The sequence below is a fragment of the Brevibacillus sp. GCM10020057 genome (assembly GCF_042683565.1).
Lineage (GTDB): Bacteria > Bacillota > Bacilli > Brevibacillales > Brevibacillaceae > Brevibacillus.
The window spans coordinates 341,837-399,390 of record NZ_JBHUJW010000043.1 but is presented as its reverse complement, the minus strand read 5'-3'; the positions used below and the strand labels follow the sequence as shown (position 1 = coordinate 399,390).

Here is a 57,554-nt window from a genome sequence, read left to right as displayed (position 1 = left end):
GACGCCGAGCCCCCACTCTGACTCGCGCTCCCAATGCGTGCAGTGCCCGAGCCATGGATAATCCGGTTCTGCCTAATCCCAAAACAAGAGACTGCGACCCGTGAATCGTGATATCGGTATTTTGAATCGCCATCATCAATGCTCCCTCTACGGTAGGGATGGAGTTGTAGATCGCGACCTCATCACGCTCCAGCAGTTCCACCAGCGGGATCTGCCTGGGGCCGAGCAGTCTTTTCAAATAAGGTTTCGCCATTCCCGTGTATACCACGCAGTGCTTAGGCAGGCTGGCTGCGTGCTCTTCTTGCAGCTGCAGTTGTTTGGAGCAAAAAATACTTTCCACGAATCCTTGATCATCCGTACCAACGATCGGAAGGATGAGGGCGTCCACGTCTTTCAACACATCGCATGTTAATGGTTTCTTCGTTGCCCCTGTGAAATTGCTTTCCAGGTTGTCGAAACCAACTAAGGTGACGCTGGCGTCCAGTTGGATGCAACGTTTGATTACTTCCAGCTGGCGAGCGTCTCCACCGATGAAGGCAACATGTATGCCCGTTAGCATGCTGCGTTCCCCTTTCCACACATTTTACTGCAATAAATGATCGAAACGCAAAGGTTTTTCCATGCGAAAAAGTTTATGAAAAACGTTGCGGTCTACCCTCATCCTATTCTCTTTGCCCTGGTTCGGTGACAGTGGTGCCTACTTTGGCGCAGCTTGTGTCTCCTGCTGATCCAATTGGATAATGACCATGTCCGGCCCGATTTTCACGATGGAAGTCCACGGAATGACGAGGTCTTCCCGCTTCTTGCCAAACCCGAAGAAACTGCCTTTTGGCAAGATGATCGACTGGATCTGACCGCTTTCCGGGTGGATAACGAGATCCGAATCACTGATCACTCCCATTTTCTCTCCTGTGTCCAGGCCAATAATTTCCTTGCCTCCCAGCTCGCTCAGCCGCATAGATGAACCCCCTTTGTCCTGATTACTTGATGATATACGCAAAAAAACCCGGCCTATGCCGGATTTTCCTGTAATCAATGGTTCTTATAGAAGAATATCGTTTTTCACATTGGCCGGGAACCCTTCGAGGGGGCTGACCATCGCCAGCGCCAATTTGGACCGGAAGAGCTGCTGTGCTACCGTCCAGACCGATTCGTGAGATACCCGGTCGATTTTTTCCAAAATCTCGTCGAGGCTCAAGTGCCGCCCAAGCAGCAGTTCGTTTTTGCCGAGACGGCTCATGCGGCTGTTGGTGCTCTCCAGACTGAGCATGAGACTGCCCTTCAACTGTTCCTTGCCTTTTTTCAGTTCCTTGTCCGTAATACCGTGGTCGGCAACATCGCGAAGCACGTGAGCGACGATGTCAAATACCTGTCCGACGTGCTCCTGTGCCGTACCCGTGTACACCGTAAACGTTCCTGCTTCCTTATAGGAGGAATGATACGAGTAGACGGAGTACGCCAATCCCCGCTCCTCACGAATTTCCTGAAACAAACGGGAACTCATGCTGCCGCCCAGCACGTTGTTCAACAGGATGAGGGAGTACACTTCTTCATGCCCTACCTGGAAGCCGGGGAGCGATATGCACAGATGCGCCTGCTCGGTCTTCTTTTGCTGGGAGATGATGTTGGCCGTAAAATCAGGCGTCGTCAAGGTCGGCAACGGGGACGAACGGTGGATTGAAGAAAATCTTTTCCGGATATCTTCGATCAGACTATCGTCAAAATTCCCCGCAACCGTAACGACTGTATTCTCCGGCAAGTAGCGCTGCTCGACGTAAGCCAGCAGGTCGTCGCGCTTCAGGCTGCGCAGCACGTCCTCCGTACCGAGAATGGTGTAGCCGAGCGGATGCGCTCCATAAGACGCTCGGGCGATCAAGTCGTGCACGAGATCGTCTGGCGTATCCTCGTACATGCTGATTTCCTCGATGACTACATTTTTTTCCTTTTCCAACTCGTCTGCATCAAAGACGGAGTTGAAATACATATCCGAAAGCACGTCCAGGGCGATCGGCGCATGCTGATCCAGCACGCGGGCGTAGTAACAGGTGTATTCCTTTGAAGTAAAGGCGTTCACATTTCCGCCAATCTCGTCGAAGGTCTCGGCAATTTCTTTTGCCGACCGGGTAGCCGTCCCCTTGAAGAACATGTGCTCCAGAAAGTGGGAAATGCCGTTATTTGCTTCATTCTCATATTTGGAACCGGTCCCTACCCAGATGCCAATGGCAACGGAGCGGACGGACGGAATCCTTTCCGTCACGATCCGAAGACCGTTTTCACACGTATGACGCTGTATCACTTACATCCTCCTCGGTTGATCATCTGTCTCTGCCCACTATCTAAGGGGAAATCTTGTAAACACGTCTAACTATAACAAACTTCCTTGGTCTCCACAACAAATGATCATACGGCTCATTTCACCACGCGGCTGGAGGAGATGACTTCGGAAACCGTGGTAGGCTTCAAACCTTTTTGCCTGGCGATGCTAAGCAGCTGATCGAGGCTCGCCTCCGAGGCGGCAGTGGGATGCATCAGCACGAGGACGCCGTTTCCCATCAGGCGGGAAATTTTGCGTACGACCCAGTCCGGCGACGGCTTTTGCCAATCCACGGTATCCGCCGTCCACAAGATCGTTTTCATTTGAAACGTCGATGCTGCAATTTGCACGACGCGCTGATGAAAGGAGCCGGAAGGAGGAGCAAAGAGCGTGGGCTTGATTCCGAGCGTCTTTTGGATGACATCCTGTGTCTTGCCGATCTCCTGTTCGATTCGCTGAGGTCCAAGCGTCTTCATGTCCGGATGCGAGTAGGCGTGATTGCCAATTTCATGGCCACGTGCGGCAATCTTTTTCGCTTCCTCGGGGTAGCGCTTCACCCACGAACCATCCAAAAAGAACGTCGTCTTTACGCCGTGTTTGTCCAGCGTGTCCAGCATCGAGTCGAGATATTCGTTCCCCCAGGCGACATTGATCATGAACGATATTGCGGGTTTTTTCGGATTCCCGCGATAGATCGGCAGCATCCCCAACTGTTCCAGGGTGACCGCAGGCGGGACTTCCTTGTAAACCAGCGCATCCGGAGATTCATTCCCTGTTGCGATTATGTTGTTTATGGAAGCCTCTACATCTACTATACGTCCGTTGTAGCCAGGAATTGCCGCTTTCCAGCTTTTATCGTAGACGGCATCGATCGGCTTTTCTTCCTTGCCTTCCTTCCATTGTTCAATCAACTGGCGCAAGCGCTCCCTGTCACCCATTCTTTTATCAGCAGTGATCGCCCTCTGGTGTTTCATGACGTCTATGTATTCCGAAATGGGCTTGACATTCAGCAGGAGCATGAACAGTATGGCGCAGCCTGTAGCAAACAAAAGTCTCCTTTTCGCTTCCGTCATCGGGGCTTTCGTCTCCTTCCGTCGTACAAGTCTCTCTTTGTCCAATGTATGAATCGGGGACACGACTTAGACGAAAAAAGAAAAAAGCTTCCGTACGCGAATTTCTTCGAGTGACGAAGCCTTTTGCTTGTTGTTTATTCGGCTGCTGCCGGTGCGGAGTCTGCTTGCCGCGCTGCCGCCTGCTCCTTCAAGACAGCCTTGCGGGAGAGGTTGATGCGGCCTTGGTCGTCGATCTCCGTTACCTTCACCTGAACTTTGTCCCCAACGGAGACGACATCCTCGGTTTTGGCTACGCGCTCTTCAGCCAGTTGCGAAATGTGGCAAAGCCCTTCTTTGCCCGCGAACAGCTCGATGAATGCGCCGTATTTTTCCACGCGTTTGACTGTACCCAGATAAGTCTGGCCGACAGCCACTTCGCGAACGAGATCTTCGATGATTTGCTTGGCTCGCAGGTTCGCCTCGTGGTTGACCGAAGCGATGAAGACGCGGCCGTCTTGCTCGATGTCGATTTTGACGCCTGTCTCTTCGATAATCTTGTTGATGACGCGGCCTTGAGGACCGATGACATCGCGGATTTTTTCCGGGTTGATCGTGATGGTCATGATCTTCGGCGCATATGGAGACAGTGTCTCGCGCGGCTTGGAGATCGTGCTCATCATGTGCTTCAGGATGTGCAGACGGCCAATGCGCGCTTGCTCGAGGGCCATCTCCAGAATTTCACGGTTGATCCCGGAAATTTTGATGTCCATCTGAATCGCAGTGATCCCGGCTTCTGTACCGGCTACTTTGAAGTCCATGTCCCCGAGATGGTCTTCCATACCCTGGATGTCAGTGAGAATGGAGAACGATTTTCCGTCCTTGCCCATAATCAGACCCATGGCGATTCCCGCTACCGGTGCCTTGATTGGTACCCCTGCGTCCATCAGCGCGAGCACGCTGGCGCAAATCGAAGCTTGCGAGGTGGAGCCGTTGGACTCGATTACTTCCGAAACCAGACGGATGGTGTACGGGAACTCGGTCTCCGATGGAATGATCGGTTCGATCGCCCTCTCGCCCAGCGCCCCGTGTCCAATCTCGCGGCGGCCAGGAGGACGAAGCGGACGTGCTTCCCCTACGCTGTACGGCGGGAAATTGTAGTGGTGCATGAAGCGTTTCGATTCTTCCAGCCCCAGCCCGTCCAAAATCTGCACATCGCCGAGTGCGCCGAGTGTGCAAACGCTAAGTGCCTGTGTCTGACCGCGGGTAAACATGGCAGAGCCGTGTGTGCGCGCCAGCACGTCCACTTCGCTGGAGAGCGGGCGGATTTCATCGAGAGCCCGTCCATCGGGGCGAATTTTTTCTTCGGTGATCAGACGGCGAACTTCATCCTTGACGATGTTGCCCAGCACTTCGCTGATCATTTTTTCCTGCTCTTCAAAGGTATCGGGATTCAAGGCGGCAAAATGTTCCCTTGTTTCGGCCTTGATGTCGTCGATCGCATCGTAGCGAGCTTGCTTCTCCTCGATACGCACGGCTTCCTTCAGACGCGCTTCGGCAAAATCGCGCACAGCCCGATCAATTTCCGGATCGACTTCGTGCAGGATCACTTCCATTTTCGGTTTGCCGATCTCTGCCGCGATCTGGTTTTGGAACTCGACGAGCTTCTTGATCTCTTCGTGACCCGTCATGATCGCTTCCAGCATGTCTGCTTCCGACACCTGATTCGCGCCTGCTTCCACCATGTTGATCGCATCGTGGGTACCCGCCACGACCAGGTGAATATCGCTCTTCTCTGCCTGAGCGACAGTCGGGTTGATGATGAACTGGCCATCGACACGGCCGACGATTACGCCGGCAATCGGTCCTTCAAACGGAATCTCGGACACGCACAGCGCTGCAGATGTCCCGATCATCGCGGCAATTTCAGGCGAGCAGTCTTGATCGACGGACAGAACCGTATTTACGATTTGTACGTCGTTACGGAAACCTTCTGCGAAAAGCGGGCGAATGGGACGGTCGATCAAGCGGCTGGCCAGAATCGCCTTTTCACTCGGACGACCTTCTCTTTTAATAAAGCCGCCGGGGATCTTCCCGACCGCATAGAGACGTTCCTCGTAGTTGACGGTAAGCGGGAAGAAATCAAGCGCTTTTGGTTCCTTCGAGACCGTCACTGCAGACAGGATTGCCGTATCGCCGTACCGAACCAGAACAGAGCCGTGCGCCTGTTTGGCCATTTTGCCAAATTCGAGCTTCAGCTTGCGGCCTGCCAGTTCGTATTCAAATGTACGGAATTGTTGCTCCATGTTGCTAGCAGTCCTCCTTCACGACAATGTGAATGTTCACACTTTGTTTTCTACCTGTATGTATTATTTCCTGCCGTACTCAAAATTAAATGGCTGGCAGCGGCAGTCTTTCACGGATAATAAAAAAAGCTTCTATATGAAGCTATGGGAAGAAGCTTGTCCTTCTTCGATTGCGAGGTTATTCGTTTCGGAGAGGGCAGCCCGTACGGTGCCGCACTCTCCTGCACGAGAGAAAAAAGCGGGGTGAACCCGCTTTTTGCAAAACGCGAATTAGCGACGCAGACCCAGACGGTCTACCAGCGCACGGTAACGTTGAACGTCAGATTCGCGCAGGTATGTCAACAGGTTGCGGCGTTGACCTACCATTTTCAGAAGACCACGACGGCTGTGGTGATCTTTCTTGTGAGTGCGCAAGTGTTCGTTCAGGTTGTTGATGTTTTCGGTCAGGATAGCGATTTGGACTTCCGGCGAACCGGTGTCGTTCTCATGCGTACGGAACTCTTGGATCAGTTGAGTTTTACGTTCTTGAGTCAATGCCATCATGACTCACCTCCTTATTTTTTTACCGTTAGCCGAGTCTGCCGTCGGTGAGCCTCGGTCAGCCAAGCTACGGTTATCTGTACAACGTTTTGAATTATAGCATACCATTTTGGGAAAAGCAAAGAGGAATCGCGGCTTGCGAACATTACGCTTTGAACTTTTGTCTGGCTGTCTCCACATCGCGCCGGATCTGCGCGATGAGCGCATCTACACCGGAAAACTTTTGTTCTTCGCGAATGTAGAATAAAAACTCCACTTCTACGTCTTTGCCGTAAATCTCGCCGGAGAACTCAAAAATGTGGACTTCCAGCGATTTTTCTTTCTTTTCGAGTTCAAAGGTCGGCTTGATGCCTACGTTCATCACGCCGTAGTAGCTTTTCTGGTCGACCGTGAAGCGGACTCCGTACACGCCATTTTTGCCGATCAAATAGGGAGCGGCCACTTTCACGTTCGCCGTCGGGAAGCCGATGGTGCGTCCGCGCTTGTCTCCATGTACGACAGTTCCGCGCACCTTGTACGGACGGCCGAGCATGAGATGGACCTGCTCTACATCCCCGCCGTGCAAATACTCGCGAATGATGGTGCTGCTCACTTTTTCTCCCAAACGATTGACAGGTCCGACGATATCCAGGCCGTAGCGTCCCTGGCTCATCTCCTGCAAAGTCTGGGCGGTTCCCATGCCGCGATACCCAAAGGTGTAGTCAAAGCCGACCACGACATGGCGGCATCCGAGCGGCATGAGGCACTCTGAAATGAAGTCTTCGGGATAAACAGCGGCAAAGCCGATATCAAAGCTCATGACATAGGTGTTGTCCACACCCATTTTCTCGAATTGCTCCAGTTTGTCAGCAAGCGGAGTCAGGTAGCGCGTATAGCCGCTTTGCCCCAATACCTCGCGCGGGTGGGGATCAAACGTCAGGACAGTGCTCTGCCAGCCGTTTGCCTTGGCGGTATCGATCGCTTTCTGGATGACGCGCCGATGACCGATATGTACGCCATCGAAGTAGCCTAATGCGATTGCGCAAGGGTCAGCTTGAAAATCAGCGGGCAACGGGTATGTCAAAGAGATCGTTTTCACGGTTACACCTCGGAAGGAAAGACTTTTTCAGCTTTGGCATAGAGGCCTTTTTCCCCGCGGCACACGCGGTGAATCCCGAGCAACTCGCTTCCTGCAAACAGGCAAATCAGGCTCCCTTCCTCTGCGTCAACACCGGGCAGCGCCGTGGTCAACCCGTTTCGCACGGCCCTGACTCGCTCCGGCTTCACCTGAAATGCAGGCATGAATGACATCGCTTGCGGGATCGAAACCAATTTGCGAGAGAGCTCTTCCCGGTCTGCGGCCGCTTCTTCCAGCTGCGCGAGAGGGATGGCCTCCTCTGCCACGAACGGGCCGCTCTTGATGCGCCTAAGCCGCTTCATATGGGCAGGATACCCCAGGACGCGGCCAAGGTCAACACATAAGGTGCGCATGTACGTCCCCTTGGAGCACGTGCATGTAAAGGACACGTCCACGAAGCCGTCTTCCGGCCGAATGTCGTGCAAGGTCAATTCGTAGATGGTCACCTTCCGGGCTTTCCTCTCAATGACTGTCCCTTCCCTCGCCAGATCGTACAAGCGGACGCCATTTACTTTGACAGCAGAGTACATGGGAGGCACTTGTTCGATTTCCCCGAGAAAGCTGCGAAAGGTCTCTTCCACCCGCTCTCTCGTGATGGAAGCGGTATCCACTTCCCGCTGCTCGATGACTTCCCCAGCAGCGTCCTCCGTCGTCGTCGAAGAACCTAAGCGCATGATGACCTCGTACCGTTTGGGCAGCTCCTGCAAATACTCGACAAGCCTCGTCGCCTGTCCGAGACAGATTGGCAGCACGCCGGTCACATCGGGATCGAGCGTACCGGTGTGACCGACTTTTTTCGTTCCGAATAGACGGCGAATTCGCGCTACACAGTCATGGGATGTCATGCCAGCTGGCTTGTCTACCACCAGCACGCCGTTTATGCTACTCATTGCTGCTCACTCCCAATGCTCTATCCAATGCAAGCCGTAGTTTTTCCTTCGCTTCCTGCAGGGAACCGCGAATGGTGCACCCGGCTGCCTTGGCATGCCCGCCTCCGCCAAGCTCTTTGGCAATCGCGGACACATCTACGCGATCTCTTGCGCGCATGCTCACCTTGACCACATCTGCTTCGGATTCGACGAACGAGACGCCCACCTCTACGCCTTCAATGTTGCGGCAGTAGTTGACCAGTCCCCCGGCGTCTTCCCGCGTGGCTCCTGCCTGGGCGAAATCATCAAGGCGGACGGTCAGCGAAGCTACGAGGTTGCGGTGGGAGAGCTCAAGGGATTGCAGGGCAAGGCGCAAAATCTTGATGTGCGCCAAGGTGATCTCCTCGAGGCAGCGTTCGGCGACCTCTGCGGGCTTCACGCCGTAGCGAAGCAGTTGGGAGGCGATCTCCATGACGTGCGGAGACGTATTGGAATAACGGAATCCTCCCGTGTCTGTCAAAAGTCCGGTGTAAATGCACAGCGCCAGCTCTTCATTGAAGGTCAGGCCCGCTGCGACCGCCACGTCGTACAAAATCTCCGCTGTTGCCGCTGCATCGGTGCGAATCAGGTTGACCGTGCCAAAGCCGTCATTCGTAGGGTGGTGATCGATATTCAGCAAAACCGCCCCCGAAGCAAACAAAGACCGTACATCGCCCATCCGAGACTCGTCAGCACAGTCTACGGCGATTACGGCCTCGAACGTTTCGTCCAGCGGGTTTTTGGAAAGGTTGCGCAGCCTGTTAAACCGCGGCAAAAAATGAAATTTCTCCGGTGTTTCTCCTTCGTTTACAACCATGTACTCCTTCCCCAGCTGCTCCAGCATCATTGCGACAGCGAGGGCAGAGCCTGTTGCGTCACCGTCCGGATTGACATGAGAAAGGACCAGGAAGCGGTCACGTGCATGCATGAATCGCACCGCTTCCTGCAAAGCATTAAGATTTGGATTCATCCTGTTTTCCCTCTTCAGTGGAGATTTCCCGCAGGATCGATTCAATTTTGCTTCCGTAGTCGATCGACTCGTCCAGCTTGAAGGCGAAATCAGGAATGTGGCGCAGCTTTACGCGTTTGCCGATTTCCGTACGCAAAAATCCTTTCGCCTTTGCCAGCCCCGCGAGAGAAGCCTTCCGCTCCTCTTCGCTGCCGAAAATGCTGACATACACTTTCGCCAGTTGCAGATCGCTGCTCACTTCTACGTCCGTAACTGTCACAAAGCCGATGCGCGGGTCCTTGAGACCACGCTGCAGCAAAATGCTCAATTCTTTCTTGATTTCTTCCCCGACTCGGCTCATCCGTGTCTTGTTCATGTTCTTCACCTCCGCTGGCTGTGCTAGTCGTAGTATGCCGTATCCGTATGAATCAACTCCACATCGGGGTGGTTTTCCACGAAACGGATCACAGCCTGAATTTCCTGTTGCAAAAAGGACATCTCATTAGCAACGGCAGCGATACCCAAAATGGTTCGCTGCCACTGCTTGGGATAAGCCATCTCTGCTGCAGCTACGTTGAATCTGCTTCGCAACTTGCCGAGCAAGCTGTTGACGATGGCCCTTTTCTCTTTCAAGTTCTGGCAAGCGGGCAGAAACAGTTCCATCTGCACACTCGCAACCATTATTGCTTCACTTCAACCATGACAAAGGCTTCGATAATGTCGCCCACCTTCAGATCCTGGAAGCGTTCCAGCGTCAGACCGCATTCGTAACCGGCGGCGACTTCTTTCGCATCATCCTTGAAGCGTTTCAGCGTATCCAGCTTGCCTTCGTATAGGACGATGCCATCGCGGATGAGGCGAGCACCTGCATCTCGGCTCAGCTTGCCGTCCGTGACATAGCAGCCGGCGATGTTTCCGACTTTGGACACCTTGAACACTTCGCGGATTTCTGCCTGGCCGATGATGTCTTCTTTGTAGACAGGGTCCAGCATCCCTTTCAGCGCTTGTTCGATCTCCTCGATCACGGTGTAAATGACGCGGTGCAGACGGATGTCGATTTTTTCTTGCTCCGCCATGTTGCGCGCGTTTGGTTCAGGTCGAACGTTGAACCCGATGATGATCGCGTTGGACGCATTTGCCAGCGTCACGTCGGACTCGGTAATGGCACCGGCGCCAGTGTGAATGATTTTCACGCGGGTTCCGTTGACATCGATTTTCTCAAGGGCACCGCGCAGGGCCTCTACAGACCCTTGTACGTCTGCTTTGACAATCAGGTTCAACTCTTTGATATCGCCTTCCTGAATTTGCTGGAACAGATCGTCCAGCGAAACGCGGGCACTCTCGCGACGCTCGGATTCACGCTGTTTGGCTGCGCGTGCTTCCCCGATGGCACGAGCCTTTTTCTCGTCCTCGAACACGCGGAACTGATCGCCTGCTTGCGGTACATCGTTCAGACCGGTGATTTCTACCGGGGTAGAAGGACCCGCTTCTTTCAGACGGCGGCCTTTGTCATTGACCATTGCGCGTACACGTCCGAATGTGGAACCTACGACGATCGGATCACCGACACGCAGCGTACCTTGTTGGACGAGAACCGTAGCCACAGGACCGCGGCCTTTGTCCAGTTCAGCCTCGACAACGGTACCGCGTGCGCGTTTGTCCGGATTGGCTTTGAGCTCCTGTACTTCCGCCACGAGCAGGATGTACTCCAGCAGCTCCTCGATACCGATGCGCTGTTTTGCGGACAATGGCGTGAAGATCGTGTCTCCGCCCCATTCCTCGGCAACGAGTTCGTACTCGGTCAACTCTTGCTTGATCCGGTCGACGTTGGCTTCCGGTTTATCCACTTTGTTCACGGCTACGATGATCGGAACGTTCGCTGCTTTTGCATGGCTGATCGCCTCAATCGTTTGCGGCATGACACCGTCGTCGGCAGCTACGACCAGTACGGTAATATCCGTAATTTGTGCACCGCGAGCGCGCATCGTGGTAAAGGCCGCGTGACCCGGCGTATCGAGGAACGTGATTTTCTTTCCTTTAATCTCTACCTGATAAGCACCGATATGCTGGGTGATACCGCCAGCCTCGCCAGCGACTACGTTGGTGGAGCGGATCGCGTCGAGCAGAGTCGTTTTCCCGTGGTCGACGTGGCCCATGATCGTCACGACTGGCGGGCGCTCGACCAGGCTCTCTGGCGGATCGACTTCTTCGATGGTCTCGAAGTTGGTTTCGTCAATGACGATTTTTTCTTCAACCTCTACATTGTATTCCGCGCAGATCAGCTCGATTGCGTCTTTTTCCAGGTACTGGTTGATCGTGGCCATGATCCCCAAATTAAACAACTTTTTGATGATTTCCGCCGGTTCCTTGCGCAGTTTTACCGCCAGCTCGTTTACGGTCAGCGAATCGGTAAAGGTAATCTTTGCCGGTGGTTCCAGCACAGGGCGCTGCTGTTTTTGCGGCGCGCGTCCACCGCCGCCTTTGCGGTTATTCTGGTTGCGGTTGTTGCCTCCGCGGAACGGCTGGTTTTTCTTGCTGTCTTCAAACGTCTTTTGGGCTTGCGGTCCCTTTTTGATTTTCTCGCGTTTTTCCAGGCCTACGTTTGTAGGGAGTTTTACCTTGTCTTCAAAATCATCTCCCAGACGCGCATCTAACGGCGCGCTGGAAGCAGCCTGGCTTTGCGGGCGTTGCTGGTTTTGCGGTCTTGAAGGACGCTGCTGTTGGTTTTGGGTCTGCGGCTTGCGGTCAGTCGTTTTAGCAGGTTGACTTCTCATATTGTTTGGTTTTCTCTCCTGATTCTTCCCCTGATTTTTTCCTTGTTGAGGACTTTGCTGATCGGGTCGGCTCCCGGAATGGCTGCTGCCTGCGGAACGCTGGCTGCTCGGGCTGTTCCCTCCACGATCACGGTCGGCCGGGCGCTCATTGCGCTGCTGGACAGGCTGTTGACCGGTCCCGGACTGCGACTGGGGACGGGATTGTCCTCTGGATTCGTTCGGGCGACGTTGATCGTCCGCTTGTTTCGGCTTGCCATCGCTTTGCGACTGGCGCTGCTCGGGCTTGGCGCCGGCACGCAGCTTTGCCATATGATCCTCGATTTTCCGGATCGTGTCTTCTTCCAGGATACTCATATGATTTGCCACTTCTATATTCAGTCGCTTTAGCAAATTGAGGATTTCCTTACTGCTCATGTTGTGTTGTTTGGCATATTCATACACACGTGTCTTCAAATGGACTTCACCCTTTCGTAAGTTAGGTGAGCAGACGTTGAATGCTTTCGGCCAATTTCCCATCGGTTACCGCCACAGTAACGCGCCCATCTTTTCCGATTGCGTGCCCCAGTTCATGTCGGTCCCCAGTGGTAACACATGAAACACCGTAATAGGAACATTTATCCCGCACTTTTTTGGCAGTGTTGTCTGATGCATCAGCCGCGAGCAACACCAGGCGGGCCTGACCGCTGCGCACAGCAGCAAGGACGAGCTCCTCGCCGGTAATGACTTTTCTTGCCCGCATTGCAAGTCCGAGCAATTGCGCAGCTTTCGGGATCATCGTCCCATCATCTCCAGCCATTTTTCACGAAATGCATCGTATTTTTCCTGGGATATGGACATGTTCAGGGCGCGTTCCAGCACTTTCTTCCACTTCCCGGAAGCGAACGTGTCCGGCTTCAGGCAGCTCTCCTGCCTGCAGACATAGGTCCCGCGTCCAGCCGCTTTTCCAGTCAGATCAATGACGATCTCCTCATCCGGAGTACGAACTACGCGGATCAATTCTTTCTTGGGGAACATTCCTTGGCAAACGATGCATTTTCGTAAAGGAATTTTTTTTTGCTTCATGATTACTCGATGTCAGCCCCTTCATCGCCCTCTGCTTCTTTCGGATAAGCGATGCCTTCTTGTTCTGCCTGGGACTCACTCTTGATATCGATTTTCCAGCCTGTCAGCTTGGCGGCAAGACGGGCGTTTTGACCGCGCTTGCCAATCGCCAGCGACAGCTGGTAATCCGGAACGATGACGCGCGTCACCTTTTCTGCGGCGTTCACATCTACGTGGAGAACCTTAGCCGGGCTCAGCGCATTGGCAACATATTCCGCAGGATCTTCGGACCAGCGGACGATGTCGATTTTCTCACCTTTCAGCTCGGTGACAATCGTCTGTACGCGCATCCCTTTCGGCCCAACACAAGCACCGACTGGATCGACGTCAGGATTGATCGAATGAACGGCGATTTTGGAACGATCACCGGCTTCGCGAGCGACAGATTTGATTTCCACGACGCCGTCGTAAATCTCTGGAACTTCCAGCTCAAAGAGTCGTTTGAGCAAGCCTGGGTGCGTGCGGGAAACGACGATTTGCGGGCCCTTGGTCGTTTTTTCCACTTTGATGATATATGCCTTTACACGGTCTTGCGGCTTGAATTCTTCGGTCGGCATTTTTTCCGTGATCGGCATGACGGCTTCCGCTTTCCCCAGATCGATGTAGTAGTTGCGCGCATCCATCCGCTGCACCACACCGGTGAGGATGTCGTCTTCGCGCTCGATGAACTCGCTGTAGATCAGCCCGCGCTCCGCTTCGCGAATGCGCTGGGTCACGACCTGTTTTGCGGTCTGTGCTGCAATTCGCCCGAAATCGCGGGGAGTTACTTCAATTTCAACAATATCGTCAAGACGGAAGTTCGGATCGATCTCCTGCGCCGCCTCCAACGAGATTTCCAGACGGGAATCCAGCACTTCTTCCACAACGGTCTTACGCGCAAAGACGCGCACCGTTCCCGTATGACGATTGACATCCACCCGCACGTTTTGAGCCGAGTTGAAGTTACGCTTGTATCCAGAGATAAGAGCCGCCTCGATCGCCTCAATCAGTACGTCTTTCGTGATGCCTTTCTCTCTCTCAATGGCTTCCAATGCCTCGATAAAATCGCCGTTCATGACTTTCGTTGCCTCCTCCTTTACTTCCACCACTGGCCTGCCCTCTTAAAAGACGATTGCCATACGGGCCGTGTCAATTTGCTCTTGGGAAATTACATACGTTTTTTTGGCCTCTTTTACTGTCAGCTTACCGTCCTCAAAGGATATCAGTTCTCCCTCGAACTGGCTGGCTCCTTCTATTGGCTCTTTTGTCGTGATGTGAACATGTCTGCCTACAGCCTTCGCAAAGTCTTTATCCTTACGGAGCGGACGCTCTGCGCCCGGGGAGGAAACTTCCAGGAAGTAAGCAGTAGGGATCGGGTCCACTTCATCCAATATTTGACTCAGCTTCTCGCTGACAAGAGCGCAGTCATCGATGTCGATATTTCCAGTTTCATTGTCGATAAACACGCGCAGAAACCAGTTGCTGCCTTCCTTCTTGTACTCAATGTCAACCAGTTCCAGGCCCATTTCGTCAACAATGGGCGCGATCAGTTCGGTGACGATGTCCGTTACCTTGCTCAAGCAAGTACCTCCTTCTCGTATGAACCCTGACGTGCAGCCAGAAAGAAAGAGTGGGTTTCCCCACTCTCGTTCTGTCATACGTATAGAACCAGTATTTCCAAAAAAATTATAGCATAAGCGACTTGCCCTGACAACCTTTGGATGAGTTCGCCCTCTTCCCAACCCCGATCAGAACAGTGACAACTGGTTCGATTCAGGCAGCCCTTTCAACGCGCCCTGCTCCTCCAGGTACTCGAGAATCGTCTTGGATATTTTGGAGCGGGTAAGCAGATCTTCCTTGGACAGGAACTCGCCCTGCTGTCTCGCCTCTACAATGCTGATCGCCGCATTGGTTCCAAGGCCAGGCAGCGCATTGAACGGGGCGATCAAGGAATCGCCGTCGATGAGAAAGCGGGTCGCATCAGACGCGTACAGGTCGACATTGGCAAAGCGGAAGCCCCGTTCCACCATTTCCAGCGCCATCTCCAGCACGGTCAGGAGCGCCTTTTCTTTTGGCTGCGCCTCATGCCCTTTGCCCTCGATCTCCTCGATTTTTTGCCGGATGGCAGCCGAGCCCTTGCACATGAGGGGAATGTCGAAGTCGTCCGCCCGTACGGTGAAGTACGTCGCGTAAAACTCCAGCGGCCGGTGCACCTTGAAGTAGGCGATACGCACCGCCATCATGACGTATGCCGTCGCGTGCGCCTTCGGGAACATGTACTTGATTCTCTGACACGACTGGATATACCATTCCGGCACGTTGTTTTTGCGCATCTCTTCCTGGTCTTCCTCGGGCACGCCTTTCCCTTTGCGCACCGACTCCATGATCTTGAAGGCGCGGGACGGCTCCAGCCCTTTGTAAATCAGGTACACCATGATGTCGTCGCGACAACCGATTACGTCCGGGAGTTTACATATCCCGTTGCGAATCAAATCCTGGGCGTTGTTCAGCCAGACGTCCGTTCCGTGCGACAAGCCGGAAATCTGCACCAGCTCGGCAAAGGTCGTCGGCTTCGTATCTTCAAGCATCTGGCGTACGAACTTGGTTCCGAACTCGGGTATTCCCAGCGTTCCCATGTTCGTGCCGATCTGCTCCGGCGTCACCCCCAACGCTTCCGTGGAACTGAAAATCGACATGGTCTTCTTGTCATCCAGCGGAATCGTCTTGGGGTCCATGCCCGTCAAGTCTTGCAGCATGCGGATGACGGTCGGATCGTCGTGCCCCAAAATATCGAGCTTGAGCAAGTTGTCGTGGATGGAGTGAAAGTCAAAATGGGTGGTGCGCCATTCCGACTCGCTGTCGTCAGCCGGGTACTGAATCGGACAAAAGTCTTCGATCTCCATGTAATCCGGCACGACAATGATCCCGCCCGGGTGCTGCCCGGTCGTCCGCTTGACCCCTGTGCAGCCGTTGACGATCCGCGAGATTTCCGCGTTGCGCAAGTTCAGCTTGCGTTCGTCGGCGTATTTGCGGACATAGCCGTAGGCGGTTTTTTCCGCAACCGTACCGATTGTCCCTGCACGGTACACGTAATCGACCCCGAACAGCTCCTGCGTGTACTTGTGCGCGCGCGGCTGGTAGTCTCCGGAGAAGTTCAAGTCAATATCCGGAACCTTGTCCCCTTTGAAGCCAAGGAACGTCTCGAACGGGATGTCCTGTCCGTCCTTGGCGTATTTCGCACCGCATTTCGGGCAGATTTTGTCCGGCAAGTCAAAGCCGGATGCAATCGACCCGTCCGTGATAAACTCGCTGTTTTTGCAGCTCGGGCAGCGGTAATGCGGCGGCAGCGGATTGACCTCGGTGATCTCGGCCATGGTCGCGACGAAGGATGACCCTACGGAACCCCGGGAACCGACGAGATAGCCGTCCTGCAGCGATTTGGTCACCAACCGCTGGGAAATGAGGTAAATGACCCCGAAGCCGTGCTTGATGATGCTGTTCAGCTCTTTTTCCAGCCGCTGCTCGACCAGCTCCGGCAGCGGATCGCCATAGAGCAGTTTGGCCTTGTCGTAGCACATCTGGCGCAGCTCATCGTCTGCCCCTTCGATGACGGGCGTGTACAACCTGTCCGGAATCGGGCTGACATCTTCGATCATGTCCGCGATCAGATTCGGATTTTTTACCACAATCTCATGGGCAATCTCTTCCCCCAGGAACGAAAACGCCTCCAGCATCTCATCCGTGGTGCGCAAGTAAAGCGGCGGCTGGTTTCCTGCAGACGGATCTCCTTTGGAGAGCAAAAAGACGTCGCGGAAAATTTCGTCTTGCGGGTTGAGAAAGTGCACGTCTCCTGTCGCCACGACCGGTTTGCCCAGCTCTTTGCCCATTTCCACGATCATCCGGTGGTAGCCTTTCATCGTCTCCAGGCTCGGGATTTCCTCGTTGCGCAAGAGCGGCGAGTAATGGTCGATCGGCTGCACTTCCAGAAAGTCGTAAAACGCGGCGACTTCCTTCAGTTCATTTGCCGATTTTCCGCGCAGAATCGCCTGCATCAGTTCGCCGTCTTTGCACGCCGTACCCAACAGCAGGCCTTCACGGTACTTGGTCAGCTGACTACGCTGGATGCGCGGCACACGGTAGAACGTCTCGACATGGGAGCGGCTGACGAGCTTGTACAAGTTTTTCAGCCCTGTCTTGTTCTGCACGAGAATGGTCGCATGGAACGGTCGGCCACTCTTGTAATCGGCCTCCGCGTTGCTGCGCTCGTTCAGCTCGGCGAGCGTCTTGATGCCCTCTTCCTTGATGTCCTTGAGCATATGCTGGAACACATGGGCGAGGGCGACGGTATCGTCCAAAGCCCGGTGAGCGTTGATCAGCTCGACGTTGAACTTTTTCGCCAGCGAGCCGAGCCGGTAGTTGCGCATCCCTTTGTACATCATCCGGGCCAAAGGCAGCGTGTCCAGAAACGCGTTGTTCCACGGCTCCATGCCGATCCGCTCCGCGCAGGCGTTGATGAAGGCTTTATCGAACTCGGCATTGTGCGCGACGAGGATGGCGTCTCCCGTAAACTCCTTGAACTTGCGCAGCACGACGTCGAGCGTTTCTTTGCCGCGCAGCATTTCGTTGGTAATCCCGGTGATCTCGGTCGTCTTCGGTCCGATCTCCAACTGCGGGTCAATCAGTTCGGTCCACTGGTCGACAATTTCGGCGCCTTTCATTTTCACCGCCGCGATCTCGATGATCGTATGCTCGGAGGCGTTCAGACCGGTCGTCTCCGTGTCAAAGACCACGTATTCAGTATTTTCGTCAATCGGGATGTTGTTGTCCGCCGTGAGGTTGTAGACGATGTCGATCCCGTCCTCGATCACGTACGCCTCCATCCCGAGAATGCACTTGATATTGTTTTTCTTGGCGATCGAATACGCCTCGGGGAAGGCCTGCACGACGCCGTGATCCGTAATGGCAATCGCCGGATGCCCCCATTTGGCTGCTGTCGAGACGAGCGACTTTACAGAAGCGACCGCATCTAAGGCGCTCATCGGCGTGTGGCAATGCAGCTCCACGCGCTTCTCGTCTGCTGTATCGCGGCGCACGACCTGCTCGATCTGATTCAGGTCGTTGGCGTTCATGACAAGCTCGCGGATGAAGGTATCATGCTGCACGCTCCCACGGACCTTGACCCACATACCGTCCTTGAGCGCTTCGAGCATTTTGACGTCTTCCTTGTCGCGGGAAAAGATTTTGACTGTGAGCGAGTCGGTGTAGTCGGAGATGTTAAAGGTCAGCAGATGGCGGCCGCTGCGCAGTTCCTTGACCTCCACATTGAACACGGTCCCTTGAATGACCACGCGACGCTCCTCCTCCTGAATCTCGCAGATCGGAATCGGAGCGTCCTTGATCTCATAGCCGATCAGCAAGGTCGTGATCGCTTCTGTCTTGTCCGCCGACTTGCTTTCCTGTGCTGCCGCTGTCATGACAACCTCGACGAGCGCCCTTTCTTCTTCGCTGCGCTGTTCAACAAACGCCTTGTACGCCTCGTCGCTTTCCTCCTGATGGAACGTAAAACGCGGCGACGTATCGGTCGTCTTTTGAAAGGCTGCCAGCAGTTCGTTGTCCGCTTTCTTTTTCTTGGCGACCTCTACCGCCATTTCCGTGGGCAAGTAGACTTTGACTTCCTGCTGCCCCACTTCTTTTTTCGCCGTGCGCATGGTGACGGCCAGAGAATTTAATGCAGGCTCCACCTTTGCCAGCACCACGTCCCAATACTCCTCGACAATTTGCGGCAACGTCGGCTTTTGTACGTACCGGAAGCTGGCATCCACTTTTGCCAGATGGGAGAAAGTCTGCGTCAGCCGCTGTGTAAACGCGCGAAAAACGTCGGCTGGCAGCATTTTCGGCAACGTAAAGCGGAATACCCATTCGCGATTTTGCTTGTACAGCTCCAATTTATCAATCTGTCCATCCTGAAAAAAACGATCGATCCATTCCGCCGGCAGTTCCATTTGCCTGACCAGCAGAGAGAACCGATGTTTCTGCTCTTGTGTACGGTCCATGTTGCTGCAACACCCCCTGAAAACAAGAAAAAGAGGTACTCCCCATTTTTGCAGGGGAGCACCCCGTAAAATTCGACAAAAACCCCGGTTTTTCCTGCTGTTTCCTAGTTTCCAAACAGTTCTGCGCCCGTGCGGTCTGCACGTGCCAGCATCGCCTTCACTTCGCTGACGAGGTCTTCCAGCCGAACTTGGACAGCCGCTCCTGTCTTGCGCACGCGCACTTCTACCGTGCCTTCTTCGGCAGCCTTGTCGGACACGGTAATACGCAGCGGCAACCCGATCAGGTCCGCATCCTTGAACTTCACGCCTGCACGTTCAGGGCGATCGTCAAACAGCACTTCCACGCCCGCTTTGCGCAGCTTCTCGGCGATCTGTTCGCTAATCTGACGCTGTTCTTCTACTTTAACATTGACCGGAATGACGTGCACGTGGAAAGGAGCAACCGCGACCGGCCAAATGATGCCATTCTCATCGTTGTTTTGTTCGATGATCGCTGCGATTGTACGGGATACCCCGATACCGTAGCAGCCCATGATCATCGGTTGGCTTCTTCCGTTTTCGTCGAGGAAGGTCGCGCCCATCGCCGTCGAATACTTGGTGCCCAGTTTGAACACGTGCCCTACTTCCACGCCGCGGGCGAACTTGATTCGACCGCCTGTGCGCGGGCAGACATCCTCTTCCGTAATGTTGCGCAGATCGGCATAGCGGGAAACGGTGTAGTCGCGGCCGGCTACCACGTGCTGCAGATGGTAGTCCGCTTCGTTAGCTCCCACGACACCGTCGAACACGTCCTGGACGTTGTTGTCCGCGATGATCTCCACTTTCTCGCTGTCGATGCCGACCGGTCCTACGAATCCTGCAGGAGCGCCTGTGACAGACAAAATATCCGCCTCTGTCGCAAGGCCCACGAACGTCGCGTCGTACAAGTTTTTCAGCTTCACTTCGTTCAGTTCGTGATCGCCGCGCACCAGTGCCATGACGAGCTTGTCATCGACGCGGTAGATCAGGCTTTTCACGATTTGCTTCGCTTCGATTTGCAGCGCTTTTGTCAATTGCTCGATCGTTTTGACACCTGGTGTGTGAATCTTCTCGCGGGCAGGCGCTTCCGTCTCCGGCTTCGGAGCTGGCTGGTAGACAACTTCCGCCTTTTCCAGGTTCGCTGCATAATCGCCTTCTTCGGAGTAGGCAATGGTGTCTTCGCCGATGTCGCACAGCGCCATAAATTCATAGGTGCCTTTTCCGCCGATGGCTCCGGCATCCGCTTCTACTGCGCGGAAGTTCAGCCCGACGCGGGTAAAGATGTTGGTGTAGGCGTTGTACATCGCCTGGAAGTTGCGGTCCAGACCTTCTTGCGTCGTGTCAAAGGAATACGCATCTTTCATGATGAACTCGCGGCAGCGGATCAGACCGAAGCGCGGGCGGACTTCATCGCGGAATTTCGTCTGAATCTGGTACAGGTTGATCGGCAGCTTTTTATACGAGTTGATCTCATCGCGCACCAGGCTGGTGACGACCTCCTCGTGGGTCGGTCCCAACGCGAAGGAGCGGTCGTGGCGGTCGCGCAGACGAACCAGCTCCGGGCCGTACACATCCCAGCGCCCTGTCTGATGCCACAGCTCTGCCGGCTGCATCGCTGGCATCAAGAGCTCCTGGGCGCCAGCGTTGTTCATTTCTTCACGCACGATGGCCTGGATTTTGTGGAGTGTGCGAAGAGCCAGCGGCAGGTACGTGTAAATACCGGATGCCAGCTGGCGGGCCATACCGGCGCGGAGCAGCAGCTTGTGGCTGGCAATCTCTGCATCGGCAGGCACTTCCCGCAGGGTAGGAATCAACATTTGGCTTTGCTTCAACACGTGCGTGTCCTCCTTATGCCTCTAAGCCCGCATTAACCTACATGCGCAGCTTTGCGTTCATTGACGATTTCGTTAATTTCTTTCATCAATTCTTCAAACAGCTCGGTTTCCTTCACTTTCCGCACAATTTCTCCATTGCGGAAAATCAGGCCTTCTCCGTTGCCGCCCGCTACGCCGACATCGGCCTCGCGCGCCTCGCCCGGCCCGTTAACAGCACAGCCCATAACGGCGACTTTCAACGGCACTTTCAAGGTAGAAATCGCATCCTCAACTTTTGTCGCCAGCCCGATCAGGTCAATCGCGCAGCGGCCGCAGGATGGGCACGCGATGACGACAGGGTCGTTGTTGACGATGTCCAGGCTACGCAAAATTTGTTTGGCAACCTTGATTTCTTCCACTGGATCAGCCGTAAGCGACACACGGATTGTATCGCCGATGCCCATGGACAGAACCGTGCCGATCCCGACAGCGGACTTGATGCTGCCCGAGAATTGCGTACCCGCTTCGGTCACGCCGACGTGCAGCGGATAGTTGCGCTTTTGCGCCATCAGCGAGTACGTCTGGATCATCGTCGGTACATCCGAAGATTTCAGCGAGATCACGATGTTGTCGTAGTTGAGCTCCTCCAGAATGTACACGTGGTCCATGGCGCTTTCCACGATTGCCTCCGGAGACGGATAGCCGTATTTGTCCAAAAGCCGCTTTTCGACAGAACCGGAATTGACCCCGATGCGGATCGGGACATTGCGCTCTCTGCAAGCTTCGACCACTCGTTTCGTCTTCTCCTTGGAGCCGATATTCCCCGGGTTGATCCGGATTTTGTCGATGCCGCTCTCCAGAGCAATCAGGGCGAGCTTGTGATCGAAGTGAATGTCAGCGACCAGCGGCAGCGGCGAACGCTCCTTGATCTGTTTGATCGCACGCGCGGCGTCCTCGTTGATGACCGCCAGCCGAACAATCTGGCAGCCTGCATCGTGCAACCGCTGGATCTGGGCCAATGTCATTTCAACATCACGCGTGTCAGCGGTCGTCATCGACTGAATGACGACGCTCTTCTGGCCTCCGATTTGTACGCCTCCGACAAATACCGGTTTCGTCTCCTCGCGCTTGTACATTTTGCACCATCCTTCATTTTGTCTGTAATCTTTCTAATCTGTTGGTACGTTATTGAAAGAAAAACCGTTGCAGGTCATTCCACGTCACGACCAGTATCAAAAGCATCAGGAAGGCAAATCCAAGGAAGTGAACCATCCCTTCCTTGTGCGGGTCAACTGGACGTCCGCGAAGAGCCTCCACCGCCAGGAATGCCAGTCTGCCGCCATCGAGCGCGGGCAGCGGGAGCAAATTGAACAGCCCCAGGTTGATGCTTAGCACTGCCGCCCACTTTATGAGAATCGCCATCCCTTGCTGGGCGAACTCCCCCGTCATCTTGAAAATCCCCACCGGTCCGCTCAGATCGTTGATCCCGACCGAGCCGGTAAAGAGCATCCCCAGGCTTTTCAGGATCATCATGGTGAACTCGTAGGTAGACGCAGCGCCGTACTTCAAGGCTTCTCCCGGGGCATACGACAGCGAATTGGTCACCATGATCTTGCCGACGTTGTTTTCGTCTGCCCCGACCTTCACCTGCACTTTATGGCGTTGTCCGGCACGCTCGTACTCAAACGTCAATTCCTTGCCAGGAGACTGGCTGACGATCTCGACAATTTCCTTCCACGTATCGACAGGCTTGCCCTGGATCGCGATGATCTTGTCACCCGTCTGAAGCCCGGCCTGTGCAGCTGGACCACCTGCCCTCACGTCTCCGAGATACGGACTGTCTTTGGGCACGCCGTAGATAAATCCGATCGATACGAACAGCAGAAAGGCCAAAATAAAGTTGGCAGCAGGACCCGCGAAAATCGCCCAGAACCGCTGCGACACCTTTTTGCCCTTGAACTGCCTGTTCAGCGGTGCAATCTGTACTTCTTGTCCATCTTTTACCAACTGAGCCTGCGGATGAACGGAAAACGTGCGCTGCTCGCCTCCGATTTCAAGCGTCAGGTTCAGCGCTTGCTCCAGATCAAAATGAGTTACCGTACCGGAAATAGCTCGTGGCGAGCCGCTGTTTGGCCCATCCAAAAGGATATGTGTCACCTTTCCCACCGCATCCCGTTCCACACTAACTTCCATGTGCGGCCTCAGCATATCCATCTCCGGGTCTTCCCCCGCCATACGGACGAGTCCCCCGATCGGCAACAGGCGAAGCGTGTATTCCGTTTCTCCCCGCTTCACGCGAAAAATTTTGGGCCCCATGCCAAGTGCAAATTCGCGGCAAAGTATTCCCGCTTTTTTCGCCAGCAGGAAGTGTCCCAGTTCATGCACGAATACGAGTACCCCAAACACGACCACAATCGCGAGAATCGATTCAACGGAATCCAAATTGGGAAAAGGCAAGTGAACAGCCACCTTTCATTCGGTATCTAAAGCCCGACCGTATACATCTCCTGCGCATGCGAGCGGGCCCATTGATCGGCCTCAAAAATATCCGCAAGCGACGGGTTGCCTACACCTTGGTGAGCTTCGCATGTCTTTCTGACGATCGTTTCAATCTCGAGAAAACGGATGGCCCCTTGTAAAAACGCAGCGACGGCTACCTCATTGGCTGCGTTCAGGACTGCAGGATGAGTGCCGCCTGCTTTTCCGCACTCGTATGCCAATTGTAACAGAGGATAGCGTTCAAAATCCATGGCAGCAAAGTGAAGCGTGCCCAGCTTTACGAGATCAAGCGGTGCCGTATCCAGCTCCATCCTGCCCGGATAGCTGAGGGCGTACTGGATCGGAACGCGCATGTCCGGCGTACCCAGCTGCGCCATGACGGCCCTGTCCCTGTATTCTACCATGGAGTGAATGATGCTTTCATAGTGAAGCACGCAATCGATTCGCTCATACGGCAAATCAAACAGCCAGTGTGCCTCGATCACCTCAAACCCTTTGTTCATCATGGTAGCGGAGTCGATGGTGATCTTTGCCCCCATGCTCCAGTTCGGATGGGCCAGTGCCTGCTCGACGGACACATCCGCAAGTTCTTCCCTGCCCATATGGCGAAATGCCCCTCCGGAAGCGGTCAGAATGAGACGGGAAACATCTTCGCTGCGCTCGCCCTGCAGACATTGGAAAACGGCAGAATGCTCGCTGTCTACGGGAATGATCGGCACTCCTTTTTCCCGGGCCGCCTTCATGACGACAGGGCCTGCGCTCACCAGCGTCTCCTTGTTGGCCAGCCCGATCGTCTTGCCCGCTTCGATCGCAGCGAGCGTGGGCTCCACCCCTACGCTGCCGACGATGGCCGTCATGACGAAGTCTGCCTGCTCATGACGCGCGACCTGCGCCAGTCCGTCCGCTCCGTAGACGATCTGCGGCTTTGCCCTGCCTCCCAGTCGCTCTTGCAGGGCAGAGGCAGTCTGCGCGTGCGCGACAGAGACTAGCTCGGGTCGGAACTTGATCACCTGCTCTGCCAGCAAGTCCACATTCGTGCCTGCAGCCATCGCGACAACGGCGAAGTCCTCGGGATGCTGGGCGACTACATCCAGCGTACTCGTTCCGATCGAGCCCGTGGACCCCAAGAGTGCTATTTGCTTCACTGATTTCACCCTCTATTATTCTTTATGCGCCAGCTCTTAGACGATTCCTAGCAGATGCAATACCGGAAAAACAAGCAGAAAACTGTCGAACCGGTCCAACACTCCTCCGTGCCCGGGAATCAGTTGTCCGGAATCTTTCACGCCGAAGTGACGCTTTAGGCCGGATTCCACCAAATCTCCCAGTTGGCCGATCAATCCGGCAACCACTGCAAGGATCAGCGCTTGTCCCACACTCAGGCTGCCCAGCCACGCATTCACAGCCAGCACGACCACAATCGAAGCAAACAGTCCTCCCAAAGAGCCCTCGATCGTTTTGTTCGGGCTGATCTGTGGCCACAGCTTGTGCCTGCCAATGGCCTTGCCGACGAAATAAGCACCGGAATCCGTCGACCAGATGCCGAGAATGACCAGTACCGTCAGCATCAATCCGTCCGGCAGATTGCGGGTAGCAGCCATATACGTAAAACCGAAGCCTATGTATAACGCCCCCACAATTGTCAGGGCGATGTGTTCAATATGAAACTGATTTTTCCGCAAAACGGAGTAAATCAATAAAAGCAAAAGGACCGCCAGCATCAGATCCGGCGTACGGATGGCAAGCAAGCTGGCGAAAGACAGCGACGGCCAAAGAATGCCCGCCAGCAATACGTACCCGAGCAATCCCGCCACGCTCCACGGCTTCAGACCCGCCATCCTCATAAATTCAAAATGGCCAATGACGGCCAGTAAAAACACCAAAAGTGAGTACCAGGCTCCCCCAGCGTAAATCAAAAACAGAAAAGCCGCCCCACCAATCAGACCCGTTATTATTCGTTGCTTCAACAGATTCCACCTCTCGGCTATACCGCCCCGTAACGACGAGCTCGGCCTTGGTACTCCACAATCGCTTGATAAAAGTGTTCACGGGTAAAATCTGGCCAAAGCACATCCGTAAACCACATTTCGGTGTACGCCAATTGCCATAGCATGAAGTTGCTCAAACGAATCTCTCCACTAGTGCGAATCAAGAGGTCAGGGTCGGGAATTTCGCTTGTATACAGGTAACGGGATATGACTTCTTCATCCAATTGTTTCGGGTCGAGTGTCCCCGCTTTCACTTGCTCAGCAATCATCGCAAACGCCTTGACGAGTTCGTCGCGTCCTCCGTAGTTGAGCGCAAAGTTGAGCTGCAACCCGTGATTGTCGCGCGTTTTTTCTTCCGCTTCCCGCAAGGCTTTCAAGGTGTGGGAAGGCAATTCGCCCTTGCTTCCCAACATGCGAATTCTCACATTTCGTTCAATTAATTCATCCAATTCTGTCGACAAGAACTCCTGCGGAAGCTTCATGAGAAAATCCACTTCATCCCGAGGGCGCTTCCAGTTTTCGGTAGAAAAGGCGTACATCGTCATGTACCGCACGCCCATTTCGTCAGCGGCCTTTACAACTTCCTTCACCGTTTTCATGCCTGCTCGATGCCCGGCGACCCGGGGTAAATTGCGCTGGTTGGCCCATCTTCCGTTTCCGTCCATGATGATCGCCACATGCTGCGGAATCTTGCCGGATGAGTCGAATTCCTCCTGGACGTTTTGCTTTTCCTTGCGGGTCCATTTGCGCGCCAGATGTTCTAACATAAAGTGTTCCCCCGTAATGAGAGATATAGACGTACATCCCCCTCAAAATGAGGGGGATTCCCTTGCATTACACTTCCAGGATGTCCTTCTCTTTATCCTTCACGATTTTGTCGACTTCAGCAATAAACTTGTCTGTTGTCTTTTGAACCGTCTCCTGATGGCGACGGGATTCGTCTTCGGAGATTGTCGCTGCTTTTTCCAGCTTCTTGATCTCGTCGTTGGCATCGCGGCGAATGTTGCGAATCGCGACTTTTGCTTCTTCGCCGCTTTTGCCTGCCAGTTTCACCAACTCTTTGCGGCGCTCTTCGGTGAGCGGCGGGATGACCAAACGGATGATCACGCCGTCGTTGCTCGGAGTGATACCCAGATCGGATTGTTGCAGAGCGCGGTCAATTTCTTTCAGAGCCGTTTTATCCCATGGCTGAATGGTCAACATGCGCGGTTCAGGAACGCTGATGTTTGCCAATTGGCTGATCGGCGTCGGTGTGCCGTAGTAATCAACCATGACGCGGTCCAGCATTGCAGGGTTTGCCCGACCAGCGCGCAAAGTGGACAAGTCTCTTTTCAGGTTTGCAATCGCTTTGCTCATGCGATCTTCCATGTCTTTGATCACGTTTTGTGCCATTCGTTATTCCCCCTTTACAAGAGTACCGATCTTATCGCCCATCACTGCCCGGCGAATATTGCCTTCTTCGGAAATGTTAAAGACGATCAGTGGAATATTGTTATCCATGCACAGGCTTGATGCTGTGGAGTCCATGACGCCAAGTCCCTTGTTCAGGACTTCGAGGAACGTCAGGCGGTCGTATTTTTCCGCAGTCGGGTCCAGGCTCGGGTCTGCAGAGTACACGCCGTCTACTTTGTTCTTCGCCATCAGGATCACTTCAGCTTCAATTTCGGCTGCGCGCAAAGCTGCCGTTGTATCCGTAGAGAAATAAGGGTTGCCCGTGCCTGCAGCAAAGATGACGACACGCATTTTTTCCAAATGGCGTATCGCACGTCGGCGTATGTATGGTTCCGCCACCTGTCTCATCTCGATGGATGTTTGTACGCGTGTCGGAACGTTTACCTGCTCCAGCCCATCCTGCAAGGCGAGTGAGTTCATGATCGTGGCCAGCATGCCCATGTAATCGGCGGTCGCCCGATCCATTCCTTTGGAACTGCCGGAAAGTCCGCGCCAGATATTACCTCCTCCGACGACTACTGCGACTTGTACTCCCAATTCTACGATTTCCTTGATCTGGTTAGCGATGGAAAAGATGACTTTCGGGTCGATTCCGTACCCAAGGTCTCCCGCCAATGCTTCCCCACTCAACTTTAACACAACCCGTTTATAGGCAGGAAGTGGCATGTGAAAACGGCCTCCATTCATGAATCATTCTCTATGCGTTGTCGGCTTTCCTCCCGATTGGGAAACTTGGGCGATCCACAAGCTCCCTCCCGGCGCCTCCGTTGCATGTGCGGCATGCCGCACATGGCTGTTTACGTGCAGGAGAGTTTCACATGTAGTGAAACTCTCGCTTTGAAAATAGGGAACACGGAGGTGTTCCCTATATCCTGATTATTGTTTATTCACTTGCGCCATTACTTCAGCTGCAAAGTCTTCTTGCTTTTTCTCGATGCCTTCGCCCACTTGGAAACGAGCGAATTCTTTCAAGGTAGCGCCTGCTTCTTTCAGCAGAGCAGATACTTTTTTGTCTGGGTCTTTGACGAACGGCTGTTCAACCAGCACGTACTCTTCAAAGAATTTACCCAGGCGGCCTTCCACCATTTTTTCTACGATGTTTGCCGGTTTGCCTTCAGCCAGCGCTTGGTTTTTCAGAACTTCGCGCTCGCGGTCGATTTCGCTTTGGGATACTTCTTCACGGTTTGCAAAGCGCGGATTCGCTGCTGCAGCGTGCATGCCAAGGTCTTTGGCCAGCGCTTCGTTTTGTGTGCCTTCCAGCGTCACCAGAACGCCGATGCGGCCGCCCATGTGCAGGTAAGCACCGAAAACGCCGTTGTCGGATTTCTCGGAAACGAAGAAACGACGCAGGGTGATGTTTTCGCCGATGGTGGCAATTTTTTCGTTGATGACATGTCCCAGAGTCTCGCCAGCGCCTTTGAAAGGTTGCTCCAGCGCTTCTTCTACAGTTGCAGGACGTTGGGAAACAACGTGTTCAGCGATGTCTTTCACAAGCGTTTGGAACTCAGGGTTTTTCGCAACGAAGTCGGTTTCGCAGTTCACTTCAACAACAGCAGCTACGTTTCCAGCGATTGCAGTAGCAGTCAGACCTTCTGCTGCGATACGGCCGGATTTTTTCGCTGCTTTTGCGATTCCGCGTTCGCGCAGCAGGTCAATCGCTTTTTCCATGTCGCCGCCAGTTTCTTCCAGCGCGCGTTTGCAATCCATCATACCTGCGCCTGTACGTTCACGCAGTTCTTTCACGGTTTGTGCACTAATTGCCATTGAGTAAACCTCCTTGGAAAGTTACGTTCTTTACGTATACGGTGTGAAACCATGATGTTCAGTTCCGCCAATGCGGGACAGGAAATCCTGTCCGTATAAAAAAGGATGGACGGGGTTCTGACACCCTCAGTCCACCCTCTTAACACTTGCTTACGCAGTTGTTGTGGCTTGCTCTTCGCCTTGGTTGCCTTCTTGCAGGGCATCTGCCATTTTTGCAGTCAGCAGTTTTACGGCGCGAATAGCGTCGTCGTTACCAGGGATCACGTAGTCGATCTCGTCTGGATCGCAGTTAGTATCTACGATTGCGACGATTGGGATACCCAGTTTGCGAGCTTCTGCAACAGCGATGCGCTCTTTGCGTGGGTCGATAACGAACAGAGCGTCCGGCAGTTGGTCCATGTGAGCGATACCGCCGAGGAATTTCTCCAGGCGTTCCATTTCTTTGCGAAGAACGATTACTTCTTTCTTCGGCAATACTTCAAACGTGCCATCTTCTTCCATGCGTTTCAGCTCAGCGAGGCGAGCGGTACGTTTTTTGATGGTCGTGAAGTTCGTCAGGGTACCACCCAACCAGCGTTGGTTGATGTAGTAGTGACCTGTACGTTCAGCTTCTTCTTTTACGGATTCTTGTGCTTGTTTCTTCGTACCAACGAAGAGCACTTTGCCGCCGTTTTGAGCGAGTTCACGTACGAAGTTGTACGCTTCCTCTACTTTTTTCACGGTTTTTTGCAGGTCGATAATGTAGATTCCGTTACGTTCGGTGAAGATATAGCGAGCCATTTTCGGGTTCCAACGACGAGTTTGGTGACCGAAGTGAACACCAGCCTCGAGCAGTTGTTTCATCGAAATTACTGCCATATTTCACACCTCCTTAAAAGTGGTTTTTTTGATGCCTACCTCCGCCGCACCGCATGTCCCAAGCAAGACTGCCACAGGCAGCACCGTTGCCGGGATTGGTGGGCGTGCGATTTCAACACCGTTAATGAATATATCATATGGCACTTTCAATTGCAACAAACACATTCCATTATTTTCGCAAAAAAATCCGCCTCATTGCTGGGGCGGAGTCGTGATGAGCTTGACGATGTCTGCGACGCTCGCAGGCGTAGTAATCTGGTAGGTTCCCACGCGAATCCGGTTCAGTTTGCCCTGACTGCGCAGCTCCTCGACAAGCTTGTTGTCAGCCGGAAGAATCCCTTCGGCTGCCAACTGCTTTGCTACCCCCTCCGCCGTTGCTTTGTAGGGAATGGAAAACGTCACCTGCCGCTTAGGCTGGGCGGGTTCGACTGGCGGGGTGGCAGGCTGCTTTACCTGAACAGGCGAGGCTGCATCCACTGGCTGCTGAACGGTGGGCGTAAGCACTTCTCCCTGCTGCTGGACCGCAGGCTGAGTCGCGCCAGCCTGCTTTTGCTCTGCAGGAGCGGTCGGTGCTGTCGGCTGTGCGGCGGACGGGCTTTGAGGCTGCCCGGTATTGCCCGTCTGCGGTGCGGCAGGTGCTTTCGGGGCATTCGGCGCTGGCTTTACATTTACTTTTTTCTCCTGCTGCCACTGGTCGTACTCGTCCTTGCTCAACACAACCATCTGCAGCTCCTCTGCCGCTTGCTTGATTTGTTCCGAGGTAAGAGCAGCCGCAGCAGCCGGCGCTTGCTGCCCCTGATGCCAGCCCGCAATCCCGGCTGCTACGATCAGACCGGCTCCAAACCCGAATAGCAGCTCTCGTCTACGCATCGGCCATCCCTCTTTCTTTCTTCCTTGCCAAGGAAAAGATCAGATCGATCTCGCCTCTGCCAGCCCCCAGTCGCTTCGCAATCTCCTCCGCGCTCAAGCCTTCCCTCTGCAGTTCAAAGACCCTGCGATACCTTTCCCGCAAAGCCAGCATGTCCACATCCTGCGGTTCTTGCCCGCCGGGAGCTGCAATAGCCCCATCTGCCAAGGGCGTCTCTCGTCCTCTTCTGTCACTCGCCTCCAGCTGCTCGACTCGCTCACGCAGGCTGCGGAGTTCCTGGTGCAGCTCTGCGGACTGCTCCTGCAACTGTGCTTGCAGCCAGTTTTTCTCCTGCCTGATCTGGTTGCCGAGCTGCTGCAGCTTCTTGTCTGTTTCCGCCTTATCTGCGGTGCGGTAGGTCAGTAACAAGGAATCGGGGTCACCAGTCGGCTTCCCTTTCATGATGAGGGCTGCTGCCATACTGACAACTCCGACTCCGATCAAGATGAGATATACTACGTCCATGTTTGCCACCTTTGCTTCTGGCTTGTACTGCGTAGATCCTGCCTACAAGGAAAGATCAATGAACCTGCCGCGAAACGGGTCCTTCATCTCGACCGGCACACTTTTCTTCCCTTCTTCGGCGTGCTCCCCAGCGGGGGTAGCGGCCTGCGCTTCCCGCTTCTCTCTGCCATGCTTCTGTTCCCGCTCGCGGAGTTTGTTTTTGTCCGTCTGCTCGATATCCATCGGACGCTGCCGCATCTGCTGATCGTGGAGAGTGCGCTCATCCATCAGCGATAGCTGCTCATGGACGCTGCGATGCTGTTGCTGATCCTGGATGCGGCTCACTTCGAGCGTGCGGGGCAATGCGACCTGCAATTCCACGTTTTTGAGGCTCATCTGTCCTCATCTCCTCTGTACGAGCTGAAGCCCGTCCTCTCCATCAAATGAGTGCCGTTGTGCTGATCTCGCCATCGAGCACGATAAAACGTGTTCTTGCGTGTTCGTGCTTGATAAAGTGAACGAGCTTGCCAAACGTCATCTTGATCCCCGGATACATGATCTGGTACGCATCAATAGTTGCTGGCACTTCGCCTTTCAATTCGGCTTCCACTTCTTTTTTGCGCGCCTCCAGTGTCTTGCACTCTTTTTCCAGCACGAGCCTTGTGTTCGTCAGCTTAATCTGCAGCATGCGCTTATCTGGCGGCAACTCGCCGCTGGTCTGAACAATCTGGTTGATCACGTTCAGGCCTTGGTCCGTTTTGCGCAAATTTTCGTAAACCAGTTGCAGTTCTTTCTGGATTTGCCCGAGCTCCTGGCGCAGTTCCGGCTTGACGCCTACTTCCAGCACGGTCGGCGTGGCGCTCGTATTCCCGAAAACGCGCGCGGTAATCTTTTCTCCCGCCTGCAAGACGCCTCCGATAATAATTCCTTTGGGACCCATGCAGCTGATCTGTTTGCCTGCCCGGACCGTTGAGAACATGATGCTCTGGGAGACAATCACCTGGTTGCCTGCCGTCACATTGCCATTTTGAATAAAGGAAGTCCGAATGTCTTGCCCGGCTACGATTGAGCCTTTGTCTTGCGCGACGATGCCGCTCTTGATCTCAATGGAGCCCCCTGCGTGCAGTTCTGCCCCCTCGACACTGCCCAAAACACGAATGTCGCCAGAAGCGCTTACCCGAAAACCATTTAACACGTTGCCGCGAATGACCACCGTTCCCACGAAATCGATGTTGCCAACGCCAAAGTCCACATCCCCGTTCACTTCAAAGACGGGAAAGACATTGAGCTTGTCGTTGTCCGTGAACGAAACCTGCCCATCTATGGCTGCGTAAATCATGGTTCTTTCCTGATTCTGCACCACGTTTTTCCCTGGCTTCAAGTTCCGGTCTTTACCGGCTTTGGGCGCGATGGTCTCTCCGGTAACTGCTGTGCCTGGCTCTCCTTGGCTTGCGGGAATTTTGCGCGCCAGCAATTGCCCCTTGACCACATTCGGAATCGTCGTCAAATTGTAGTAATCGACCCGGCCGTCGTCCAACTCTTTCGGGCCGCTTTCCCCTTCGACCTTTTCCAGATACGGGTATTCAAATGCAGCGTCCGCACCCTGGACAGGAGCCACGCCGCGAGCAATGGTAATCCTTGTGTTCACATACTTTCGCGGAACCGCGCAAATATCCCGCACCACATGGTTCAGAATGCCAAAAGTAACCTTCTGCGAATGAAGCTGCTTGTAAATGTCGTCTTCCGAAATCAGAAGGTTTTCGAGATCCTCTTCCTCTACGTGAAGGAGGAGCCATGCTTCCAGCTTGTCCGGTGATGTGATAATCTCCAGCCGATACTTCTCGGTCTCTTCCATGCCTTCTAACCCCCTTCAACTGTCTATATTAATTGCGACTTCCATCGTGACAACGCAGAACGAAGTCGGAACAGGGCCTTGGAATGAAGCTGGGAGATTCGTGAAGGCGAGAGGCTCATAATCTCTGCGATCTCAGACAGCGTCATCTCTTCAAAGTAGAACAGGGAGACGACGTTCCTTTCTTTTTCAGGGAGCTTGTCGATAACCGTGACGAGCACTTCTTTCAGACTGGAGCGTTCAGCGACGTTCTCCGGACGAGGTGTCAGCTCGTCAACGATGTACGAATGCCGCGCGGTCTTTTGTTCCTCTTCCTCGCCGACGGCTTCGTCAATAGAAACCATGGACGCCAGAGACGTCTCAAAAAACACTTGCTGCAGTTCCTTTTCCGTTATCCCCAAATAGTCCGCTACCTCGTGATCGGTGGGCATTCGCAGCATTTGCTGTTCCAAGGTTGTATACGCTTCTTCGATTTTTTTGGCCTTGTCGCGAACCGTACGGGGAATCCAGTCGTTTTCTCGCAAACCGTCAATCATGGCACCGCGAATGCGCCACATGGCGTATGTCTCGAATTGCAATCCGCGTGTGTGATCGAACTTGGCCAAAGCATCCAGCAGCCCGAAACGGCCGTAGCTGATCAAATCGTCCTTGTCTACGTTTGCTGGCAAGTTGATGGCCAAGCGGTTGGCTACTTTGTCCACGAGCGGCAAAAATCGTGTAATCAGATCGACCTCTGCCTCACGACTGCCCTCCATTTTCCACATGACCCATTTATCGAATTCTTTTGCTTTCTCCTGTATGGTTAGCCGTGCCACGAATTACTCACCAGCCTTTACTCATCTGTTAAGCGCCTGACGACCTCTGCCACAGTGGTAGGATCTTCGATTGGGCGAATTTTCTCGAACTGGGAAAGCGAGAAGGGAGAAAATCCTTCTTCATCCTCCCGCTCTTGCCGCTTCTCGCTCCCATTCGTGGAAGGAGCTTCGCCAGTACCCGCTCCAGCTTCTCCTTCTCCTGCGGAAGGAAGCGCGGGAGTCTGCGTCACCTTGGCAAGCACCCAGCGGACCGGAAAAGCAGCGAGGAAAAACACGAGAAATGCGATGCCCGCCCTCTCCAAGGCGACGAGCCAGACATTGCCCGTCAAGGCCACCAACAGTGTGACGACAAAGGCCACAAGTCCTACGCCAGCATGAATCCAAATGGTTCCCATCATCCCTATACTTCCTTCACACCTTGATTTACTGTCCGGATTTGCAGAATTCCGCTTGTGGCATCCATCTCTATTGTCCGACCGCAGTTACCCCCTGTATCTTCTGCCACGATCTTGATCTGCGCTTCCTTCAAAGCGATCTTGCACGCCTCCACATTTCTCGGGCCAATCCGCATCGAATCGTTGTTGCCGAGAAAAGCAAACATTTGTGCCCCCCCAGCCAGTTTCGCCACCATATGCCGCGCAGAAGCTCCCGCACGCTCCATCTGATTGATCAGAACAGGAATTGCCGTATCCGCATACTTCGCTACTGTCAGCTCTCCATTTTTCGCCAGCGATGAATCTGGCAGCATAATATGCGCCATTCCGGCAATTTTGTGGATACTGTCGTAGAGCACTACACCCACGCACGAACCCAGGCCAGTAGTACGCAGTCGGCTCGGCGACTTCGCCACACCGAGATCGGCCATACCTATCTTAATAATCTCCATCGAAAGGAACTCCTAGTGAACGAAATAGAATTGGGAGGGAGTCAGGATCGGGAATCAAGAAGAAGTTCCCTTTTACCAGTTCGTTTCCCTCAAAGAAAGCAGTGTCAATCGTCAGCGCAACGTCCCCTGCCTGGCCGAGAGCAATCAACCCGTAGCTAAGGATTGCCCCTGCCATGTCCACAGCAAGAGCGGGGACGGACGGCTGCATGTTCAGCTTCGTAAAATCCGCCAGGGAGGAAAGATACGATCCCGTCAAAATGTTGCCGATCTCATGCAAGGCTGATATCTCGAACTCGCCCCACTCGAACACGTCCTTCTCAATACCCGTGATCTGCTGAAGCAAATGCTTTGCAGAATCCATGTCCAGTATAAAAAACATATTGCCGGGACTGTCGCCCTCGACGCGGAGGAAAACCGTCACGACGACGGTTTCGGCTCCCCCCACGCAGTCTGCCACTTGGTCAAAAGGAATGACGCTGACCTGCGGCACTTTCATATCGATTTCTTTGCTCAAGAGCTTAGAGAGGGCGGTCGCTGCATGCCCCGCACCGATGTTTCCGATTTCACGCAGAACGTCAAACTGGAAATCTCCAAACTTCGTAAAATAGCCCATGGATTTTACCCCTCAATTGCGTCGAGTTGCTTGATTTCTTCCGTGCTCAACACTTTGTCGAGGTTCAGCAGAATCAAGAGACGCTTGTCGAGCTTGGCGACACCGCGCAGGTAAGCCGCTTCGACTCCGCCTACTACCTCTGGCGGCGGCTCGATGGCATCCACCGGAATATCGATTACATCATTGGCAGCGTCGACGATCAAACCGACTTCCAGTTCTCCCACCGCCACGATAATGATGCGGGTCGACTCGGAGTAGACACAATCTTCCAGTTCAAAGCGATTGCGCAAATCGATGATCGGCGTCACGACCCCGCGCAGGTTGATTACCCCTTTTACGAACTTTGGCGTACGCGGCACGCGGGTGATATGCTCCAGTTTTTCAATCGATTTCACCTGGTTGACTTCTACCCCGTACTCTTCATCTTTCAGCCGAAAGACAATCACTTTCACTTCGCTTACGATTTCCTTGTGCTCGAGCATGTGGATGCCCCTCCTTTTCACGTGTAAGCATGCAAAAGCGTGTGCACTTCTCCATGCAGGAACCGGTATCGCTGCATCAGCGTCCGCAGCTTTACTTGATCAGCGCATTGCAATCGATAATGAGCGCTACTTGTCCGTCTCCCAAGATCGTTGCACCAGAGATGGCGAAAACATTGACCAGATACTTGCCCAAGGATTTCAGGACGATTTCCTGTTGTCCGATAAAGGAGTCCACGACAAGACCGGCCATTTTCTCCCCTTTGCGCACGATAATGACAGCGACTTCGTCTTCCTCTTGCACCTGGCTTGTTCTCGGTACATGGAAGATGTCCTGCAAGTATACCAGCGGAACCACTCTTCCCCGGAAATCGATCACTTTCTGACGGTGGGCCATCATGATCTGATCCTTTTTGAAAACGGCCGTCTCGATGATGGAGCTGAGCGGCACCGCATACTTCTCATTCTGAACCTGCACAAGCATGGCAGAGATGATCGAAAGCGTAAGCGGCAGCTGGATCAGGAAGGTCGTCCCTTGTCCCCGAACGGACTCGACGGTCACGTTGCCGCCAAGAGACTCGATCTTGGACTTGACGACATCCAGTCCCACGCCCCGTCCGGAAATATCGGAGATGACCTCTGCGGTACTGAAGCCAGCCGCAAAGAGAAGCTCATGAATCTGCTTGTCCGTCATGCTGTCCGCGTTTGCAGGGTTGACGATACCTCGCTCGATCCCTTTTTTCAGCACACGCTCCTTGTTGATCCCCGCGCCATCGTCCTTGACCTCGATGAATACGTGGTTGCCGCTGTGAAACGCGCGCAGCACGATGGTGCCTTCTTCCGGCTTGCCTGCTTTCTTGCGGTCCGCCGGCGATTCGATCCCGTGATCCAGCGAGTTGCGCAGCAAGTGGTTGAGGGGATCTCCGATTTCGTCAATCACGGTGCGATCCAGCTCAGTTTCGGCACCGATGATTTCCAAATTGACTTTTTTGTTCAATTCTTTTTGCAAATCACGAATCATGCGCGGGAATCGGTTGAATACCTGCTCGACCGGCACCATCCGCATGTTCAGGATGATGTTTTGCAAATCTCCGCTGATGCGGCTCATATGCTCGACAGTCTCTTGCAACTCGCTTTTGCCAATCTCTCTCGCCAGTTGTTCCAGACGTCCCCGGTCAATGACAAGCTCGCTGAACAGATTCATGAGAATGTCCAGACGATCGATGTCTACACGAATGGTCTTGCCTCCTGCCGCCGGTTTGCGGGCAGGCGTTGGCTGCTGTTCCTGCGCTTTTTTGGCCTCCGCTGCTTCCGCCTTCTCAACCGCTGCCACAGGCGCCGGCAACTGGGCTTCTTTCAGCTGGAGCGGCGCGATTTTGACATCCTCGATTTCAGAAATATTCAAAATGCCGCTGCGGATCTTGTCTTCAGGCTGCATGGTAACGTACGCAAGCTCAAAGGAAGTCTCGAATCGCTCGCTTTCGATATCTTCGACAGAAGGCTTCGTCTTGATGATTTCCCCCTGCGATTCCAGCAGATCAAACACCATGTATGCGCGGGCCGCTTTCAGCAGGCAATTCTCTTTCAAGGTCACCTTGATCCACATGAGGTTGTTGCCGAGCTCTTTGGACTGTTTCAAAACCATGATCGCGAAATCGTCCAGTTCCTGTTCCACGCCTGATGCCTGCTGTTCGGTTGCCGCTTCTTCCTCTTTCTCTTCCGCGACCGCCGTTGCTGCCACTTCCGACTCCGCCGTGAAATCGCCCGCTACGATCGCCCGCAGCTTTTTCACAGGCCCGGATACATCTGCAGAACCCTCTCCGCCTTCGGTAATGTCAATGACCATGCTCTCGATCAAATCGACGCTTTGGAAAATGACGTCCATGATGTCGCTGGTGATCTTCAGCTTATGGTTGCGGATGAGGTCCAGCACGTTTTCCGCTTCGTGTGTCAAGCTCGCCATGTCCTCGAAGCCCATGGTCGCGGACATCCCCTTCAGGGTGTGAGCGGAGCGGAAAATTTCCTTCACATGCGTGATGTTGTCCGGATCATTTTCCAACAGAAGCAGATTATCGTTGATCGCTTGCAAATGTTCTTTCGCTTCTTCTATGAACATGTCCAAATACTGATTCATTTCCATCGGTGATCCACCTCCCAAAAATCAGTGCACGAGCTTGCACAACAGCTCGGGAATTTTTTCGACGGGGGCGATATTGTCTGCCAGGCCCGCTTGAACGGCTGCACGGGGCATCCCGTAAACGACGCAGGTCGACTCATCCTCGACAATGCTCGTAACATGACCTTGCTCTTTCATTAATTTTAGACCTTTTGTCCCGTCATTCCCCATTCCTGTCATGATAATTGCCCATTTGTCTACATTTGACAATCGACTGACTGATTCAAACAGTACGTCGACAGAGGGGCGATGACCGCCGCGCGGCTCCTCCTGTTGCAGATGGGCCTGCAAACGTCCGTTCACCTGCCGGACTTCAAAATGATAACCTCCCGGCGCGATGTAGGCTGTTCCCGGCTCCAGTATTTCACCGTCCTCCACCTCTGTCACGCGAATGTGGGACAGTGTGTTCAAGCGTTGAGCCAGCGATCTTGTAAAGCCGGCGGGCATGTGCTGAACCACTGCGATGGGAGCGGGAAAGTCGGCTGGCAGGGCTGTCAAAACGACCTGCAGCGCTTTTGGTCCACCTGTCGAAGTACCCAGTGCGACCAATCCCGGCTTTCCGTTTGCAAGCACTCGCTTCGGCTGACTCAAACCGGATAAAGATCTTTTTGCGGCCAACGATTCCGGAACAGGAGCTGCCGGCTGTGGAGACGCAAGCGGTGTGTGAGGCGCTGTTGACGAACCGGATGTACCATGCGCCTTTGGAGCGGCCGGTGTACCAGGTGCTGCTGCCTTCGGGTCAAACGGCTTGTTTGCCCTTGGCGTATGCAACCCCCTTCTCATCCGCCCTTTTGCCAGAGCAGCTGCCTTTACCCGCTCGATCAGACGATCCCCAACTTTATGTATGTCCAGTGATATTGGCCCCGACGGCTTGGTGACGAAGTCGAACGCCCCCGCTTCAAGCGCTTCGATCGTCGCGTCTGCTCCCTCCCTGGTCAAGCTGCTCAGCATCACGATCGGCAGGGGATGGTCGCTCATCAGTACCTTCAAGGCATCCAGGCCGTTCATGACGGGCATTTCGATGTCCAGTGTGAGAACATCCGGATTCAGTTGTTTGCATTTTTCAATACACTCGAGTCCATTTCTTGCCCGGTCAATGACTTCTATATCAGGGTCCGTAGTCAAAATGTCGGAAATAACTCTTCTCATGAATGCAGAATCATCGGTTACGAGAACTCGAATTTTACTCAATGCAATGTCGCTCCCTTCCTACCCCATGTTGCCTTATCGAATGAAGTGTTTCAGCCTAGCGAGGAATCCTTTCAGACCATTCGCAGGGAGCTTCGCTGCTGCGGAACTCTCCAAATACCGCCCCACCAAATCCCGAATGCTCCGAGAAGCTTTCGATTGCGGATAGGCAAGTAAAAAAGGACGTTGCTGCTTGACTGCCTTGGACACATGAACGTCGTCCAGGACGTAGCCGAGCGGGTGGATCTCCATGTTCAGAAAGCGCTTGGCAACCATCGTCAGCTTGTCTGCCGTCATTCTCCCTTCCCGTTCCGAGGTAACGCGGTTGATTACGAGGCGAATTTTGACGACAGGACTGCGGGAGTGCAGCATCTTGATGACTGCGTAGGCATCTGTGATCGCCGGCGGCTCCGGGGTCGTGACGACGATCACCTCGTCCGAGGAGAGCATGAAGTGCAGCGATTCTTTGGACAAACCTGCTCCCGTATCAAAAATAATCGTATCGGCGTAACCCTGCAGAGGGTTCAGCCGGTTAAACAGCAGCTCCAGCTTGCCATCATCCAGCTGCATGATTTGGGTAAAGCCCGATCCTCCAGCAATAAACTCCAGCTGACCCGGCCCTTTTTCCAGGATGCCCCAGATCGTCTCATCCGGCTCCAGCAGGTGAAACAAATGCTTCTTCGGAGTCAGACCCATCAGGACGTCCAGATTGGCCAGTCCCAAATCGACATCAAACAGAACTGCCTTATGCCCTCTCTCGATCAGTCCAAGGCCGAAGTTCAGGCTGAAATTCGATTTTCCTACCCCGCCTTTTCCGCTCGTCACAGTAACCAGCTTCGTTTGGCGCTCCTGTGTGCTCTGTTGGATTCGTTGTCGAAGTTGTTCTGCCTGGTCACGCATTTGACTAGTCTCCTACTATCATGGATGAAACGAGTGCAGGAGTCGCTGCGACGATGTCATCCGGAACATTTTGCCCTGTCGTGATATAGGAAAACGGGAGCTTCATCTCCTGCACCACGTTCAGCATGTTCCCGAAGCTTTGTGTTTCATCCGCTTTCGTAAAGATCACCTGTTTGCTAGGTACTTCCGAGAAATTCTGGATGATTGCCTTCATGTCCGAATACTTGGAGGTCAGGCTTAGCACGAGGTAGTTCACGCTGTTTTTGCCATGATTGACCAGCTCCCGAATCCCCTGTACGTATTCGTCGTTGCGAAAATTGCGCCCGGCGGTATCGACAAAAATCAGGTCGCAGTCGCCAAGCCGTTCCATAGCTGCCGTCATTTCGTTTGGCCGGAACACGACCTCAAGCGGCACATTGAGGATATTGGCGTAAGTCTTCAACTGCTCGACGGCAGCCATCCGATACGTATCCGCCGTGATAAAACCAATCTTCCGCTTTTCCTTCAACATGCTTTCGGCAGCCAGCTTGGCAATGGTTGTCGTCTTTCCTACGCCAGTCGGCCCGAAGAAAAAAGCGTACTGAATGGTGCGTCCCAGCTTCACGGCGTTTTGCTGACCTTCGGAGAGCATTTCCGTCACGATCTGGCTGCAAGCAGTGCGTGCTTCTTCCGTTTGCCAAGCGTGGGGACTGCTTTCCTTTTCCATCAGCTTGCGTAAAATCTCCGCCGTGAGTTCCTCCGTGACGCCCTGCTCCAGCAAGTGTGCCCGCATGGTTTGCACGGCCTCGGGGAGCTGCCTGCTCAAATCGTTGACGAGCAGCTTCTGGAACATTTGCCGCATGTCGCGCACTTCGCTCGCCAGGGCATCTGCCCCTCCATACTCGACCTGCTTCGGCGCCGCTCCGGCCTGCTCGGGTTGGGGCGCTGTCCCGTTTGCAGGAGCATTTCCTGCAACGGCTGCAGGCACTGCTTCGGTGGCCCGTACGGCTTCCCTTTGCAAAGCTTCCTCGCGCTGTGCGTGCGACAAGGCGTCACGCTCCTGCACGGCAATGGCGCCTTCGCGGAGCTTAGGCTGGAGATCACCCGCTTTCCGGTACGCTTGTCTGGCCGTATACGTACCGGTCTGTGCGTGAGTGGCAGCATCCATAGTCCGATTCTTGGCAGGCTTCTGGCTCTTTTCGCCCTCAGCGGCTCTTTCGTCCACTGCGGCAATCACTTCTATGCGCATCTTGCCAAACATCCCGAACAGCCCGCCCGTTTTCACTGGCTTGGAGTTTAAAATGACTGCGTCTTTCCCGAGATCGGCCCGGATCTTTTCCAAAGCCTCCGGCATGGAATCGACTATGTAGCGTTTCACTCTCACGTAATGTTCACCATCCCTACGCTTTGCACTTCAACATGTGGTTCCAGCTCGCTGTAAGACAAAACGGGAACATCCGGCATCATCCGATCAAGCAGCTGGCGCAAATACATGCGAATCGCCGGGGACGCAAGAATGATCGGCTGCTGGCCAGAGTTGATCATCTTGCTCACTTCTGCCGACATCGTCTGGTAGATGCGTTGGGAAGTCTCCGGGTCCATGGCCAGGTAGCTGCCTTGTTCAGATTGCTCGATACGCTCGGAGATTGCTTTTTCCAGGCCTGCCCCCGCTGTCAGCACCCGCAGCGGCTGTCCCGGCTCGGTGTACTGGAGCGTGATCTGGCGCGACATCGCCTGGCGCACATACTCTGTCAGCACATCGGGATCTTTGGTGTACAATGCATGGTCGGCCAGCGCCTCGAGGATCACGTTCAGGTTGCGCACCGATACTTTTTCCTTGAGCAGCTTTTGCAGCACCTTTTGCACATCCCCGATGGACAGCATGCCTGGAATCAGCTCGTCGACCAGCACGGGCGCCGTTTCCCTCACGTTGTCGATCAGGGCGCGCGTCTCCTGGCGGCCCAGCAGTTCGTGCGCGTGGCGCTTGATGATCTCCGTCAGATGGGTAGCCACGACGGACGGCGGATCGACCACGGTGTAGCCGGACAGCTCGGCAATCTCCTTATTCTCTTCTGTTACCCATAATGCAGGCAATCCAAACGCAGGTTCCACCGTTTCGATCCCGACGACGGAATCATCCTCAAAGCCTGGGCTCATCGCCAGATAATGATTCAGCATGATCTCCCCTTTGGCTACCTGGCTGCCTTTGATCTTGATTACGTATTCATTGGGACGGAGCTGAATGTTGTCGCGAATACGGATGACCGGAACGACAATCCCCATCTCCAGGGCGATCTGTCTGCGGATCATGATGACGCGGTCGAGCAGATCGCCGCCTTGTTTGACGTCTGCGAGCGGGATGAGACCGTAGCCGAACTCGAACTCGATCGGGTCCACCTGCAGCAGGCTGACGACGCTCTCCGGACTGCGCACTTCTTCTATCTGCTGCTCCTCGACTTTGTCTGCCGACTCGAGCATTTCCATCCGTTGCTTAGAGTTGAGCTTCCAACCGGCAAAGCCGAGGATTGCCGCTACCGGAAGCACCGGCAAAAGGCCGATCGGCGTAAACAGCCCCAGCAAGATTATGCAGCCAGCGACGATGTAAAGCAGCTTGGGAAAACTGAACATCTGCCGGACGATATCGTCGCCCAGTCCTTCGCCGGAAGTAGAGCGGGTCACGATGATACCGGCAGCCGTCGAAATCAGCAGGGCGGGAACCTGGCTCACCAGCGCATCCCCTACCGACATGGTCGTAAAGCGCGAAGCTGACTCGGCGAAGCTCATATCATGCACGAGCATCCCGATGATGAAGCCGCCGATAATATTCACGATAAAGATGATAATTCCGGCTATGGCATCCCCTTTTACGAACTTGCTGGCACCGTCCATGGCGCCGTAAAAATCTGCTTCATTCTCGATTTTTTTCCTTCTTGCCCGCGCTTCCGCCTCTGTGATCATCCCCGCATTCAAGTCTGCGTCGATACTCATCTGTTTCCCTGGCATCGCGTCAAGGGTGAAGCGCGCTGCGACCTCTGCCACCCGCTCGGAGCCTTTGGTGATGACGATAAACTGTATGATGATCAGGATGAGAAAGACGACGAACCCGACGACCTGGTTTCCGCCAACCACGAAGTCGCCAAAGGTCTCAATCACTTTGCCGCCTTCCCCGTGAGAAAGGATGTTTCTCGTCGTCGACACGTTCAGCGCAAGGCGAAAAAGTGTCGTAATCAGCAAAACCGTGGGGAAAATGGAGAACTCCAACGTTTCCTTTGTGTACATCGACACGAGCAAGATCGTCAACGCAAGGGAGATATTGAGAATCAACAACAAATCAAGCAACCCAGAAGGGAGTGGGATCACCATCATGACCACAATGCTAATGACGAATAAAATCGTACCCAACTCTTTGAACTTGAATCCCACTGTTCGTCCTCCTTTCCCTTATTTCACTTTCCCCTGCAGCTTGTACACGTACGCGAGAACTTCCGCTACAGCTTTAAACAACTCTTCGGGAATTTGTTGCCCGATCTCGCACTGACTATAGAGAGCCCTGGCCAAGGGCTTGTTTTCCATGGTAACGATCCGGTGCTTTTTGGCCACCTCCCTGATCTTCAAAGCCAGGTAGTCTTGCCCTTTGGCCACCACCGTAGGAGCGCTCATTTCGCTTGCATTGTAGCGAATGGCAACGGCAAAATGCGTCGGGTTGGTGATGATGACATCTGCTTTTGGCAACTCCTGCATCATTCGCCGGATCGCCATGCTGCGCTGACGCTCCCGAATTTTTCCTTTGATCAGCGGGTCCCCTTCTGACTGTTTGTATTCATCTTTCAGGTCTTGCTTGGACATCCGCAAATTTTTCTCGTGTTCATAGCGCTGGTAAGCGTAGTCGAGCACTGCCAGCACAAACAACAACACTCCGAGATAGATTCCCAGCTTGGCGACTTCGCCCGCTGTATAGGACAGGACAGTCCCTAAAGACTTTAAGGACAATTGTACGACTTGTTCTTTTGTATTCCATAAAATGGTATAGGCAACATAAATACCTGCACTGATTTTGAGCAAAGATTTCAGCAGTTCTACCAAGGAGCGAATGGAAAAAATCCGCTTGGCTCCTTCGATCGGATTGAGCTTTTCGAGCTTCATTTGCAGCGGTTCGGTTGAAAATAACCATCCGACCTGCATAAAGTTGACAGCGAATGCGACCAGCAAAGAAACGCCAAGGACTGGCCCTACGATCTTGAACGCTTCATACGCAAGCTGCATGACCATGACTTTCAAATTTTCCTCGTTCAATTGCCAGCCGATGTAGGTGGTCAGCGATTCTCTCATGATCCGCTGAAAGGTCGCCAGCATTTCCGAACCCAGCATGATGAGCAGAAAAAAGAATGCGGTCAAAGAGATCGACGGCGACAAATCCTGGCTTTTGGCCACTTGCCCTTTCTTGCGCGCTTCCTGTTTTTTCTTCGGTGTTGCTTTTTCCGTTTTTTCCCCGCTGAAGTATTGCAGGTCTAGGGGGAAGCGAAACCTGTTTTGCCTCATGGTGCGCCTCCGAGCATTTTCATCATTTGTGCGAGCGCCCGGAACATGCTTTCAAACAATCCGTTCAAGGTCAGCAAAAAAGCGGGCATCACCACGATCAGGAGCAGAAAGCCTGCGAGCATCTTGAACGGCAAGCCGACGACGAAAATATTGAACTGCGGCACCGATTTGGCGATGATCCCAAGCGAGACGTCCACCAGAAACAGCGCCACGACAATTGGCGACGCCATCATGAACGCACTGAGGAACATGTCTTCAAAGACTTTGACAGCCGTCATCAACACTTGCTCGCTTCCGAAAGCCGCCCACACTGCCTCGAGGGGAATTGCCTCATAGCTTTTGATCAGCCCCCGGATAAGCATGTGATGTCCATTGATGCTGAAAAAGTAGAGGACCGCCAACATGTTCTTGAAGTTCCCTGTGACGGGAACGTACACACCGGTCTTGGGATCGATCACATTCGCCATCGCCAGTCCCATCTGCATGTCCATCAGCCCTCCGGCTACCTGTACCGCAATGAACATCAACTCGCAAACGTATCCAAGGATGACTCCCACCAGGGCTTCCTTGATCACGTGGAGGACGAAACTGAAGTCCATGGCAATCTGCGCTTGCGTCGGGATGAACTGAAAGCTGATCAGGGCCATGATGAAGGCCAGCGCGATCTTGAACTGATTCGGCACGCCTTTTATCGAAAAAAAGGGAGCGGCTACAAAAAAGGCACTCATTCTCACAAAAGTCAGCAAAAAGATAGGAAAATACGTGAAAAACAGATCCATAAGTTACCCGACAAACCGATGGAGGTTGCCGAAGATCCCTGTCGTGAAATCAAGCATCACGCGCAGCATCCACGGCCCCACTGCCAATATCGTAACGAATACAGCCAAAATTTTCGGAATGAATGCGAGTGTCTGTTCCTGAATTTGTGTCGTTGCCTGAAAGACGCTGACAATCAAACCGACCAGCAAGGCGATCCCCAGGGCGGGTGCCGCAAGCAGCAGGATGGTATAAACAGAGCTTTGGGCAATCTGCATCAGTAATTCTTGTGTCATGCTCTACCTCCTCGAACCCTTTGGAATGTCCTAAAAACTGATCAAGAGTGATTTCACGACCAGGTACCAGCCGTCCACCATAATGAACAGCAAAATCTTGAACGGCAAGGAAATCATCACAGGCGGCAGCATCATCATCCCCATCCCCATCAGGATGCTGGAGATGACCATGTCGATGACGAGGAACGGAATAAAGATCATAAAGCCGATCTGAAAAGCCGTCTTCAGCTCGCTGATCGCATAGGCGGGAACGAGCGCGCTTAGCGGAATGTCCTGGATCGTATTCGGCCGTTCGGCCTTCGTGTACTCCAAAAAAAGCGCCAAGTCTTTTTCCCGGGTCTGCTTGGCCATGAATTCCTTGAACGGTACGACTGCCGCATCAAATGCTTGCTGCTGAGTCATCTTTCCCGCCATAAAAGGCTGCACGGCGGTTTCGTTTACTTTCCCGAGCGTAGGCGCCATGATAAAAAACGTCATGAAAAGGGCGAGCGCCACCAAAACCTGGTTCGGAGGCATCTGCTGGGTCGCCAGGGCATTTCGGACAAACGACAGCACGATGACAATTCGAGTAAAGCTTGTCATCAGCAGCAGGATGGCTGGGGCAACCGACAATACGGTCAAAATCAGCAAGATTTGAATCGCCGAGGAAGTCTCCTGAGGCGTTCCAGTCCCGCCGCCAATTTTCAAATCAACGCTCGGAACAATCGGTGTTCCCACGGGCGCTGCCAGTACGACATTCGGTATCGCCAGCAGCACTGCGGCAATCACGAGCACCTGCAAAAAATGTTTCATTTTAGGTCCCCTCTGTCCTGAGCTTCCTCTTTGGTCCACACATCTGCCTGCATGGTCCTTTTGTTCACATCGTTCCACTGACCATTCAGCATTTCCTGGAATGACTTTCCATCCACATCGGAAGAAAACAAAATTTCTTCTTCGAGCTGCTTTTTCTTTCCGAAGGGCAGCCACTTCAAGGAAAACGCCGTTTCCAGCGGTTTGATTTCTGCGTCGGACAGGATGAGATCGGCTTCGTCACCCGGTTCGATCATTCGCAGCAATTGCACGTTATCCCCGACTCCAACGATGTACAAGGTCTCCCCGATCATCACGATCTGCACCGTTTTCCCGTTGCCCAGCGCGGTCGCGGAAATGACTTTGATAGGACCGCGGTTTTGACCGAATTGACGCTTGCCCAGAAAACGCAGGAGCAGGTATATCAGTACAGCGATAAATGCAAGAGAAAAGATCACCTGGATCAAATAACCCCATATGCTTCCGGTACCGCTGCCCGGAATGGCCGCCGGCTGTTCACCGCCGGCGGGCGCATTGCTCTTGGGTACATTCCCCTGATTGTAGGAATCCGCTACCGTACCATCAGCCGATGCCCAACCAGGTAGGGTGGCGACAAACAGCAAGATGAGACAACAAACCCAGATGAACCTTGTCCCCACATTCCAAAATTTCATCATTAGCTCAATGTCTTTTTGATCGCTTCCAGCACGCGATCAGCCTGGAATGGCTTCACGATGAAATCTTTTGCGCCCGCCTGGATGGCATCGATAACCATGGCTTGTTGTCCCATCGCAGAGCACATGATGACGCGTGCGCTCGGGTCAATTTTTTTGATTTCCTTCAGTGCAGCAATCCCGTCCATTTCCGGCATCGTAATGTCCATCGTCACCAGGTCAGGGCCGAGTTCTTTATACTTCTCGATCGCCTGTGCGCCGTCACTTGCTTCCCCTACAACGGTATATCCGTTTTTGGACAAGATCTCCTTGATCATCATCCGCATGAAAGCTGCGTCATCCACGATAAGAACTTTGTTTGACATGATTTGGCTCCTCCCATTACTTCAAAGTAAATTTCGTTATTGCAATTTTTGAACACGATCGAACTGACTGATGATATCGGTGACACGAACGCCGAAGTTTTCGTCGATGACGACTACCTCGCCCTTGGCAATCAGCTTGTTGTTTACCAGGATGTCTACGTGCTCACCAGCCAGCTTGTCCAACTGTATAATTGAACCGGCAGACAAGTCAAGGATTTCTTTGATCAATTTCTTGGTGCGTCCGAGTTCGACTGTCACTTGCAGCGGAATGTCGAGAAGCAGATTCAAGTTTTGCTCTTCCCCGGCAAACATGGGAGCACTACCAAACGGCGCAAACTGAGCTGGTCTCACGTTTGCCTGGCTTCCGGCAGGGCTGCCAAAATGTTGGGGTGTCTGCGGAGCCGCAGGCGGCGCTGCATAAGCTGGCGGATACGGCGAGTATCCTGGCGGCATCGCATATTGGGCGTATGGGTCCGGATAAACTGGCTGGCCTGGGTAGCCCATCGGCTGCCCATGCATCGGATACGGTGGATAGCCCATCGGCGGCTGCTGCGGCTCTGCTTGCGGAGCTGCTGGCGGCACATGCGCCGACGCTGGCTGTGCAGGTGCGGACGCGGCTGTCTGCTGGGCGGCAGACTGGGTAACAGGCGGGCTGCCCGGTTTCTCGACTGCCACGGCAGCAGCTGCTACTTCTTCTTCTGTGCCTCCGACCAGTCTGTCGATCATCTTCTTCGCAAACGACAGAGGCAACAGTTGCATGATATTGGAGTCGATCAGTTCTCCTTGCTCGCCTACCTTCAGGCGGAACGAAACTTTCACGAGCGGACCGTCGTCTTCCGAAAAGCTGTCTCCACCCTTGCCCTGCGCCAAATCCATCACATCAATACCGGGGGGAGTGATGTTGATGAACTGGTTGAAGATCGTCGACATCGAGGTCGCGGCAGAACCCATCATCTGGTTCATCGCTTCTTGTACCGCGCTGATATGCAGTTCAGACAGTTCGGTATTTTCCGGTCGCCCTTCTCCCCCCATCATCAGGTCGGCAATCACTGCTGCGTCTTCCATTCGGATTACGAGGAGATTGATTCCTTTGAAGCCGTCCGTATATTCCACGTGTACGGCTACGTGCGGAATCGGGAATTCACTTTCCAGTTCATCCACGTTGACGACCGACACAGTAGGGGTCGTAATGTCCACTTTTTTGCTCAGCAAGGTGGAGAGTGCCGTTGCGGCGCTGCCGAAAGAAATGTTGCCGATTTCCCCGAGAGCATCTTGCTCGAACGGGGAGAGAAAATCGGCGACATCCTGTGTGGCAGCTGTACCCGCTTCCTCTTCATCTTCGACCAGGTTGTTTGCGCGAAGCAGCGCGTCAATTTCGTCCTGAGAAAGCATATCTCTACTCATTGTGCTCCTCCCCCTCCTCTATGACTTCATCAATCTGAATGGCAACCTTGCCTTTGAGTGTTCCCGGCTGCCCCAGAAACTTCAGTTGATTTCCAATTTTGATTTTGAGCTTATTGTCCAATGACTGATCCAGCTGGATGACATCGCCTTTTTGAAGCTGGAGGAAATCTCTTACCGATATCGTGGCCGTTCCCATCTCCGCGATAATCGGCAACTTGGCTGTCTTCACCCGTTCCTCTACGCGCAGCCGTTCTTCTTCATCGCGCGTCTTTTTCTGTTTGGAAAACCAATACTGTCCAGACAGCTTCGTCATGATCGGTTCCAGCACCACGTGCGGCAAGCACAGGTTGATCATCCCTGTGGTGTCGCCGATTTTGGTGCTGAACGAAATGACCACGACGATCTCGTTCGGCGAGACAATTTGCATGAATTGCGGATTCATCTCCAGCCCTTCCTGGTACGGATCGAGCTCAATGATTTGCTTCCATGCCTCGTGGAATGTATCCAACGCTTTGCCGAAAACACGTTCCATCACCGTTGTCTCAATTTCCGTAAGGGCTCCCATCTTTTCCGGTATCGCCCCCTGGCCCCCCAGGAGACGATCGAGCATGGTGTAGGCGATGTTCGGGTTCACTTCCAGAACCATGCGCCCTTCCAGCGGAGGCGCTTCAAAGATGTTGAGAATGGTCATTTTGGGAATGGAACGAATAAACTCGTCATACGGCAATTGATCGACGGAGGCAACCGTAATTTGCACGAAGGTACGGAGCTGAGCAGAAAAATACGTCGTCAACAACCGCGCATAGTTTTCATGAATGCGTGTCAGACCGCGAATCTGGTCCTTGGAAAAACGCAGTGCCCGTTTAAAGTCATATACTTTTACTTTGCGCTCAGTCTCTTCTTTTTTCAGCTCGTTGGCATCCATCTCCCCGGATGAGAGAGCAGCCAACAAGGCATCAATCTCACTCTGTGAGAGAACCTCGGCCATATATCGTCACCTCCTTGCTATGTATACGTTCATCGCGGCCTAAGACAAGACGCGTTTGGTCGTCACTACTTGGACGATCTTGCCTTCCTGCATCAGGGCGCTGATTTCATTCATAATTTTGGCTTCCAGTTTGTCGACGCCTTCCGTTCCTTTGATATCTTCCGGAGTCAGTCCCGCCAACGTCTTGATGATGATCTGATTGATTTGCGGCAGACGTTGTTCCAGTTCTGCTTTCCCGTCACTGCTGTCTGCGGTGATCGTAAAACGAACAATGATATAGTTGTTGGTCAACAGGTTGGTGGTGATTTCTCCCGTATCTACGGAATACTCCTGCATTTCCTTTGCAGACAAAGGTTCCACTTCTTTTCCTGCGCTGCTTGCCGTCTGTGCGGTCGGAGAGAGATACGTCTGCCAGAGCACGAACGATATTACTCCCAGTAGCGAAATCGCGATGATAATAATTAGAGCCATATTAAACAACCGATTTTGAAACATCGCAAAGCCTCCCGCTATTCATTTGCTTCGTCCGGCAGCTTCGGTGCGCTGCGTGCCGGTTGAACGTTCTGATAAAAGGCAAAAACACGTTCAGCGATTGACTCTGCCGAATCTTTGACGATGTATTTCCTGTCGTTGAACAAAGTAATCACTGTATCGGGAGTAGCCTCTACCGTCTCGATATGTGTGATATTCAGATAAAAAACGGAGCCGTTAAAACGTGTCAGTTTGATCATCGGCTGCTCCTTTCGGCGGATGGCAGGGGGAGGAGCAAATGCTCTTCCCCGTGCTCATCTATTCCGCCAAGCCTTAGCGTTTCAGATTAACCAGTTCTTCCAGCAATGTGTCGGAAGTCGTAATGATGCGGGAGTTGGCCTGGAAGCCGCGCTGCGCCACGATCATCTCGGTAAACTCTTCGGACAAGTCTACGTTGGACATTTCCAGCTGACCTGAAATGATGCTTACTTTTGCGTCAGTAGCAGTGGTCGGTGTGTTCGGGTCCTCATCACGCGGTCCAGCGTTGACCGTGTTCTCATACAACGAGTTGCCCACTTTCTTCAGACCACCAGGGTTGTTGAACGTCATCAGCCCGATTGTATTGTCGGTAGCGAGCGCGCCCGTGTCATCCACAGTCGTAATCACGCCGTCCTTGCCGATGGAGTACGATACGATGTTGTCAGCCTGGCTGATCTGAATCGGCCCTCCATCGGAATTGAGCAGCTTCATTCCTTGCGAATTCACCAGGAAACCTTGGGAGTCGCGAGTAAAGTTACCTGCCCGCGTGTAGTAGATCGTAGTCCCGTCATCAGGAGATACCATGAAAAACGCATCACCTTCAATGGACAAATCCGTCGGAAGGTTCGTCGTCATCGGGCTTCCTGCGGAAAACACCGTGTCGATGGAGCCAATCGACGTACCGAGACCGACCTGCATCGGGTTCGTTCCGCCTTTTCCGCCTCCATCGCTGGAAGCACTTGCCCCCTGAATGTTTTGGCTCAAAATATCTTGAAACATAACCCGGCCCTTTTTAAAGCCGACGGTATTCACGTTTGCGATGTTGTTTCCAATCACGTCCATCTTGGTCTGGAAACCGCGCAATCCGGAAATACCGGAGTACATGGAACGAAGCATAACCTGTTTCCTCCTCTACTCGATCTTCAATGCGATTACCTCTGTCGATCGGTAACCGCCGGGCTCCCTCCGTGAGGTCCAGCCCTTGCTGCACTCATTACACGAAGATCGCACTATCGATATTGGTAAACACATTGTCCCTCATGCTTCCATCGTCGACAGCGGTAATGATCTTCCGATTGACGATGCTCACGACGTAGGCCACATTATCCATCAATATGAGAGATTCCTTGGCTCCTTTGGAAGCAGCCTTGTTCACGGCTGTTTCCAGACGCTCCATTTGCGGAGCATCGAGTGTAATCCCCCGCTCCTTCAGTCGGTTGACGGCGTGCTGGCTCATGCTGAGCGGCCTGCTCTTCGCCGGAGCATTCAGTGATTCCGTCAAATACTGTTGAAACGGTTTGCCGCTTACGTGAGAAGTCAGGGCAGCAGTATTGGTGACATGATTCGTTCTCGGAGGGAAGTAAGTTTGCGTCACACGAGATGGGTTCATCGTGTTTCCTCCTTATATTCCGTTCCTAGACGATATCGTCGATGCCACGCAGGCGATTCCATAACGATTCTTTCGATTCATTGCTGTCCACCAAGGCTTCCAGTACAAATTCCTGCTCTTCCTGCTGGTCGCGCTTGCGATTTTGCTCTTGCTGTTGTCTCGCCTGTTCACGCTGCTCTTGGAAGCCAAAGTTCACTTCCTGCTGCTGGTTCACTTCGAGACGGTCTACCTGCAAGCCTTGCTGGGTCAATGCAGCTCGCAACTGCGGCAACTGGTTGTCCAGCAGGTCCTTGCCAGCCTGTGTCTCCGCCGAGAAGTGCGCGGTAATGACACCATTGTGCGAGGTGATCGTCACATCGACTTTGCCCAGGGATTGCGGGTTCAGGATCAGCTTGGCCTCGTGCAAGCCATTTACTTGCGTCAGCTTCATCTGCTTCACAAAAAGCTGTGTAACTTGCTTAGTCAGCTGGTTGGCATGAACCTGATGCGTCTGTACCGTTGGCTGGGGAAGCGTCGGATTGGTTTGCACCTGGGTACCGGACGCTGCCGGGCCTTGTACGGCAACAAACGGCATTCCGCTGTCTTCCTTGGCTTCCTGATGATTCAATCCCGCGCCCTGCGAAGAAGGCTGTACGGTTTGAGACGGAATGCCAGCTTCGGCCTTATATGCAGACAGACCTTGATGGAAGCGCAGCTGCTGGATGTTCTTGCTTGCATCCTGCCGCAGGCTGTTGCCACTCGTAATCACATCAGAGCGGAGCAGCAGCGTTTTTTTCCTGGCATGCTCCTGCACACCCATTTGGCCTTTCAGGTCTTCGAGCATAGCAGACAGCTTCTGCACTTCGACCGTCGCAGGCTCACCGTCAGCCAGTTTCATCAGAAGCTGTTTCCAGTCTTCCGTCGCTTGCGGAAACTGTGCCTGCACCTTTTGCAGCAGTTGATGGACCACCCCCGCTTTTTCTTCCAGCACAGGTGCCAAATCCTGCGGCAAGCTTTGACCGGATGCCATCATCTGCGCGAGCAGCATCATCACATCCTGCAGCGCGTCCAGATCTTCACCGCGCAATCCTTCCGGTGCTTGTGCCGCCTCGTCGGCCGTCGGCAAGGTCTGCAATGCCTGAACCAATTGCAAAAGGGACAGGTCGCCGATTTCTCCTTCGCCAGCCGTAGTGCCTGTATTCGCCGTTACGGCAACAGATGCTCCCGGCAATGGAAGCGCTGCCTCCTCAGCAGCCGGTGCTGTCGGCAAGGTCTGCAACGCCTGGACCAACTGCATGGAGAACAGATCGCCGATTCCTGCTCCGCCGGCGACAGTTCCTGCGTTCGCCGTTACGGTGCCAGATGCTCCGGTCGGTGTGGTCACGGCTGTCACATTCATCTCATTCACCTCCCTGATTGTTTTTGTTGCTATGGAAACGATAGCAGCACAGCTCTCACTGTCTGTTATCGAAGCAACGCTTCCGTAATGCGCGCCGCCATGTTATCGTCTTTCTTTTTGTCTTCCTCGGCGATTGCTGCAAGTGTCAGCGCCCGTTTGTCTTCGGGCATGGCCGACAAAATCGAGATGGCCTGCGCCTTGTTCGTCAGCATCAACGAGCGGATAACGGCCGCCGAATCTGCTGGCGGCATCTGTGCAAACGAATTGATCAGCGATTCCTTCGTTCCTCCAGTGCCGGACAAGCCATTACGATTCTCGCTCAATGCGTTGGTCAGCACTTGCAATCGTTGCTGCAAGGCCGCGATATCGTCATCCTTGTTGACCACGGAGTCTTTCAGCATGATCGAAATGTCTGCCGCCTTCTTCGGGTCCATCTTCGCGAGAATGTCTGCCCGTTGGTTCGGCTTCATTTTGGTCATGACAGCAACCGATTCCTCCAGGCTCAAGTTTTCAATGATGGCAGCCGCGTTTTTCGGTGACATGGTCGTGTAGACCTTGGCCAGATCCGCAAATTGCTGCTGACGCTCCTCCTCAGAGGTGCGTTTGTCTTCCAGCTGCTTTTTCAGATCCTCTACCTGCTTTTCCAGCGCCTGTATCGTTGAATCCTTTTTGGCCGTTTCATCTTTTAATGAAGACAAAGCTTGCTGACTTTTCAGATGCTCGTTCTGCAGCGTGGATACCTGCTTGGTCAATTCTTCTTTTGGATCAGATCCGGGAGCTGCTGCGTATTTGTCCGGGACCAGTTTCTCCACATATGGTACGGTGCTGGCCCAATGGAGAACATTCCCTAGCACGTTGACCCCTAACAGACTGAGGAGCACACCGCCGAGGAGGCTGGCAAACAGCGCCGGAATGACAATCATGTAAAAAAACCATTCCCACCTGCCGTACTCCCGTTCTTCCTGGATTTCTTCCATTTGGTACCTCCCTCAGTTGCTTCGACGAAGATAGAGCTGGGTGCCGATCTCGTCCAACTCTTTTTGTTCCCTCATTCTTTCCGCATCCATGTACTGCGTGTGGAATTTGTCCCGCAGCCGCTGCCAAAGCTGGGATTCTTTCATCCTTTCCGTCAAATGGGACTGGCAACGTTCCACATCCCGCTCGCACCCTTGCAGCGTGCGTTTCTGGTTCTGGATCGACCGTTCGACGGACTGCTTGTACTGCGTGATCTGAATGAGCTGGGCAGCGCTGCAGGTTTGCGTTTGCGCTTCCTGAATGAGAAGGCTCATTTCGTCATGGCGCTCATGCAAGCGATACAGCTTCCATTCTTCTTCGTTCTTGCGCTGAACCGATTTTCCGAATGCCCACTCTGCCTGTTCCTTCTCCTTTTCTTTCAGATCCAGAACCTTTTGGAGATGAAACTGGAACACTTTCACATTAGCTCACTCCTCCGAAATGTGCAGTCAATGCTTTCACGGCACCTGGCAGGGTGGATGGCTCATGTACCCCTTGTGCCGTAAAGTCTCGGATCACGTCGCGATAGCGAATGGCAGCGTCAATTTCCCGATTCGTTCCCGGCTTGTATGCGCCGATGTTAATGAGATCTTCCGCATCGTTATAGGTAGCCAGATAGCGCTTCAGCTGCCGCGCTGCCTCCAGATGCTGATCGCTGGCGATTTCATTCATGACCCGGCTGACACTGGCCAATACGTCGATTGCAGGAAAATGTCCTTTCTGGGCAATTTTCCGATCGAGCACAATGTGCCCGTCCAAAATACCGCGCGCGGCGTCGGCGATCGGATCGTTCATGTCATCCGAGTCTACCAGCACCGTGTAAAAAGCGGTAATACTGCCCCGATCTGCCGTTCCTGCCCGTTCCATGAGCCTGGGCAGCATCGCGAACACCGAAGGCGTATAGCCCCGGGTCGCCGGCGGCTCACCAATCGCGAGACCGACTTCCCGCTGCGCCATGGCGAAACGCGTGACAGAGTCCATCATCAGCATCACATTCATCCCTCGATCACGGAAGTATTCTGCGATCGATGTGGCGATCATGGCTCCCTTGATCCGGATCATGGCGGGCTGATCCGAGGTCGCAACCACGACCACCGATCTCTTTAGTCCTTCTTCCCCCAGATCTCTTTCAATAAACTCCATGACTTCCCGGCCGCGCTCTCCGATCAGTCCGATCACGTTGATATCCGCCGTCGTATTGCGGGCAATCATCCCCATCAGGGTACTCTTTCCGACACCGGAACCGGCAAAGATGCCGACCCGCTGTCCTTTTCCGATTGTAAGCAAGCCATCAATCGCGCGAACACCGACACTAAGCGGTTCTTGAATACGCGGGCGGAGAATCGGATTTGGCGGCATGTTGTTGGTCGGATAGCTTGCCAGTCCGAGCGGCAGGGCTCCCTTGAACGGACGGCCGAGTCCATCTAAGATCGACCCGAGAATTTCAGGCCCCACCTTTACTTCCAACGAACGTCCCGTCGCCACCACATCGCAGCCGGGACCGATGTCTGTCAGCTCTCCCAACGGCATCAGCAGCACCTTGTTTTCCCGAAAGCCGACGACCTCCGCGATGAGCGGCTCTACGCTGTTGCTCGGGTACAAGTGACAAATCTCTCCCAATTTCACTTCCGGTCCCTGCGACTCGATGGTCAGCCCGACTACCTGCGTTACTTTTCCATTCACGCGCATGGGATCAAGGCCGAGCAAAGCCTGCTTGTATTTTGCAAGATCCAGCATGCTCATGGCGCATCACTTCCTCGCGCAATCTCCAGCAGCGCTTGTTTGATCTCGGCCAGTTGGGTATCGACCCTCGCGTCTACGCTTCCAAGCGGCGTCCGGATTACACAGCCGCCGTCCTGAACCGTGTAGTCCGGATAGATCGACACTTCTGCCTGACCGTCCAACAGCTCCAGCAGCTGTGCCCGATGCTCCTGCACATAGTCAAAGTACCGGTGGTTCACACAGACCGTGATCGTGCCATGCACCCGTGAGCGGCGAAGCACTTTCCGCGCCAGCTCCAGCACTTGCTCGGGAGAATGCTGCAGTTCTGCGGTGATCACTTTTCTGGCGACATCCATGCTCAGTTCCACAAGAAATGGCTCCGCCTCTGCAATGATCTGCTCTTTCTCCCTGTAAGCCTGTTCCAGAATCGCACGCGCTTTTTCCAGCGCGCTCGTCTCTTCCTCATACGCGAGCTGTTTGCCCGCTTCGTAGCCGGAATCATGTCCTTCGCTGGATGCTTGCTCGCGTACTTGCTGAAACATCGCTTCCGCCTCGCTGTTTTTTTGCTTCCACCATTGCTCGATTTCTGCCATCGCCTGCCGCTTCATTTGTTCCGCTTGTTCGGACGCTTGCTGCAATATTTTTTGCGCTGTTTCTTCCGCATCCTGCAGGATGATTTTCGCCTCTTCTTCGGCTTGATGTAAAATTTTTTGATTTTCTTGCAACCTTTCGGAGGTTACTTCCGTCTTTTGTGGTGCAGGCGTTACCGCAAGGAGCACAGAATCGTCAGAAGGCTGGTAAAAAGAGGCCTTGATGATCCTAGACAATGATATCATCTCCTCCACCGCGAGCGATGATGATCTCACCAGCCTCCTCTAGGCGACGGATAATGGCAACGATACGGGATTGTGCTTCTTCGACGTCGCGAAGTCGGACTGGCCCCATAAATTCCATTTCTTCCTTGAAGGTATCGGCCATCCGTTTGGACATGTTGCGGAAAATGACTTCGCGCACTTCCTCGCTTGCCACTTTGAGAGCAAGCTGGAGATCGGCGTTCTCCACGTCCCGAATGACACGCTGGATGGAACGATTGTCCAAAGTTGCAATGTCTTCAAATACGAACATGCGCTTCTTGATTTCTTCCGCCAACTCGGGGTCCTGAATTTCCAAGGAATCCAGAATCGTGCGCTCGGTTCCCCGGTCGACACCATTGAGTACAGCAACGATTGCCTCGATTCCGCCAGCCTGTGTATAATCCTGTGTGACTGTAGCCGACAGCTTCTGCTCGAGTACCTGCTCGACTTGCGCGATCACTTCCGGTGATGTGCTGTCCATCATCGCAATGCGCTTCGCCACCTCGGCCTGCCGCTCTTGAGGCAACGCGGACAAGATCATGGCTGCCTGCTGGGCCTCCAGGTAGGACAGAACCAACGCGATTGTCTGTGGATGCTCGTTTTGAATGAAGTTAAGGATTTGACCCGGATCTGCTTTTCTAGCAAAATCGAAAGGCCGAACTTGCAAATTGGCCGTCAGACGGTTGATAATATCCATCGCTTTCGTCTCGCCCAGCGCCTTTTGCAAAATTTCCTTGGCGTACGTAATACCGCCCTGCGAAATGACTTCTTTGGCTACCGCTATTTGATGAAATTCAGCTAAAATTTTATCTTTTTCATCATTATCTACTTTCCGTACATTGGCAATTTCCAATGTCAGCTGCTCGATCTCATCTTCTCGCAAGTGCTTGAACACCTGGGCGGAGATTTCCGGCCCGAGCGAAATTAGAAGAAT

Annotated in this window: 59 protein-coding genes (2 of these 59 running past the window's edge); all 59 read right to left on the bottom strand. The window is 53.7% G+C overall.

Annotation, left to right across the window (positions count from 1 at the left end; translation table 11 throughout):
• On the bottom strand, positions 1-559 hold the 5' portion of the coding sequence (gene dpsA / locus ACFSO0_RS15615) for a dipicolinate synthase subunit DpsA (protein ID WP_376881752.1). The gene continues 341 nt to the left of window position 1, outside the view; the window shows 559 of its 900 coding nt (coding positions 1-559); it begins with the start codon at positions 557-559; the stop codon falls past the left edge of the window.
• A gap of 138 nt (positions 560-697) precedes the next feature.
• Positions 698-958 (bottom strand): YlmC/YmxH family sporulation protein, encoded by a 261-nt coding sequence (locus tag ACFSO0_RS15610; protein WP_376881750.1) that lies wholly within the window; start codon positions 956-958, stop codon positions 698-700.
• An 84-nt stretch (positions 959-1,042) separates the two neighbouring features.
• Positions 1,043-2,296, bottom strand: a complete 1,254-nt coding sequence (locus ACFSO0_RS15605; protein ID WP_376881749.1) for a M16 family metallopeptidase — start codon at positions 2,294-2,296, stop codon at positions 1,043-1,045.
• 113 nt (positions 2,297-2,409) lie between these two features.
• Positions 2,410-3,387, bottom strand: coding sequence for a polysaccharide deacetylase family protein (locus ACFSO0_RS15600; RefSeq protein ID WP_376881748.1), 978 nt, complete (start codon positions 3,385-3,387; stop codon positions 2,410-2,412).
• A gap of 134 nt (positions 3,388-3,521) precedes the next feature.
• The gene (gene pnp, locus ACFSO0_RS15595) at positions 3,522-5,669 is read right to left on the bottom strand and encodes a polyribonucleotide nucleotidyltransferase (RefSeq protein WP_376881747.1); all 2,148 of its coding nucleotides are present in this window, start codon (positions 5,667-5,669) and stop codon (positions 3,522-3,524) included.
• Positions 5,670-5,939: 270 nt separating this feature from the next.
• The gene (gene rpsO / locus ACFSO0_RS15590; protein WP_376883215.1) at positions 5,940-6,209 is read right to left on the bottom strand and encodes a 30S ribosomal protein S15; all 270 of its coding nucleotides are present in this window, start codon (positions 6,207-6,209) and stop codon (positions 5,940-5,942) included.
• Positions 6,210-6,354: 145 nt separating this feature from the next.
• Positions 6,355-7,287, bottom strand: coding sequence for a bifunctional riboflavin kinase/FAD synthetase (locus ACFSO0_RS15585; protein ID WP_376881745.1), 933 nt, complete (start codon positions 7,285-7,287; stop codon positions 6,355-6,357).
• Positions 7,288-7,289: 2 nt separating this feature from the next.
• Positions 7,290-8,216, bottom strand: coding sequence for a tRNA pseudouridine(55) synthase TruB (gene truB / locus ACFSO0_RS15580; RefSeq protein WP_376881744.1), 927 nt, complete (start codon positions 8,214-8,216; stop codon positions 7,290-7,292).
• Positions 8,209-9,204, bottom strand: coding sequence for a DHH family phosphoesterase (locus ACFSO0_RS15575; protein ID WP_376881742.1), 996 nt, complete (start codon positions 9,202-9,204; stop codon positions 8,209-8,211). The genes truB and ACFSO0_RS15575 overlap by 8 nt, the downstream gene beginning before the upstream one ends.
• A complete protein-coding gene (gene rbfA, locus ACFSO0_RS15570) occupies positions 9,188-9,559 on the bottom strand; it encodes a 30S ribosome-binding factor RbfA (RefSeq protein WP_376881740.1) in 372 nt (123 codons plus the stop codon). The genes ACFSO0_RS15575 and rbfA overlap by 17 nt, the downstream gene beginning before the upstream one ends.
• Positions 9,560-9,582: 23 nt before the next feature.
• Positions 9,583-9,864, bottom strand: coding sequence for a DUF503 domain-containing protein (locus ACFSO0_RS15565; protein WP_376881739.1), 282 nt, complete (start codon positions 9,862-9,864; stop codon positions 9,583-9,585).
• Positions 9,864-12,410 carry a translation initiation factor IF-2 gene (gene infB / locus ACFSO0_RS15560; RefSeq protein ID WP_376881738.1) on the bottom strand — a complete coding sequence of 849 codons (2,547 nt, stop codon included), beginning with the start codon at positions 12,408-12,410 and terminating at the stop codon, positions 9,864-9,866. The genes ACFSO0_RS15565 and infB overlap by 1 nt, the downstream gene beginning before the upstream one ends.
• A 22-nt stretch (positions 12,411-12,432) precedes the next feature.
• The gene (locus ACFSO0_RS15555) at positions 12,433-12,732 is read right to left on the bottom strand and encodes a YlxQ family RNA-binding protein (RefSeq protein WP_055747016.1); all 300 of its coding nucleotides are present in this window, start codon (positions 12,730-12,732) and stop codon (positions 12,433-12,435) included.
• On the bottom strand, positions 12,729-13,019 hold the full coding sequence (gene rnpM / locus ACFSO0_RS15550; protein WP_376881737.1) for an RNase P modulator RnpM: 291 nt from the start codon (positions 13,017-13,019) through the stop codon (positions 12,729-12,731). The genes ACFSO0_RS15555 and rnpM overlap by 4 nt, the downstream gene beginning before the upstream one ends.
• Before the next feature lie 2 nt (positions 13,020-13,021).
• Entirely contained in the window at positions 13,022-14,113 is a 1,092-nt protein-coding gene (nusA, locus tag ACFSO0_RS15545) for a transcription termination factor NusA (protein WP_376883213.1), read from the bottom strand.
• Positions 14,114-14,158: 45 nt separating this feature from the next.
• The gene (gene rimP, locus ACFSO0_RS15540; protein WP_376881735.1) at positions 14,159-14,617 is read right to left on the bottom strand and encodes a ribosome maturation factor RimP; all 459 of its coding nucleotides are present in this window, start codon (positions 14,615-14,617) and stop codon (positions 14,159-14,161) included.
• A gap of 168 nt (positions 14,618-14,785) precedes the next feature.
• Positions 14,786-19,090, bottom strand: coding sequence for a PolC-type DNA polymerase III (locus ACFSO0_RS15535; RefSeq protein WP_376881734.1), 4,305 nt, complete (start codon positions 19,088-19,090; stop codon positions 14,786-14,788).
• 104 nt (positions 19,091-19,194) lie between these two features.
• The gene (locus ACFSO0_RS15530) at positions 19,195-20,940 is read right to left on the bottom strand and encodes a proline--tRNA ligase (protein ID WP_376883211.1); all 1,746 of its coding nucleotides are present in this window, start codon (positions 20,938-20,940) and stop codon (positions 19,195-19,197) included.
• A 35-nt stretch (positions 20,941-20,975) separates the two neighbouring features.
• Positions 20,976-22,058 (bottom strand): flavodoxin-dependent (E)-4-hydroxy-3-methylbut-2-enyl-diphosphate synthase, encoded by a 1,083-nt coding sequence (ispG, locus tag ACFSO0_RS15525; protein WP_376881733.1) that lies wholly within the window; start codon positions 22,056-22,058, stop codon positions 20,976-20,978.
• Positions 22,059-22,107: 49 nt separating this feature from the next.
• Entirely contained in the window at positions 22,108-23,379 is a 1,272-nt protein-coding gene (gene rseP, locus ACFSO0_RS15520; RefSeq protein ID WP_376881731.1) for an RIP metalloprotease RseP, read from the bottom strand.
• A 26-nt stretch (positions 23,380-23,405) separates the two neighbouring features.
• Positions 23,406-24,566 (bottom strand): 1-deoxy-D-xylulose-5-phosphate reductoisomerase, encoded by a 1,161-nt coding sequence (locus ACFSO0_RS15515; RefSeq protein WP_376881729.1) that lies wholly within the window; start codon positions 24,564-24,566, stop codon positions 23,406-23,408.
• A gap of 36 nt (positions 24,567-24,602) precedes the next feature.
• Positions 24,603-25,388 carry a phosphatidate cytidylyltransferase gene (locus ACFSO0_RS15510; protein ID WP_376881728.1) on the bottom strand — a complete coding sequence of 262 codons (786 nt, stop codon included), beginning with the start codon at positions 25,386-25,388 and terminating at the stop codon, positions 24,603-24,605.
• 17 nt (positions 25,389-25,405) lie between these two features.
• A complete protein-coding gene (locus tag ACFSO0_RS15505; protein ID WP_376881727.1) occupies positions 25,406-26,176 on the bottom strand; it encodes an undecaprenyl pyrophosphate synthase in 771 nt (256 codons plus the stop codon).
• 67 nt (positions 26,177-26,243) lie between these two features.
• On the bottom strand, positions 26,244-26,801 hold the full coding sequence (gene frr, locus ACFSO0_RS15500) for a ribosome recycling factor (RefSeq protein ID WP_376881726.1): 558 nt from the start codon (positions 26,799-26,801) through the stop codon (positions 26,244-26,246).
• 3 nt (positions 26,802-26,804) lie between these two features.
• Positions 26,805-27,527: a UMP kinase gene (gene pyrH / locus ACFSO0_RS15495; protein WP_376881724.1), complete on the bottom strand. Its 723-nt coding sequence runs from the start codon at positions 27,525-27,527 to the stop codon at positions 26,805-26,807.
• Between the two features lie 210 nt (positions 27,528-27,737).
• Positions 27,738-28,625, bottom strand: a complete 888-nt coding sequence (gene tsf / locus ACFSO0_RS15490) for a translation elongation factor Ts (RefSeq protein ID WP_376881722.1) — start codon at positions 28,623-28,625, stop codon at positions 27,738-27,740.
• A 150-nt stretch (positions 28,626-28,775) separates the two neighbouring features.
• Positions 28,776-29,483 (bottom strand): 30S ribosomal protein S2, encoded by a 708-nt coding sequence (rpsB, locus tag ACFSO0_RS15485; protein ID WP_376881720.1) that lies wholly within the window; start codon positions 29,481-29,483, stop codon positions 28,776-28,778.
• Positions 29,484-29,675: 192 nt separating this feature from the next.
• Positions 29,676-30,353 carry a DNA polymerase III subunit gamma/tau gene (locus ACFSO0_RS15480; protein WP_376881718.1) on the bottom strand — a complete coding sequence of 226 codons (678 nt, stop codon included), beginning with the start codon at positions 30,351-30,353 and terminating at the stop codon, positions 29,676-29,678.
• Complete coding sequence (locus tag ACFSO0_RS15475; RefSeq protein ID WP_376881716.1) at positions 30,346-30,855, bottom strand: DUF6115 domain-containing protein; 510 nt, start codon at positions 30,853-30,855, stop codon at positions 30,346-30,348. Before ACFSO0_RS15475 ends, ACFSO0_RS15480 begins: the two co-directional genes overlap by 8 nt.
• Positions 30,856-30,897: 42 nt before the next feature.
• Complete coding sequence (locus tag ACFSO0_RS15470; RefSeq protein WP_376881715.1) at positions 30,898-31,230, bottom strand: hypothetical protein; 333 nt, start codon at positions 31,228-31,230, stop codon at positions 30,898-30,900.
• A gap of 43 nt (positions 31,231-31,273) precedes the next feature.
• The gene (locus ACFSO0_RS15465; protein WP_376881713.1) at positions 31,274-32,689 is read right to left on the bottom strand and encodes a flagellar assembly protein A; all 1,416 of its coding nucleotides are present in this window, start codon (positions 32,687-32,689) and stop codon (positions 31,274-31,276) included.
• 23 nt (positions 32,690-32,712) lie between these two features.
• Positions 32,713-33,501 (bottom strand): FliA/WhiG family RNA polymerase sigma factor, encoded by a 789-nt coding sequence (locus ACFSO0_RS15460; protein WP_376881711.1) that lies wholly within the window; start codon positions 33,499-33,501, stop codon positions 32,713-32,715.
• A gap of 17 nt (positions 33,502-33,518) precedes the next feature.
• Entirely contained in the window at positions 33,519-33,899 is a 381-nt protein-coding gene (locus ACFSO0_RS15455) for a hypothetical protein (RefSeq protein WP_376881709.1), read from the bottom strand.
• 2 nt (positions 33,900-33,901) lie between these two features.
• Positions 33,902-34,387, bottom strand: coding sequence for a chemotaxis protein CheD (locus tag ACFSO0_RS15450; RefSeq protein ID WP_376881708.1), 486 nt, complete (start codon positions 34,385-34,387; stop codon positions 33,902-33,904).
• A complete protein-coding gene (locus ACFSO0_RS15445; RefSeq protein WP_376881706.1) occupies positions 34,374-35,000 on the bottom strand; it encodes a chemotaxis protein CheC in 627 nt (208 codons plus the stop codon). Before ACFSO0_RS15445 ends, ACFSO0_RS15450 begins: the two co-directional genes overlap by 14 nt.
• A 5-nt stretch (positions 35,001-35,005) precedes the next feature.
• The gene (locus tag ACFSO0_RS15440) at positions 35,006-35,482 is read right to left on the bottom strand and encodes a chemotaxis protein CheW (RefSeq protein ID WP_376881705.1); all 477 of its coding nucleotides are present in this window, start codon (positions 35,480-35,482) and stop codon (positions 35,006-35,008) included.
• A gap of 91 nt (positions 35,483-35,573) precedes the next feature.
• Positions 35,574-37,619: a chemotaxis protein CheA gene (locus tag ACFSO0_RS15435; protein ID WP_376881704.1), complete on the bottom strand. Its 2,046-nt coding sequence runs from the start codon at positions 37,617-37,619 to the stop codon at positions 35,574-35,576.
• A 21-nt stretch (positions 37,620-37,640) separates the two neighbouring features.
• Positions 37,641-38,846, bottom strand: coding sequence for a protein-glutamate methylesterase/protein-glutamine glutaminase (locus ACFSO0_RS15430; protein WP_376881703.1), 1,206 nt, complete (start codon positions 38,844-38,846; stop codon positions 37,641-37,643).
• 33 nt (positions 38,847-38,879) lie between these two features.
• The gene (locus tag ACFSO0_RS15425; protein ID WP_376881701.1) at positions 38,880-39,743 is read right to left on the bottom strand and encodes a MinD/ParA family protein; all 864 of its coding nucleotides are present in this window, start codon (positions 39,741-39,743) and stop codon (positions 38,880-38,882) included.
• A 4-nt stretch (positions 39,744-39,747) separates the two neighbouring features.
• Complete coding sequence (gene flhF / locus ACFSO0_RS15420; protein ID WP_376881700.1) at positions 39,748-41,106, bottom strand: flagellar biosynthesis GTPase FlhF; 1,359 nt, start codon at positions 41,104-41,106, stop codon at positions 39,748-39,750.
• Entirely contained in the window at positions 41,103-43,145 is a 2,043-nt protein-coding gene (flhA, locus tag ACFSO0_RS15415) for a flagellar biosynthesis protein FlhA (RefSeq protein WP_376881699.1), read from the bottom strand. Before flhA ends, flhF begins: the two co-directional genes overlap by 4 nt.
• Before the next feature lie 18 nt (positions 43,146-43,163).
• The gene (flhB, locus tag ACFSO0_RS15410; RefSeq protein WP_376881698.1) at positions 43,164-44,261 is read right to left on the bottom strand and encodes a flagellar biosynthesis protein FlhB; all 1,098 of its coding nucleotides are present in this window, start codon (positions 44,259-44,261) and stop codon (positions 43,164-43,166) included.
• Positions 44,258-45,040, bottom strand: a complete 783-nt coding sequence (gene fliR, locus ACFSO0_RS15405) for a flagellar biosynthetic protein FliR (protein ID WP_376881697.1) — start codon at positions 45,038-45,040, stop codon at positions 44,258-44,260. Before fliR ends, flhB begins: the two co-directional genes overlap by 4 nt.
• Before the next feature lie 3 nt (positions 45,041-45,043).
• A complete protein-coding gene (gene fliQ / locus ACFSO0_RS15400; protein WP_376881695.1) occupies positions 45,044-45,313 on the bottom strand; it encodes a flagellar biosynthesis protein FliQ in 270 nt (89 codons plus the stop codon).
• A gap of 30 nt (positions 45,314-45,343) precedes the next feature.
• Positions 45,344-46,105, bottom strand: coding sequence for a flagellar type III secretion system pore protein FliP (gene fliP, locus ACFSO0_RS15395; RefSeq protein ID WP_376881694.1), 762 nt, complete (start codon positions 46,103-46,105; stop codon positions 45,344-45,346).
• Positions 46,102-46,779 (bottom strand): flagellar biosynthetic protein FliO, encoded by a 678-nt coding sequence (locus ACFSO0_RS15390; RefSeq protein ID WP_376881692.1) that lies wholly within the window; start codon positions 46,777-46,779, stop codon positions 46,102-46,104. The genes fliP and ACFSO0_RS15390 overlap by 4 nt, the downstream gene beginning before the upstream one ends.
• Positions 46,779-47,141: a response regulator gene (locus ACFSO0_RS15385; protein ID WP_376881691.1), complete on the bottom strand. Its 363-nt coding sequence runs from the start codon at positions 47,139-47,141 to the stop codon at positions 46,779-46,781. Before ACFSO0_RS15385 ends, ACFSO0_RS15390 begins: the two co-directional genes overlap by 1 nt.
• Positions 47,142-47,177: 36 nt before the next feature.
• The gene (fliY, locus tag ACFSO0_RS15380; RefSeq protein ID WP_376881689.1) at positions 47,178-48,545 is read right to left on the bottom strand and encodes a flagellar motor switch phosphatase FliY; all 1,368 of its coding nucleotides are present in this window, start codon (positions 48,543-48,545) and stop codon (positions 47,178-47,180) included.
• Positions 48,538-49,533 carry a flagellar motor switch protein FliM gene (gene fliM, locus ACFSO0_RS15375; RefSeq protein ID WP_376881687.1) on the bottom strand — a complete coding sequence of 332 codons (996 nt, stop codon included), beginning with the start codon at positions 49,531-49,533 and terminating at the stop codon, positions 48,538-48,540. The genes fliY and fliM overlap by 8 nt, the downstream gene beginning before the upstream one ends.
• A gap of 39 nt (positions 49,534-49,572) precedes the next feature.
• Positions 49,573-50,028 (bottom strand): flagellar basal body-associated FliL family protein, encoded by a 456-nt coding sequence (locus ACFSO0_RS15370; RefSeq protein ID WP_376881686.1) that lies wholly within the window; start codon positions 50,026-50,028, stop codon positions 49,573-49,575.
• 14 nt (positions 50,029-50,042) lie between these two features.
• Positions 50,043-50,264 carry a flagellar FlbD family protein gene (locus tag ACFSO0_RS15365; protein ID WP_376881684.1) on the bottom strand — a complete coding sequence of 74 codons (222 nt, stop codon included), beginning with the start codon at positions 50,262-50,264 and terminating at the stop codon, positions 50,043-50,045.
• Positions 50,265-50,337: 73 nt separating this feature from the next.
• Positions 50,338-51,159, bottom strand: coding sequence for a flagellar basal body rod protein FlgG (gene flgG, locus ACFSO0_RS15360; RefSeq protein WP_376881682.1), 822 nt, complete (start codon positions 51,157-51,159; stop codon positions 50,338-50,340).
• 97 nt (positions 51,160-51,256) lie between these two features.
• A complete protein-coding gene (locus ACFSO0_RS15355) occupies positions 51,257-51,652 on the bottom strand; it encodes a TIGR02530 family flagellar biosynthesis protein (RefSeq protein WP_376881680.1) in 396 nt (131 codons plus the stop codon).
• 25 nt (positions 51,653-51,677) lie between these two features.
• The gene (locus tag ACFSO0_RS15350; RefSeq protein ID WP_376881679.1) at positions 51,678-53,030 is read right to left on the bottom strand and encodes a flagellar hook-length control protein FliK; all 1,353 of its coding nucleotides are present in this window, start codon (positions 53,028-53,030) and stop codon (positions 51,678-51,680) included.
• 65 nt (positions 53,031-53,095) lie between these two features.
• Complete coding sequence (locus ACFSO0_RS15345; protein ID WP_376881678.1) at positions 53,096-54,007, bottom strand: MotE family protein; 912 nt, start codon at positions 54,005-54,007, stop codon at positions 53,096-53,098.
• Between the two features lie 12 nt (positions 54,008-54,019).
• Positions 54,020-54,466, bottom strand: a complete 447-nt coding sequence (gene fliJ / locus ACFSO0_RS15340; protein WP_376881676.1) for a flagellar export protein FliJ — start codon at positions 54,464-54,466, stop codon at positions 54,020-54,022.
• A gap of 1 nt (position 54,467) precedes the next feature.
• Positions 54,468-55,787 carry a flagellar protein export ATPase FliI gene (gene fliI, locus ACFSO0_RS15335; RefSeq protein ID WP_376881675.1) on the bottom strand — a complete coding sequence of 440 codons (1,320 nt, stop codon included), beginning with the start codon at positions 55,785-55,787 and terminating at the stop codon, positions 54,468-54,470.
• Positions 55,784-56,602, bottom strand: a complete 819-nt coding sequence (fliH, locus tag ACFSO0_RS15330) for a flagellar assembly protein FliH (RefSeq protein WP_376881673.1) — start codon at positions 56,600-56,602, stop codon at positions 55,784-55,786. Before fliH ends, fliI begins: the two co-directional genes overlap by 4 nt.
• On the bottom strand, positions 56,586-57,554 hold the 3' portion of the coding sequence (gene fliG, locus ACFSO0_RS15325; RefSeq protein ID WP_376881672.1) for a flagellar motor switch protein FliG. The gene runs 45 nt beyond the window's last position; 969 of the gene's 1,014 nt are visible here — the last part of the coding sequence; the start codon falls outside the window, past its right edge; it ends in the stop codon at positions 56,586-56,588. The genes fliH and fliG overlap by 17 nt, the downstream gene beginning before the upstream one ends.

Coding starts and splice junctions, on each gene's coding strand:
- ACFSO0_RS15610 (WP_376881750.1), bottom strand. CDS start 958: ATGCGGCTGAGCGAGCTGGGAGGCAAGGAAATTATTGGCCTGGACACA.
- ACFSO0_RS15600 (WP_376881748.1), bottom strand. CDS start 3,387: ATGACGGAAGCGAAAAGGAGACTTTTGTTTGCTACAGGCTGCGCCATA.
- pnp (WP_376881747.1), bottom strand. CDS start 5,669: ATGGAGCAACAATTCCGTACATTTGAATACGAACTGGCAGGCCGCAAG.
- rpsO (WP_376883215.1), bottom strand. CDS start 6,209: ATGGCATTGACTCAAGAACGTAAAACTCAACTGATCCAAGAGTTCCGT.
- truB (WP_376881744.1), bottom strand. CDS start 8,216: ATGAGTAGCATAAACGGCGTGCTGGTGGTAGACAAGCCAGCTGGCATG.
- ACFSO0_RS15575 (WP_376881742.1), bottom strand. CDS start 9,204: ATGAATCCAAATCTTAATGCTTTGCAGGAAGCGGTGCGATTCATGCAT.
- rbfA (WP_376881740.1), bottom strand. CDS start 9,559: ATGAACAAGACACGGATGAGCCGAGTCGGGGAAGAAATCAAGAAAGAA.
- ACFSO0_RS15565 (WP_376881739.1), bottom strand. CDS start 9,864: ATGGTTGCGAGTGTGCAGATGGAACTGTTTCTGCCCGCTTGCCAGAAC.
- ACFSO0_RS15555 (WP_055747016.1), bottom strand. CDS start 12,732: ATGATCCCGAAAGCTGCGCAATTGCTCGGACTTGCAATGCGGGCAAGA.
- rnpM (WP_376881737.1), bottom strand. CDS start 13,019: ATGAAGCAAAAAAAAATTCCTTTACGAAAATGCATCGTTTGCCAAGGA.
- nusA (WP_376883213.1), bottom strand. CDS start 14,113: ATGAACGGCGATTTTATCGAGGCATTGGAAGCCATTGAGAGAGAGAAA.
- ACFSO0_RS15535 (WP_376881734.1), bottom strand. CDS start 19,090: ATGGACCGTACACAAGAGCAGAAACATCGGTTCTCTCTGCTGGTCAGG.
- ispG (WP_376881733.1), bottom strand. CDS start 22,058: ATGTACAAGCGCGAGGAGACGAAACCGGTATTTGTCGGAGGCGTACAA.
- ACFSO0_RS15505 (WP_376881727.1), bottom strand. CDS start 26,176: ATGTTAGAACATCTGGCGCGCAAATGGACCCGCAAGGAAAAGCAAAAC.
- frr (WP_376881726.1), bottom strand. CDS start 26,801: ATGGCACAAAACGTGATCAAAGACATGGAAGATCGCATGAGCAAAGCG.
- pyrH (WP_376881724.1), bottom strand. CDS start 27,527: ATGCCACTTCCTGCCTATAAACGGGTTGTGTTAAAGTTGAGTGGGGAA.
- tsf (WP_376881722.1), bottom strand. CDS start 28,625: ATGGCAATTAGTGCACAAACCGTGAAAGAACTGCGTGAACGTACAGGC.
- rpsB (WP_376881720.1), bottom strand. CDS start 29,483: ATGGCAGTAATTTCGATGAAACAACTGCTCGAGGCTGGTGTTCACTTC.
- ACFSO0_RS15480 (WP_376881718.1), bottom strand. CDS start 30,353: ATGCGTAGACGAGAGCTGCTATTCGGGTTTGGAGCCGGTCTGATCGTA.
- ACFSO0_RS15475 (WP_376881716.1), bottom strand. CDS start 30,855: ATGGACGTAGTATATCTCATCTTGATCGGAGTCGGAGTTGTCAGTATG.
- ACFSO0_RS15470 (WP_376881715.1), bottom strand. CDS start 31,230: ATGAGCCTCAAAAACGTGGAATTGCAGGTCGCATTGCCCCGCACGCTC.
- ACFSO0_RS15465 (WP_376881713.1), bottom strand. CDS start 32,689: ATGGAAGAGACCGAGAAGTATCGGCTGGAGATTATCACATCACCGGAC.
- ACFSO0_RS15455 (WP_376881709.1), bottom strand. CDS start 33,899: ATGATGGGAACCATTTGGATTCATGCTGGCGTAGGACTTGTGGCCTTT.
- ACFSO0_RS15450 (WP_376881708.1), bottom strand. CDS start 34,387: ATGGAGATTATTAAGATAGGTATGGCCGATCTCGGTGTGGCGAAGTCG.
- ACFSO0_RS15445 (WP_376881706.1), bottom strand. CDS start 35,000: ATGGGCTATTTTACGAAGTTTGGAGATTTCCAGTTTGACGTTCTGCGT.
- ACFSO0_RS15440 (WP_376881705.1), bottom strand. CDS start 35,482: ATGCTCGAGCACAAGGAAATCGTAAGCGAAGTGAAAGTGATTGTCTTT.
- ACFSO0_RS15435 (WP_376881704.1), bottom strand. CDS start 37,619: ATGGAAATGAATCAGTATTTGGACATGTTCATAGAAGAAGCGAAAGAA.
- ACFSO0_RS15425 (WP_376881701.1), bottom strand. CDS start 39,743: ATGCGTGACCAGGCAGAACAACTTCGACAACGAATCCAACAGAGCACA.
- flhB (WP_376881698.1), bottom strand. CDS start 44,261: ATGAGGCAAAACAGGTTTCGCTTCCCCCTAGACCTGCAATACTTCAGC.
- fliR (WP_376881697.1), bottom strand. CDS start 45,040: ATGGATCTGTTTTTCACGTATTTTCCTATCTTTTTGCTGACTTTTGTG.
- fliQ (WP_376881695.1), bottom strand. CDS start 45,313: ATGACACAAGAATTACTGATGCAGATTGCCCAAAGCTCTGTTTATACC.
- fliP (WP_376881694.1), bottom strand. CDS start 46,105: ATGAAACATTTTTTGCAGGTGCTCGTGATTGCCGCAGTGCTGCTGGCG.
- ACFSO0_RS15390 (WP_376881692.1), bottom strand. CDS start 46,779: ATGATGAAATTTTGGAATGTGGGGACAAGGTTCATCTGGGTTTGTTGT.
- ACFSO0_RS15385 (WP_376881691.1), bottom strand. CDS start 47,141: ATGTCAAACAAAGTTCTTATCGTGGATGACGCAGCTTTCATGCGGATG.
- fliY (WP_376881689.1), bottom strand. CDS start 48,545: ATGAGTAGAGATATGCTTTCTCAGGACGAAATTGACGCGCTGCTTCGC.
- fliM (WP_376881687.1), bottom strand. CDS start 49,533: ATGGCCGAGGTTCTCTCACAGAGTGAGATTGATGCCTTGTTGGCTGCT.
- ACFSO0_RS15370 (WP_376881686.1), bottom strand. CDS start 50,028: ATGTTTCAAAATCGGTTGTTTAATATGGCTCTAATTATTATCATCGCG.
- ACFSO0_RS15365 (WP_376881684.1), bottom strand. CDS start 50,264: ATGATCAAACTGACACGTTTTAACGGCTCCGTTTTTTATCTGAATATC.
- flgG (WP_376881682.1), bottom strand. CDS start 51,159: ATGCTTCGTTCCATGTACTCCGGTATTTCCGGATTGCGCGGTTTCCAG.
- ACFSO0_RS15355 (WP_376881680.1), bottom strand. CDS start 51,652: ATGAACCCATCTCGTGTGACGCAAACTTACTTCCCTCCGAGAACGAAT.
- ACFSO0_RS15350 (WP_376881679.1), bottom strand. CDS start 53,030: ATGAATGTGACAGCCGTGACCACACCGACCGGAGCATCTGGCACCGTA.
- ACFSO0_RS15345 (WP_376881678.1), bottom strand. CDS start 54,007: ATGGAAGAAATCCAGGAAGAACGGGAGTACGGCAGGTGGGAATGGTTT.
- fliI (WP_376881675.1), bottom strand. CDS start 55,787: ATGAGCATGCTGGATCTTGCAAAATACAAGCAGGCTTTGCTCGGCCTT.
- fliH (WP_376881673.1), bottom strand. CDS start 56,602: ATGATATCATTGTCTAGGATCATCAAGGCCTCTTTTTACCAGCCTTCT.